Source organism: Streptomyces xanthochromogenes, from assembly GCF_014650455.1.
Classification (GTDB): domain Bacteria; phylum Actinomycetota; class Actinomycetes; order Streptomycetales; family Streptomycetaceae; genus Streptomyces; species Streptomyces xanthochromogenes.
Map to the genome: position 1 here is coordinate 57,672 of NZ_BMUZ01000011.1, position 57,195 is coordinate 114,866.

Genomic DNA, 57,195 nt, shown 5'->3' on the forward strand with positions numbered 1-57,195 from the left:
CGCGCCGCCGCCAACGCCACCGCGGCGCCGGCCGGCGGCGGGCTGCTGCACCAGGCGTTCTTCGCACGGGCCCGCAGCGCCCCGGAGCGACCGGCGCTGCTGTGGGGCGAGTCCGGCACACAGGACTACGCGGGCCTGGCCGCTCGCGCCCTGGCGGTCGCCGGGGCGCTGCGGGAGGCGGGGGTGCGGCCCGCGGACATGGTGGCCGTGGTCCTGCCCAAGGGTCCCGACCAGATCGCCGCGGTGCTCGGTGTCCTTGCCGCGGGGGCCGGGTACGTTCCGGTGGGCGTGGACCAGCCGTCCGCACGCCGCGCCCGCATCCTGGCCAACGCCGGGGCGCGGGTGGCGCTCACCCGCGGCGCCTCAGGGGACTGGCCCGCGGGGGTCCAACTGGTGGACGTGGCCGATGCGTTCGGCGCCGAGCCGCTGGCCGGGCCCGTAGAGGTCCCCGAGGACACGCTCGCGTACACCATCTTCACCTCGGGCTCCACGGGCGAGCCGAAGGGCGTCGAGATCACCCACCGGGCCGCCGCCAACACCGTCGAGGACATCAACGAGCGGTTCGGCGTGGGTGCTGAGGACCGTGTCCTGGCCGTCTCCGCGCTCGACTTCGACCTGTCCGTCTACGACATCTTCGGGCCGCTGTCGGCGGGCGGGGCGCTCGTCCTCGTCGCCGAGGAGGACCGCCGCGAGGCGCACCGCTGGGTCGGCTCGGTCCGCGAGCACCGGGTCACCCTGTGGAACACGGTGCCCGCGCTGCTCGACATGCTCCTGGTGGCGGCGGGCGACGGTCCCGCGCTCGCCGGGCTGCGCCTGGCGCTGGTCTCCGGCGACTGGGTCGGCCTGGATCTGCCGGACCGGCTCGCCGAGCGGGCTCCGCGCTGCCGCCTGGTGGCCCTGGGCGGCGCCACGGAGGCCGCCATCTGGTCCAACTACCATGTGGTGGAAGGTCTGTTGGAGAACTGGCCGTCCATTCCCTACGGCACTCCGCTGCGCAATCAGCGCTATCGGGTGGCCGACGCCCACACCCGGGACTGCCCCGACTGGGTGCCGGGTGAGCTGTGGATCGGCGGCGCCGGGGTGGCCGAGGGCTACCGGGGCGACCCGGTGCGCACGGCCGAGCGGTTCGTCACGCACGCGGGAGAGCGCTGGTACCGCACCGGTGACCTCGGACGCTACCGGCCGGGGGCGGTACTTGAGTTCCTGGGCCGTGCCGACCACCAGGTGAAGGTGGGCGGGCACCGCATCGAACTGGGCGAGATCGAGGCGGCGCTCGGCTCGGCGCCGGGCGTGGCCCGCGCGGTGGCGCTCACCGTCGGGCAGCGCCCGCGCCATCACATCGTCGCCTTCGTCGTCTCCGACACCGGCATCGCGCCCGACACCGAGGCGCTGCGTGCCGCGCTCGACGAGCGGCTGCCGCACTACATGATTCCGGACCGGATCGAGGCCGTGGAGCGACTGCCGCTCACCGCCAACGGCAAGGTGGACCGTGCCGCGCTCACCGACCTCGCCGTCGGAGCGGGCGCCGGGCCGGACCGGGGCGAGCCTCCCCGAGGAGAGCTCGAACAGCTGGTCGCCGGCGTCTTCGGCGCGGTTCTGGAGACCGACCGGGTGGGACGCGGCGAGAGCTTCTTCCTGCTCGGCGGGGACAGCCTCACCGCCACCCGTGCCGCAGAAGAGCTGTACCGGGCCACCGGACTGCGATTGACACTGCGTCAGTTCTTTGCCGCGCCCACCGTGAGCGCGCTCGCCGCGCTCGTCCAGGAGCAACGGAACACGACCGCCCTGACCGCCATGGAAGAGGGAACCCTATGAACATCGCCGGGCTCTTGGCCGAACTGGAGGCCGCCGGGGTCGAGTTGTGGGAGGACTCGGGACGTCTGCGGTTCCGCGCCCCCCAGGGCGCGCTGACCGACGAACGCCGCGAGGCACTGCGCGCCCACAAGGAGCAGGTGCTCGACCACCTGCGCGAGGAGCGCACCCGCACCACCGTCGTGCACCACCCCGGCGACCGCCACACCCCGTTCCCGCTGACCGATGTGCAGACCGCCTATCTGCTCGGCCGCAAGGACCTCTTCGCGTACGGCGGCGTCGCCTGCCACGCGTATGGGGAACTGCGCTTCACCAGCCTCGACGCGGCCCGGATGGAGCAGGCCTGGCAGCGGCTGATCGAGCGGCACGACATGCTGCGGGCCGTCGTCGACGAGGAGGGCTCCCAGCGGGTGCTGACCGCGGTGGCCCCGTACCGCATCGAGGTCACGGACCTGCGCGAGAGCACCGCGGAGCGGGCCGGGGCGGCGCTCGCCGCGCAGCGGGACGAGATGGACCACGAGATCAGGCCGGCCGGCGTGTGGCCGCTGTTCGAGCTGCGGGCCACCCTCTTCGCCGACCACGCGCTGCTGCACGTCTCGCTGGACTTCCTGATCGCCGACTACGTGTCGATCAACCTCCTGCTCGACGAACTGCGCACCCTGTACGCGGACCCGTCCGCCCAGCTGCCCGAACTGCCCGTCACCTTCCGGGACTACCTGCTCGCCGAGCGCGGACTGCGCCAGAGCACCCGCTACGAGCGGGACCGCGCCTACTGGCTGGACCGCGTGGACGACCTGCCCCCGGCCCCCGCGTTCCCGATGCGGGACACCCCGGCCGCCGAGGGCCCGGCCCGGTTCGTACGCCATCGGATGGCACTGTCCCGGCCGGACTGGCAGTCACTGCGCGACACCGCGACCGCGCGCGGCCTCACCCCGTCGGGTGCGGTGCTCGCCGCGTACGCGGAGGTCATCGGCCGCTGGTGCAACCGGCAGCGCTTCACGCTCGACCTCACGCTTCTGAACCGGCTGCCGCTGCACCCCCAAGTCGGCTCCCTGGTGGGCGACTTCACCTCCGTCGAGCTGCTTGAGGTCGACCGTTCGTCCGGCGCCACGTTCGCCGAGCGGGGCAAGGAGCTGGTGGGCCGGCTCTTCGAGGACCTCGACCACCGGCTGTTCACCGGCGTCGAGGTGATGCGCGAGATCGCCCGCAGGCGCGGCCAGGACGCGGCCCTGATGCCGGTCGTCTTCACCAGCGCCATCGGGCTCGGGGACGCGGCCTCCGCCCCGGCCGACGACACCGAGGGCCGGCTGGTGCACGGCATCAGCCAGACCCCGCAGGTGTGGATCGACTGCCAGGTCATGGAGGACCGCGAGGGCCTCTCGCTCAACTGGGACGTCCGCGAGGGCGTCCTCGCGGACGGGGTGGTGGACGCGATGTTCGCCTCCTTCCGGTCGCTCGTGGAGCGGATGGCCGCCGACCCCGGCGTGTGGGACCTGGCGGTGCCGACCGAGCTGCCCGCCGAGCAGAGCGCGCGCCGCGCGGAGGCCAACGCCACCGAGGGGCCGTTGTCCGAAGCCCTTCTGCACGAGGGCGCGTTCGCGGCCGCCGCCCGCGCTCCCGAAAGCCCCGCCGTGATCAGCGGCGACCGGGTCCTCACCCACGGCGAGGTGGCCGCCCGGGCGCACGCCGTCGCCGCCGCCCTCAAGGGTGCGGGGTGCGCGCCGGGCGATCTGGTGGGCGTCGTGATGGACAAGAGCTGGGAACAGGTGGTGGCCGTCCTCGGTACCCTGCTCGCCGGCGCGGTCTACGTCCCGGTCGACACCCACCAGCCCGAGGCGCGCCGTGAGCAGATGCTCCGGGACGCCAAGGTCGGCTGTGCGCTGGTCCGTTCGGGCCGCACCGTCCTGCCCGACGGCGTCACCGCCATCGAGGTGGACACGCTGGACCCCGCGCCGAGCGCCCCGGTCGCCCGGCTGCGCGCGCCCGACGACCTCGCCTATGTCATCTACACCTCCGGGTCGACGGGCAGTCCCAAGGGCGTCATGATCAGCCACCGCGGCGCGGTGAACACCATCGACGACATCAACGAGCGGTTCGCGGTGGGCCGGGGCGACCGCGTCCTCGCCCTCGCCAACCTCGGCTTCGACCTGTCCGTCTACGACGTGTTCGGGGTGCTCGCCGCGGGCGGCGCGCTCGTGCTGCCCGATCCCGACCGGCGCGCCGACCCCTCGCACTGGGCCGACCTCGTCGCGAGGCACGGGGTCACCCTGTGGAACTCCGTCCCCGCACAGCTGCACATGGTCAACGAGTACCTCGGCACCGAACCCGTACCGCTGCCCTCGCTGCGCCTGGCGCTGCTGTCAGGTGACTGGATACCGGTGTCGCTTCCCGACTCCATCCGCGCCAAGGTGCCGGGCCTGACCGTGACGTCCCTGGGCGGCGCGACCGAGGCGTCCATCTGGTCGATCCTGCACCCCATCGACGAGGTGACCCCCGGCCTGCCGTCGATCCCGTACGGGCGGCCCCTCACCAACCAGCGCTTCCACGTCCTGGACGCGGCGATGGAGCCCTGTCCCGACCTGGTGGCGGGCGAGCTGTACATCGCGGGCATCGGGCTCGCGCTCGGCTACCTCGGCGACGAGGCCAGGACCGCCGAGCGCTTCCTGACCCACCCGCGCAGCGGCGAGCGGCTCTACCGCACCGGGGACCTGGGACGGTATCTGCCCGACGGGGAGATCGAGTTCCTCGGCCGCGACGACCGCCAGGTCAAGATCCGGGGCCACCGCATCGAGACGGCGGAGGTCGAGGCGGCCCTGCGCAGCCACCCGGCCGTGGCCGACTGCGTGGTGCTCGTCGAGGGTGAACGCCCCTGGGAGCGGCGCCTGATGGCGTTCGCCGAGACGGCGCGCGTGCCCGCGGGTGCCGCCGAGCGGGACAGCGCCCTGGTCGAGGCGGTGACCGCCGACGGCGAGGAGGTACGGGCCGGGGTGAACGCCGAGCAGGTCGTCGGGTTCGCCCGCCGTCTGGACGAGGCGGCGCTGCTCGCGATGATGGACGTGCTCCAGAACAGCGGCCTGTTCGCCACGCCGGACGACCGGCACTCGCTCGGGACCATCCTGTCGTCCGCGGGCGTGGCACCCAAGCACCACCGCCTGGTGCGCCGTTGGCTCGCCGCCCTCGAACGCGAGGGATACGTGGAGCGCTCGCCGGGGGACGGCGACTACCGCGCCCTTCGCCGGGCGGAGCCCGGTTCGGTCGACGAGGCGTGGCTGCGGGTCGACGAGGCGCTGCCCACCGCGCAGGACGGCTCGGAACTCCTCAGCTACTTCCGCACCGCCACGGCCCACCTGCCGCAGCTGCTCCGCGACGAGCAGGACCCCGTCCAACTCCTCTTCCCCGAGGGCCGGTTGGAGATCCAGGAAGCGGCCTACACCGAGGGCTTCCTCAACTCCTACCTCAACCGGGTCGCCACCTCCGTCGTCCAGCGGATCGCCCAGGAGCACGCCCCGCGCGGCACCCTGCGCCTGCTCGAAGTCGGCGCGGGCGTCGGCGGAGTGAGCGTGGAGGCGGTGCCGCGGCTCGCCGGCAACGACTGCTCGTACCTGTTCACCGACGTGTCGCAGTTCTTCCTGAACAAGGCCGCCGAGCGCTTCACCGACTTCCCGTGGGTCAACTACCAGCTCTTCGACATGAACGAGGAGTACCGCCCGCAGGGCATCGAGCCCAACTCGCTGGACGTCATCCTGTGCGGCAACGTCATGCACTACTCGCGCAACGCCTCGGTGGTCCTGGGCCGGATGCGGGAGATGCTCGCGCCGGGCGGCTGGCTCATCTTCATCGAGACGACCCGGGACAACTACCAGATCCTGACGTCGATGGAGTTCCTCTTCGACGCCACCAACGGCGACTTCGAGGACGTGCGCAAGGGAGCGGACCAGACCTTCGTCGCCCGTGACCAGTGGCTCGACCTGATCGAGGGGGCCGGCGGCGAGACCGTCGTGTGCCTGCCGGACACCAAGGACCCGCTGTCCACCATCGGCATGCACGTCTTCGCGGTGCAGTTCAAGCAGGACCGGGTGCCGGTGAGCGCCGCCGAGGTGCTCGGACACGTCGCCGAGCGGCTGCCGGAGGAGATGGTCCCGGCCCACCTCCAGCTGGTCGACGCCCTGCCGCTCACCGACAACGGCAAGACCGACCGGCGCACCCTCGCCTCCTGGCTGCTGCCCAAGGGCGCCGTCGAGCAGCGCGCGGGGGCGGGCGACCGGGTGCCGATGACCGACCTGGAGCAGCGCATCCAGGCCGCCTGGTGCACGGTGCTCGGCACCACCGCGGTCGGCCGCGAGGAGACCTTCTACGAGGCCGGCGGCGACTCGCTGCTCGCCGCCCAGGTGGTGGGCGTGCTGCGCGAGGAGGTGGCCGAGGCCAAGCACACCTTCTTCGACGAACTGCTGCGCGAGGTCCTCAACGGCGCCTCCGTGGCCCGGCTCGCCGCCCTGCTGTCCACCGGCCGGATCGCCGGCGAGCAGACCGCGGCACAGGAGAGTGCCCCGGCCGCCCCCGACGCGTACCTCGGCGGCGGGGACGACGAGGGCGTGTGGGCCACCTGTGCCGAGGGGTTCGGCACGGCCGAGCGATATGCCGCACTGTGCGATCCCCTGGAGGAGTCGGGTCCGCTGCTCGATCTCTCGGCGAGCCATCCGCTGACCGACTACGCGGACGCCACACCGGCCGTGCTCATCGAGCGCATCGCGCACGACCGGGCCAAGACCCTGCGGGCCACCGGCCACACCCGCTTCCACCTGGTGGGGGCGCATGTGGGCGGGGTGCTCGCCGCCGAGACGGCGCGGCTGCTCGCGGAGGGCGGCGCCGAGGTCGACCTCACGGTGATCAGCAGCTATCCGCTGCCGGCCGTGGTCGAGGACGACGCGTTCGCCGAGTACCTCTTCGCCCTCGGCGCGGGCCTCGACCCGGCCGTGCTTGGACTGCCCGGGGACGCACTGGTCGGGCCCGCGCTCGCCGCCGTGCTCGCCGCGACGCCCGGTCAGGTGCCCGACGGGGCCCTGGCCCGCCTCGACGGCCCGCACGCCCAACTCGCCGCTTCCTTCGGCCAGTACGCGGCCCGGCCCGAGCAGGAGCGGCTCGCGGCGCTCGCCGCCGCGCTCGGCACCGACGCCCAGGCGCTCGTTCCGCGGCTGCGGGCCGGGCGGGCGCTGGCCGACGCCTGCGCCGTGCACCGCCCGGAGGCGTACGCGGGTGACCTCACCCTGGTCCTGCACACCGACGAGATCGCGCTGTGGCCGACGCTGCGCGCGGACACGACCGAGTGGTGGAGCGCCGGGTGTCTGGGTGAGGTGCGACGGCTCGACGCCCCCGGCACCCACTTCGACTGCCTGGATCCGGCGCGTGCCGCCCGCATCGCGGCCCTGCTCACCGATGCCCGTACGGAGAAGGAGAACCAAGCGTGAACACTCCGACCATCGCGGTCCTCGGAGGCTATGGCGCGGTGGGCCGCGTCGTGGCCCAGGAACTGGCCTCCGCACACCCCGGGGCGACGCTGCGCGTCGGCGGCCGCGACCCCGGTCAGGCCGAGGCACTGGCGGCCGAGCTCAAGGCGACCGGCAGGCCGGGACCCGTCGAATCCGCCCGGGCGGACACCGCGGACGCGGCCTCGCTCGACGCCTTCTGCCGGGACAGCCACATCGTGGTGAACTGCGCGGGCCCGTCCTACGTCGTCCTGGACACCGTGGCCCGCGTCGCCCTTGCGGCGGGCGCCGACTACGTGGACGCCGGCGGCGACGAGCCCGTACACCGGGCCCTGTCCGAGCAGCGGCTCGCCGAGGGCGGCCGTACCGCGCTGCTCACGGCGGGCATGATGCCCGGGCTCACCGGGCTCCTGCCGCGCTGGCTCGCCGCCCAGGACCTGAGCGAGCCGAGCCGGCTCACCGCCTACGCGGGCACCATGGACCGGCTCACCCCGGCGGGCGCCGCCGACTATCTGCTCAGCCTCGGCGGCGGCTACGGGGAGGCCCAATCGGCGTGGCGGGACGGGGCACGGGTGCTGCGCGCGCTCACCCCGCTCGCCGATGTGCGCCTCCCGTTCTTCCCCGGCACCGTCAGCGCGTACCCGTATCTGAGCTACGAGATCGAGCGGCTCGCCCGGGACCTCGGGCTGTCCACGGTGGACTGGTACAACGTGTTCGACGGCGGCTCCCACATGCTCAAGACGCTCAGCCGGCTGCAGGGCGCCATGGCCGGACAGAGCGATCTGACACCGGCCGCCCGTGAACTCATCGACGCGGCAGCCCTGGACCTGTTCGGCCGCGCCCCCTACCAGCTCTTCGCCCTGGAGCTGACAGGCCGTCACGCGGGGGCGCCCGCGACCCGCAGCCTCGTGCTGCGGGCCGGCGACACCTACCGGCTCACCGGGCTCGTCGCGGCCCTCGCGGCGAGCGCACTGGTGGACGGCTCGGTACCGTCCGGTGTGCACTACGCGGCCGATGTGCTCGACCCTTCCTCGGTGGTGGAACGGGTGGCGAAGCTGGACGAGGTGTCCCTGTTCGAGACCTACCGCGTCCCGCTCGCCGAAGCCGGTGACACCGAGGAGGGCGAGCTGTGAGCGCGGCCGGGCGGCGGCCCCGGCTGGTGGTGTGCGGCACCAAGTTCGGCCGGATCTACCTCGCCGGGGCCGCCCGCGCCGACTCGCCGTACGAACCGGCGGGCGTGCTCGCCCGGGGCAGCGAACGCTCGCGCCGGGTCGCCGAGCACTACGGGGTGCCGCTGTTCACCGACGTGGACGCCGTACCCAAGGACGTGGAGGCGTGCGCCGTGGTCGTGGGCGCCGGGATCAACGGCGGTCCCGGCGCCCGTCTCGCCCAGGACCTGATGGCCCGCGGGCACCACGTCCTCCAGGAACACCCGCTGCACCAGCAGGAGTTGGCCGACTGTCTGCGGGCCGCCCGCGAACACCGGGTGGCCTACCGGCTGAACACGCACTACCCGCACGTGGAACCGGTGCGCAGGTTCATCGCCACGGCACGGCGGCTGCTGGCCGGCCAGCGGCCGCTGCACATCGACGCGGCGTGCTCCTTCCAGGTGCTCTACACCGCCTTCGACATCATCGGCCGCGTCCTGGGCCAAGTACGCCCCTTCGCCCTCGGTGCGCTCTCTCAACTCCCGCCGAGTGCCGCCGAGTTGACGGAGTCGGTACCCGTGTACCGAAGCCTGGACGGGGTGGTCGGCGGGGTGCCGCTCAGTCTGCGGCTCCAGAACGACATGGACCCCGGCGACCCCGACAACCACATCCATCTCTTCCACCGGATCACCCTGCACACCGAGGGCGGCCACCTCACCCTCGCCAACACCCACGGCCCGCTGCTGTGGAGCCCCCGCCCGCACATGCCGCAGGACATCCGCACCACCGCCACCCTGGCCGAGTCGGCGGACCCCTACTTCGCCTTCCCCAGCGCCGAACCGCTCGGCCCGGCCACCGCGCCGGACCAGCGGGGCATCCTGGGCGAGCTGTGGCCCCAGGCCGCGGCACGCGCGCTCGGGACGCTGCGGGCGGCCGTCGAAGCGGGCGAGGACTCCGCCAAGGAGGGCCAGTACCACTTGGCGCTGTGCCGGCTGACCGCGGAGGCCACCGAGCGGTTCGGCCCCGTACGTCTGCACCGGGGCAGCGCCCCCCAGGTACTGGCCGGCTCCGCGGTCGACGCGGGCCCGGGCGAACCCGACCCGAGGAGCGGCCCGTGAACAGGCCACCGGGCGCGGACGCGCCCTACCGCACCTGGTTCCGCTGCTACTGGCCCCGGCCGGGAGCGCGCCGACGCCTCGTGATCTTCCCGCACGGCGGCGGCTCGGCCAGCTTCTACCGTCCGTTCGCCAAACGCATGCCGCCGTGGGTGGAGCCGGTCGTCGTCCAGTATCCGGGGCGCGAGGACCGGCTCGAAGAGCCGCACATCGACGACATGGACCGGCTCGTGGGACGCATCACCGAAGCACTGCTCCCGGCCTTCGACCGCGAGGTGCTGTTCTTCGGCCACAGCATGGGCGCGGCCGTCGCCCACGAAGTGGCGGCGCGTCTGGAGGCCCGGCACGGCGTGGGCCCTTCCCTGCTCGGCGTCTCCGGCCGCCCGGCACCGCGCTTCCACAAGCCCGGCGACAAGCACCTCGACGACGCGGCCCTGTGGTACGAACTGTCCCGGCTCGGCGCGACCCCCGCCGCACTGCTCGGCAACGCGCAGGTGCGCAAGGTGGTCCTGCCCACCCTGCGCGCCGACTACCGCCTGGTCGAGCGGTACCGGCCGCGCCTGGACACCCGGGTGAGCTGCACGGTCGCCGCGTGCCTGGGCGACAAGGACCCCGAGGTCACCGAGCCGGAGGCGCGGGCCTGGGCCGAAGCGACCGGCGGCGCCTTCGCGTTCCGCCTCTTCGACGGGGACCACTTCTACCTCCGCGGCCAGGAAGAGGCCCTCGCCTCCTGGCTGCTGACCACCGCCGACAGGGAGAACCCATGATCGTCAGGCCCAAGGTCGACGCGTACGCCGAGGAGTTCTCCACCGGCGAGCCGCCCTGGCTCGCCGCGCTCGCCGAGGAGACCCGCAAGGTCTGCGATCTGCCGCAGATGATGGTGGGTCCGATGGAGGGCCGCTTCCTTTCGATGCTCCTCCACATGCTGCGCCCGCGACGGGTCCTGGAGATCGGCACGTTCACCGGCTATTCCGCCCTGTCGATGGCGGCCCAACTCCCGCCCGACGGACACCTGGTGACGTGCGAGATCGACCCGGTCCACGCCGAGATCGCCCGCCGGCACATCGCGGCCTCCCCCTGGGCGGACCGGATCGAGCTGCGCGAAGGCCCGGCGCTCGATCAACTGGACGATGTCCAGGGCCCGTTCGACTTCGTCTTCCTGGACGCCGACAAGACGGGGTACAGCGCGTACTACGACCGGGTGCTGCCGCTGCTCTCGGAGCGCGGGGTCATCGCGGCGGACAACGTCCTCCAGTTCGGCGGGGTGGCCAACCCCCTGGACCAGAACGAGGACACCGTCGCACTGCGGGCCTTCAACGAGAAGGTGCGCGACGACCCGAGGGTCGAGCAGGTCGTGCTCACCGTGCGGGAAGGCATCACGCTCATCCGGCGCGTGTAGGCCCCGCATCACGTGGGCCGGGTTCTTTTCGGCCAGTGAAAGAATTCCTCTCCCTCCTCCGGCGGCGCCCTAACGTAAGCCGCGACGGCACGTCCGGAGACCGCGACCCACGCGGCCGCCTGCGTCGGAGCGCAGGTCCAGGTCGCCCGTCCACGGATCGCCGCCCGTCCACGGATCAAGGAAAGTGGGCCACACGTCCATGAGCCTCCACGGAAAGAGCATGGTGGTCACCGGCGCCGGCACCGGAATCGGACGGGCCGTCGCCCGCAGGCTGCTGGCCGCGGGAGCTTCGGTGACCCTGGTCGGCCGCCGGGCCGAGGCGCTGCGCGAGGCGGCGGACGCCGAGGGCGGCGAGCGGGCCCAGGTCCACCCCGCCGACGTCAGCGCCGAGCACGGGGCGCGGTCCGCGGTCGAGGCCGCCGTCGAGCGGTTCGGCGCGGTGGACGGCCTGGTCAACAACGCGGGTCTCGCCCGGTTCGCGCCGATCGAGAAGGCCGACCTGGCCGACTTGGAGGCGATGCTGGGCGTGAACCTGCTCGGCCCCGTCCACCTCATCCGCGCGGCGCTGCCCGAACTGCGCGCGCGGCAGGGCGCCGTAGTGAACGTCTCGTCGGTCGGCGGGGCGCTCGCGATGCCGGGCCGCTCCCTGTACGGGGCGACGAAGGCGGCGCTCAACAGCCTGACCCGCTCGCTGGCGCGTGAACTCGCGCCGCAGGTAAGGGTCAACGCCATTCTGCCGGGCCCGGTGGACACCCCCATGTACGGGGACCTGGGCCTCGACGAGCGAGCCACCCGCGACCTGGTCGCGGACATGGTCGAGGCGACCCCGCTCGGTCGCTTCGGAACACCCGACGACATCGCCGGGTGGGTGTGCAATCTGCTGGACCCGGAAGCCTCGGGCTGGGTCACCGGTGCGCTGGTCGCCATCGACGGGGGACGTAGCGCGTGATCACCGAATCGGAAAGCGGCGACGCGGAAGGAATCAGGCACATGGAAACCGTTGACGGCACCACCGAGACAGTCATCGAGGAAAGCACCATCTACACCCGCGAGGAGTTCCGCACCATCGACGTGGGCGCCATCATGCGCGACGGCCACCCCGACATCTCCGACGGCGACCTGCTCATCGTGGAGCGCGTCGCGGCCCGGCGCGCGGAACTCGGGCGGCCGCTCACCGTCATGGACGTCGGCTCGGGCTCGGGCGTGCTCGCCGGAATGATCGCCGACCGGCTGCCGGACTGCCGGGTGATCGCCAACGACGTGGCACGCAACCCGCTGGAGCAGGCACGTGACCGGCTCGCGGACAAGCCGGGCGCCGAGGTGTACGGCTCCCCGTTCGAGCAGTGGCAGGAGCCGCTCGACGTCATGATCTCGTGGGGCAGCCACCACCACCTGCCGCACAACCACCTCGCGCACGCCCGCCAACTCCTCGGCGAGCACGGCCTGTTGATTCTCGGCGACGAGTTCTGTCCGGAGTACTGCACTCCCGAGGACGCCGTACGGTTGAAGTCCGCCGAGGTCATCGAGCTGGGCGGCGGCTACCTGCTCGCCAGCGACGAGGAGATAGCGGCGTACCACAAGGACGGCTCGGTCCCCGAGTGGTCCCGCGAGCTGGAGACCCGCCGCCGCAAGACCCTGTGGAACTGGTACAAGTTCGTCATCGACTACGCCATCGAGCGCGACAACTGGATGGTCGCGATCGCGGAGATGCAGATCACCAAGGACGACGTGGTGACTTCCTTCGAGGAGGAGCACAAGCTCTCCCCGCTGATCGTCGAGCACGAACTGGCCGTCAACGGCTTCCAGCAGCGCGCCAAGCACGTCATCGGCGACCGCGAGCCGGCCCTGCAGAGCTTCTTCGTCTACGAGTTCACCGTCGCCGGGGCCGAGGGCCCCGTGGCCGGTCAGGGACGTTCGTGAGCGCCGTGTCGCGGGCCGGCACCATCCCCTCCTCCTGCCTGCACGAGGTCTTCAACGCGGCGGAGCGACGGGAGCGGGCCACCGGGCGCCCGGTCATCAAACTCCACGTCGGAGAGCCCTACTTCAAGCCGCCGCGCGAGGTCGCCGAGGCCACGGCGGAGGCCGTGCGCACCGGCCGCACCGCGTACACCTCGGCCGAGGGGATGCCCGCGCTGCGCGAGGCGCTGGCCGTCAAGCTGGAGATGGAGAACGGCCACCGCACCTCGCCCGACCACATCTTCGTGACCCCGGGCTCCTGCCAGGGCCTGGCCGCCCTGATGCAGTCCATGGCGGAGCCCGGCGACGAACTGCTGCTGCCGGAGCTGCACTGGCCGATCCACCTCCAGCAGTGCCTGCTCGCCGGATTCCGCCCGGTCTTCTATCCCCTGGGCCCCGACTACCGCCCGAGCGCCGAAGGCATCCGGGCGGCCATCACTCCGCGGACCCGGGCGATCCTCATCAACTCCCCCGCCAACCCGACCGGCGCCGTCCTCGGCGCCGAGGCGCTGGCCGCGATCCTGGCGGTGGCCCAGGAACGCGACGTCCAGATCATCAGCGACGAGGCGTACGAGCACTTCGTCTACGACGGCGAGCACACCTCGTTCGCCTCGTTGGAGCGCGGGCTCCCGGAGCACGAGCGCCGGATCTCCTCGACGTTCTCCTTCTCCAAGAGCCTCGCCATGACCGGGTACCGGCTCGGCTATGTGGTGACCCCGCACCGCCGGGCCGCCGACGCCATGCGGGTGGTGCAGGAGGCGAGCCTGGTCAGCCCGTCGACGCCGGTCCAGTACGCGGGCCTGACCGCGCTCAAGTCGCGCGACAGCGCGGTGCACAACGCGGCCCTCGTGCGGGCCAACCGCGACCGGGCGCTGCCGGCCCTGCGGGACGCCGGGCTGCTCGCGGAGCTCCCGCAGGGCGGCTGGTACGCGGTCCTCGACGTCGCGGGGGTGTGCGACGACGCCGAGGTCTTCGTCCAGGGTCTGCTCGAACAGTACGACGTGGGCCTCGCGCCGGCCGCCGGCTTCGCGCTGCGTCCGGTGGTCTCCGAGTCGGTCCGGACGCTCTCCGCCGAACCGGCCCCCGGGGCGAGGACCCTGGTGCGCCTCGCGTTCTGCGGTGATCCCCAGGAACTGGACACCGGCGTCGAGCGCCTGCTCGCCTACACCGCGGAGCGCCGGGCGAGCGGCGGACACCCGTGAGCCCGCCCGACTACGGGCGGTACCTCCGTCTGGAACAGCTGCTCGGCCTCCAGCACCCGCTCTATCCGGCGGACAAGGACAGGGCGGTCGAGACGGCCGAGCGCTTCTTCATCGTCGCCCACCAGACGAGCGAACTCTGGCTGGCGCAGGCCGCCGTGGACATCGACGCGGCGGTGGACGCGCTCGCGGAGGCGGACGGCTCGCCGAACTGGGACGGCCCCGAGCGCGCCCTGGAACACCTGGGCCGGGTGACCGGGATGGTCCGCATCCTGGACGAGACCGTACGGCTCCTGGAACGCCTGCCCATCCAGCACTTCGCGGCGTTCCGCGGCTATCTCGGCACGGCGAGCGGCGCCCAGTCGCAGGGCTTCCACGCCCTGGACGACCGGCTCGGCACCGCGTCCGACGGGGCGACGAGCCCGCTGTACAGCGCCTATCTCAAGGCGCTGGCCGCCCGGGCGACCGATGTCGAGGAGGTGTGCGAGCGGGGCGCGGCCGGTGCTGGTGTGGAGCACCGGCTGGCGGAGGCGATGCTGGACGTCGGCTACTCGTTCTGGCGCTGGAAGCTCACCCACCTCTCCCTCGTGGACCGCACCGTCGGCACCCTGCGGGGCACGGCGGGCACCACCGGACTGTCCTATCTGGCGGCCCGGATCCGCATGCCCTTCCCGGAGCTCCGCGCGGTCAGGGAGGACCAGCACACGGCTCAGCAGTAGCACGCCCCAACACCCCCGAGCGCAGGCCGGATTCGTCCGGCCTGCGCTTCGCCGTGTGCCGGCACCGGGGCGGGTGTGTCCAGAGCTGCGGACGCGTGTGTAAGGACCGGACGCCAGAACTACTCACATCACCCCACACGTCCCGATCCGGACATCCACGGGCATATTCCGGCCGGGTATCCCCAACATCGTTGCCCCGCACAGCCAGTTCACAGGATCGTCGTCCTGGGCGAAATGACCTTTCGGTTCGGACTCGACCCGACCCTCGCATGAACTCCCATGAAGGAGAACTCGTGATCTCGAAGCGCAAGAAAGCCGCACGTTCCCTCGCCGTCGCGTTCGCCGCGACAGCGGCGATCAGCTTCGGCATGCCGACCGGCAATGCCTTCGCCATCGACCACGTCGAGTGCCGCGGCGGGGAGAACTTCCTGAAGATCTGGTCGCACAGCGGCGGCAGGCAGAGCGTCGACTGCTATGCGAACAAGGGCCGGACGAACTTCGGCGGCTGGTGGGTCGACCGGATCTCCACGGGCAACAACGACTTGATCTACTACGACGCCAACGGCGACTCGGTGAAGGTCAACCGCTGGACCGACATCACCTTCCCGAACCGTCCGCCCAAGGTCAACTCCATCGAGATCCTCTGACGAAATGACGGCCGCCCTCCCCGGACCGGGGATCGACGGCCCGCCAACTCAGCTCGCATGAAACACATGTGACGAACCATCACCATCAGCCGCGCCCTCCCCGTCGTGCACCGACAGCCCCGCCAGGCGCAGGGCCCGCAGCATGGCGGGGAGGTCCCAGTGGTCGTACGCGGAGCCGGCCACCAGGGACTCCACCGTCTCCGCCGTCAGTTCGCCCCGTTCAGCGCGGTCCAGAAGCGTCTCCGGGTCGATGTCCGCCTCCTCGTCGAGCTCGATGGCGTCCAGCACGTCGCCCCGGTCGGTGAACCGGCTCATCCCGCAGTCCAGGCCGTCGTCGTCGAGGCTCTCGGGATACGGGGAGCGCGCCCAGGCTCCGTTCTCGTACCAGTAGACGCAGCCGAGCTCATAGCCCTCGATCAGATCGCGGAGCCTCTCGAACGGGAGCCACTGCGGGGCGCCGGCCAGCATGTCGATGGCGGGCTCGTGCCACTTGACGTCGCTCGACTCGTCCTCCCCGTAGAGCACGAACCGGCCCGGCCCCCTTCTGGCCAGGGTCCACCACGTACAGCCGCAGTCGTCGAGGTGGAGCCCGCCGGCGTCGGCCCAGTGGCCCGTGCGATGCACGGAGGGTGTGTTCTCCTCCTCGGTCGACGCCTCCAGGACCGCGAGCAGGCCCCAGCGCGCCCACAGGAGCTCCGGCTCCGGCAGGTCTCCGGGCAGGCCCGGCCGGTGGATCGTCATGGTTCCCCCCGTGGGAAGGTGCTTCCAGGCAAGTGGTCCGAGCCTAACGGGCCGGTACGACAGCCAGGTCGGAGCACCTGTCCCGGCCCGGAGCGGCTGCCGTTGGGCCTCCCCCGTTCGGCGCAGTCCGGCGCGCCGCGGTGCGGCCGGGCACCTTGACTGGTGGCGTGGACACCGATACCAAGCCCTCTGCCGCCGCCTACCGCAACCTGGTGATGGCGACGGTCGGGTTCACGCTGACGTTCTGGGCGTGGGACCTGATCGCTCCCCTGGCCGGTGACTACAAGGACCGGCTGCACCTCAGCTCGCTGCAACAGTCGCTGCTCGTCGCGGTCCCGGTGCTCGTCGGGTCGCTCGGGCGGATTCCGGTCGGCGCCCTCACCGACCGCTACGGCGCGAAGCTGATGTTCCCGCTGATGTCGGCGCTCACCATCGTGCCGGTCCTCCTGCTGATCCCGGCGCGCAACAGCTACGGCCTGATGCTCGTGGTCGGCTTCCTGCTGGGCCTCGGCGGCACCACGTTCGCGATCGGCATCCCGCTCGTCAACTCCTGGTTCCCGCCGCACAAGCGGGGCTTCGCGCTCGGCGTGTTCGGCATGGGCATGGGCGGCGTCGCGCTGTCCGGATACCTCACGCCCCGCATCGCCAAGCACGGCTACCACGTGCCGTTCCTCGTCGTGGCGATCGCCCTCGCCGCCTACGCCGTCCTCGCGGCACTGCTGATCACGGACCGGCCCGACCGGCCCGTCCCCACGGCGTCGCTCGCCACCCGGCTCGGGAGCGCGGGACGGCTGCGCGTGACGTGGGAACTGTCCGCGCTGTACGCGATCGGCTTCGGCGGCATCGTCGCGTTCGGCGTGTACCTGCCCACGTATCTGAAGACCTGGTACGAGCTGTCGCCGACGGACGCCGGGTCCAAGGCCGCGGGGTTCGCGCTGGCGACCGTCGTCTTCCGCCCGATCGGCGGCTGGCTCTCGGACCGCATCCACCCGGCCGTGGTGACGGCCGTCGCGCTCGGTCTGGTCGCCCTGCTGGCGATCGTGCAGGCCTTCGACCCCACCCTGTACCCCGGCGGCACCATCGCCCTGCTCTGCATGGGCGCCGGCCTCGGCACGGCCAGCGGCAGCGTGTTCGCCCTCGTCTCCCAGGTGACGCCCCAGCCCCAAGTGGGCAGCGTGACCGGCATCGTGGGAGCGATGGGCGGGCTGGGCGGCTTCGTGCCGCCGCTGGTCATGGGCGCGATCTACAGCGCGAAGGGCTCGTACTCGATCGGCTTCATGCTCCTGTCCGATCTGGCCCTCGCGGGCTGTGTCTACGCCTTCACCCGCATGCGGACCACCCGCCCCGCCCCCGACCCGCTGCCCAGCGTCGTGCCCGACGCGGAGGCCGGGGCACCGCGGGGGCAGTGACCTCGCTGGAGCCCCGCGTCCGGTCGCACGGCCCGGAGCGCGCGAGGCCCCGATCAGGCGGCGGGGTCGGTCAGTTCGTCCGGCAGGGGTCTGCAGTGGACGATCTCCAGGCCCGACACCGCCCGGGTCAGGACCACATAGAGACGGTGCAGTCCCCGGCCCTCCGACGCGGCGATCGCGGCGGGTTCGACGGCCACGACGTGGTCGTATTCGAGGCCCTTGGCCAGCGTTGCGGGCAGCAGGGCGACGCGGGCCCCGGCGGTCGTGTCGATGGCCGCCGAAGCCAGGGCCTCGGCGAGGGCGGGCACATCGCGGTCCGCGGCGATCACGCCCACCGAGCCCTCTCTGCCCAGCGCCGCCCGCACCGCGTCGACCGCCGCGGACGGCAGCTCGTGCGGCGCCGCTACCCGTCGGCGGCTCAACCGGCCGTCCCCGCGCAGTGATTGACCGTACGGAACGTCCACGTCCAGAGCGGGGAGCAGCCGGTTGGCCAGCTCCACGATCGCAGCCGGCACCCGGAACCCCGTGGTCAGCGGGACCACCACGGCATCCGGCTTGCCCAGATGACTCAGCTGGGTGTGCCAGTCGCGGGCCGCCCACGGCGTGGTGCCCTGGGCCAGGTCGCCGAGCACTGTCAGCGAGCCGAACACCGCGCGCCGGGCGATCGCACGGCACTGCATCGGGGACAGGTCCTGTGCCTCGTCGACGACGATGTGCCCATAGCCTTCCGGGTGTTCGATGAGCCCGGACACCTCGTCGAGCAGCACCAGGTCGGCCGCCGACCACTTGGCCGACTTCCACGAGCGCGGCGGCTTCGTCCAGAGCAGCTCCTTCTGCTCCCCGGAGTCCAGGATGCCGTCGGCCGCCGCCGCCAACGCCCTTTCGTCGGTGAGCAGTTCGGCCAGCACCTCCTCCGGCTTCACCCTCGGCCACACCGTGTCGACGTAGTCCTTGACCGGACGGGCCCTGGTGATCTTCTGGAGCCAGACGTTGTTCATGGGCCCGGCCCGCCGTTCGGCCTGGAGCTGGATCGCCCGGACCGCCCGGCTGCGCACCCGCTCCCGGCCGGTCGCGTACGGCGGCGCCTCCTCCCGCACCGCATCGACGATCGCCGCAAGGTCGTGCCGCCCCACCCGCCAGGTGTACGAACCCTCGCGCAGCGCGACGGAGTCGATCGGCCGGCCGATCCGCCCGTACAGGGCCCGGCGCAGCACCTCGGCCATCCGTACATCGTGCTTGACGGCCGCCGCCGCCGGTTCGTCGACCGCCCGCACCTCGCGGCCGCGCAGCTCGCGCACGACCTCCTCGTCCACGGTCGACTGCCGGATGTCGTTCTCGCCCAGCGCGGGGAGGACTTCGCAGACATAGGACAGGAAGGTGCGGTTGGGCCCGAGCACCAGGAGGCCGCGGCGCTGGATGCGCTGCGGATGGGTGTAGAGCAGGTATGCCGCCCGGTGCAGGCCCACGGCCGTCTTGCCGGTGCCGGGGGCACCCTGCACACAGACGGACCGGACGAGTTCGGCGCGGACGAGGTCGTCCTGCTCGGGCTGGATGGTCGCCGCGATGTCCCGCATGGGGCCGACGCGGGGGCGCTCGATCTCGCCGGTCAGGATCGCGCTCGCCCCGCTCGCCACCTCCCCGGCCGTGAGCCGCTCGTCCTCAAGACCGGTCAGGTCCTCGGCGGCCCCCCGGCTCCCCTGCGCCCAGCCGAACCTGCGGCGCACCTCGACGCCCTGCGGGTCGCGGGCGCTCGCCTGGTAGAAGCGGCGCGAGACGGGGGCCCGCCAGTCCACGACGAGGGGCGGGGCCGAGGGGTGCTCGCTGATGCGGCGTCGGCCGATGTGATAGCTCTGGCCCGCGTGGTCGGCGTCGGCCGTGGCGTCGAAGCCGAGCCGCCCGAAGAACAGCGGCCCTTCCGGCATTTCCCTCAACTCCTTGGCCCAGCTGCGGAGTTGATAGCCGAGGACCTCGGCGTCGGCGCCGGAGGCGAAGGCGTTCTCGCCGATGACGACGCGCTCGTCGGCGCCCTCGGTCATGGCAGCCAGGGCCGCCCGGCAGGTGTCGTGGTAGATCCGCTCCAGGTCGAGTGCACGGTCGAGCCGCCGGTCGAGTGACGTCATGTCGGCCAGAATAACGCAACCCGGTTACATTTTTTACTCGGTAACGAAATATGCGGGCGATCGGGCGCCGCGAGACCCTCTCCTGCGAGGCCGCAGGCCCTCGCGTCACACCTGCCCGTACTCGGCCCCGAGGCCCCCCGCCAGTTGCAGGAAGGCCCGGTCCGCCGCGTCCAGTGCCTCCGCGTAGAGCAGCTGCGCGCTCGCCCCTTCCGCGATCCGCCGCCAGTTCTCCTCGGCGAGGATGCGTTGCACGGCGATGATCTGGCCGGCCGCGGCACGCGCGCCGAGCCCGTCGCCGAGCTCCGCGGCGAGCGCCTGTTCGGACCGGCCCTGGTAGCCGTAGAGGCGGGCCACCAGGCTCGGTGTGCCGTACAGCATGGCGTGGTAGGCCCGCACATGGGCGTTGTCGCAGAGTCCGGTCACCGGGTCCTGGCGTTCCAGACCCTCGCGGAAGTGGGTGTGCAGGGCGGGCAGCGGAGCGCGGCCCGCGGCCCGCCCGGCGGCGACGACGCGGGCCGCCTCGTCCTCGTGGTCGGCGAACCGATGCAGGACGAGGTCCTCCTTGGCCGGGAAGTAGCGGAAGAGGGTCGGCTTGGAGATCCCGGCGGCCGTGGCGACCTCCGCCACCGAGACCTTGTCGAAGCCGCGCTCCAGGAACAACCCGATCGCGGCCTCCGACACCGCCTCGTACGTCTGCCGCCGCTTGCGCTCCCGCAATCCCATCTCACTGCCCATGCCCCGAGCCTACGTGGGCCACGGGTCACCGCCGGTGCAGCGTCTCCAGTGCCTCCACGAGCACCTTGGGGTTGTGCCGGCCCTTGTAGACCGGCGGCGGCTGCCTGTCGAGGTGCAGGAGCCCGGCCACCGCCGTCCAGGCCGTGCGTACCGAGTACTCGACGGTGAACACCACGTCCTCGGGGACCTCGGCGTACTGGCCGATGAACGCCAGGTTGGTGGACCCGTCCGGGACGACCTCGGGGCGGTCGCCATGGCTGCGGACGAGGAACTGGCTGGTGATATACGGCATCAGGGCCGGGATCACGATCGAGTTCTCCAGGATCTGCGGGCCCTGCTCGAAGCGGAGGTGCTGGAGCACCTCGTCCAGGATTTCCGCGCCGGTGCACTGGGCCATCGGCTTCTTGACGAAGTCGCCCTCCTTGTCGGGGAAGAGGGCGTAGCCCCACCAGACGAAGGTGTCCTCGGGCTGCTCGCGGAAGTGCGGCTGGTGGTTGAGGACGATGGTCAGCAGCCAGTTGGAGTCCTTGAAGGTGATCAGGCCGCCCTTGCCCGCCTCGCTGCCGCTGAACTCCTCCATCAGCTTGAAGAAGGTGGGGTCCTTGGTGGTGACCGTGAACGACTCCCAGGTGGAGTCAGGTACGGAGGTGTCGAACACCGACGGGTTGCCCAGGCCGGGCCGCTTGGCGGCGAGGGTCTCCCACAGCTTCCAGGACCCGCTGGAGCCGGCGGTGTCGAGGACGGGGACGGTGTCGGTGGACCCCAGGGTCGAGCCGGCCGTCATCGACCCGTTGGTGACCATGACGAGGTCGCCCGGGGCGAGTGCGATCTCCTCGCTCCTGCCACCCCTGGTCCAGGTCAGCCCGGTGGCGGTGAGCGCGTCGCCCTCGGCCAGGCGCACATCGGTGACCCGGGTGTCGAGCTGCAGGGTCACACCCTGGTCGGTCAGCCACTTCAGCAGGGGCCGGACGATCGAGTCGAACTGGTTGAACCGGGTCCGGTAGATGCCGGACATGCTGTCGAACGTCTTGAAGAGGTGCACGAAGCGGTTCAGGTAGCGGCGGAACTCGATGGCGCTGTGCCACGGTTCGAAGGCGAACGTGGTGCACCACATCCACCAGAAGTTGGTGGTGAAGAACTCGGGGCTGAAGCAGTCCGTGATGCGCTTGCCGTCGAGCTGCCGCTCCGGGGTGGCCACACACTTGACCAGCTCCAGCCGGTCGCGCTCGGAGAACCCCATCGAGTGCGCGGCGATCACCTTGCCCGTCGCGTCGACCAGACGGGCGTGGTCGTCCCACGCGAAGTCGTCGTGGAAGGCGAAGGTGTCCTCGGTGACCGACTTCGACGGGTCGTCGAGCGAGGGGATCGAGCTCAGCAGGTCGTAGGTGCAGTCGAAGTGCACCTCGAACATCCGGCCGCCGCGCATGGTGTACCCGGTCTCCGGCGAACCGGCCGCGTCGAGACTTCCGCCCTCACGGTCCTGTTCCTCCAGAAGAATGATGTCGGGCCCGGCGAACCCGCCGTCCCGGATCAGGAACGCCGCAGCCGCGAGCCCTGCGATTCCACTGCCCACCAGGTACGCCTTCGCCACGATCCGCACTCCTCCGCCAGGGCTTCGCCCCCCGGAACCGGGCTCTCGACGATAGGCGCCATGGGCGGAACGCGCCGTATGAGCGCGTGCATGCGGACCCGCACCCGGGTGGACTCCTCACCCCCCTGACGGCGTGCGGGCCCGTTCCGCCCGCTCAGATGCGCCAGCCCCGGATGCGGTCGGCGGCCTGGTAGACGTTCACCTTGCCCGCCTGTATGTCGCGTACGAGGTCGACCATCGCGCCGTACGGCGGGTCGATGCCCTCGCCCGAGGCGTACATGTAGGCGGCCGTCACCTGGCAGGCGAACAGGCTGTTGCGGTGCGGCAGCGGCTGCAGGCGGACCAGGGTGTCCAGCAGGGCCGCCGCACGCCAGGACGGTTCCGGGTCGGCGGTCGCGGGGCGGGGGATGCGGGTCTTGTGCCGGGCCACGGCCGCGACGAGAGCGGAGTAGTCGGCGACGCTGACGTCTTCGGGGACGGCCTGCTCCTGGACGTCCAGGAGCCACGGGACGTCGATGTAGAGGACCATCAGGCGGCGTCCGCCCCCTCGCGGCGGGAGCGTGGCGGCGCCTCGTCCGGGAAGGCCTCGTCGAACTCGGCGCGCTGCTGTTCGCCCCAGGACAGGGCGTACCGGACGAACTGGAGACGCTGCTGTTCGCGCAGCGGCAGATCGTGGACGTACTGCTTCAGCGACTTCCCGTCGGCGGCGGCTGCTGCCCGGACCGCTTCGAGTTCCTCGTCGGTGAAGGTGATGTTCAAGGACGGCATGACGCCATGGTACCTACTTGGTACCTGCACGGCCAGCGGCCGCGGGCAGCCCTCTCCGGTCGCGCGGGAACGTAACGCGAGCATGGAGCGCTTCCGAACGAAACGGTTGATTCCGGACGGTTTGCTGCGGTGGTGTTTCGGCCTCGTGGCAGCACCGGCCACATCCTGGCGCCGAACGCCGGACACGGACCAAAGTGATCACACCGCACCCCGGTAACTCACGTTCCGTTTCCCCCAGAAGGCTCCACGGCACATGTCCACCTCCCTCCGCTCCCGCGCCCCGGCGGCGCACTCCTCTCGTCCGGTGAGGAGGTGGCGGGCATGCTGCGCCATGTGACCCGCAAGGCGGCCGGCTGGCTCCTGATGATCGCGGTCGCGACCAACGCGACCTATTTCCTTGCCAGTTGGTTCCTCGACCCCCGGTCCAACTACCAGGGCCTGCGGCCCGTGCGCAGCGAGGCGCAGATAGACGTGGCGCTCGCGCCGTACAACCTCGACCCGCGCGTGCCGCTGGTGGACCGCTGGTGGGACTGGCTCACCTCGGTGGTCCTGCGGTTCGACTGGGGCAAGTCCCCCACCGGTGTCTCCGTGAACGGGGAGATCGGCTACCGGTCCCTGGTCAGCGCCGAGCTGGTCGTCCTCGCCACGGTCCTGTCCGTCGTGGTCGGCGTCGCACTCGGCGTCCACACCGCGTCCCGGCAGTACGGCTGGGCCGACCGCGTCTCGCAGGCCGTGTCCATCGTCGTGTTCAACATCCCGACCTCCGTCGCCGCGCTCGCCGTGGTCTTCGTCGCCATCTGGCTGAACCAGCACGCGGGGCTGCACTTCCTGTACGTGGCCGGCGAGAACTCCCCCGATGTGCACGGCCTGTTGCCGACGATCGGCGACCGCCTGCTGCACCTGATCCTGCCCACGCTCACGCTGACCCTGATGGGATACGTCGGCTATCACCTCACGCAGCGCTCGCTGCTGCTCGACACCATCAACGCCGACTTCGTCCGCACCGCACAGGCCACCGGGCTCACCCGGGCCCAGGCGATCCGCCGGCACGCCCTGCGCACGGCACTCATCCCGACGGCGACGTCCGTGGCGTTCAGTGTGCCCGCCATCTTCACCGGCGCCATCATCACGGAGACCATCTTCGGCTGGAACGGCATGGGCCGCTATTTCGTGCAGACCATCAGCAAGAACGACGTGCACGGCACGGTCGCGACGGCCGCCTTCGCCGCGGCCCTGACCGCGATAGGCGCGATCCTCGCGGACATCGCCACGGTCTTCCTCGACCCCCGGGTGCGGGTGAGTTGACGTGACATCAGATCTGGCGACCGGCGCCCCCACCCCCTCTCCTCTGGGCCAGGTGCCCGAGGCCGCACTGCTCCCCATACCGCGCGACAAGCGGCGCCTCGGCCTCGGCCGGCTCTATCTCCGGCGGTTCCTGCGCAACCGCCTGGCCGTCGTGGGAGTGGCGATCTTCCTGCTGCTCGTGCTGTTCAGCGCGTTCGGCGATGTGTTCACCGGCTACAGCTACTCCGACGCCGACTTCGCCGCGCTCACCCAACCCCCCAGCTCGGCCCACTGGTTCGGCACCAACCAGGGCGGCAACGACATCTACGCCTCGGCCGTGCACGGGCTCCAGCGATCGCTGGCGATCGCGCTGAGCGTCTCCGTCCTGACCCTCGTCCTGGCGGCGGTCATCGGCTCGGGCGCCGCGTACTTCGGCGGCCGGGTCGAGAAGGCGACCCTCGCGGTCATCCACTTCCTCCTGATCGTCCCCTCGTTCCTCATTCTCGCCCTGGTCTCCCACCGCCTGGCAGGTGACTGGCGGGTCCTCATCGTGGTGCTCACCGCATTCGGCTGGATGTCCACGGCCCGGGTGATCTGGTCGGTGTCGACGTCGCTGCGCGAACGCGACTACGTGACCGCGGCCGAGTTCATGGGCGTACGCCCGCTGCGCATCATCGTGCGCCACATCATTCCGAACCTCGGATCGCTCCTGATCGTGAACCTGACGCTGGGCGTGGTCGCGACCGTGCTGAGCGAAACGGCGCTGTCGTTCCTCGGGTTCGGCGTGCAGACCCCGGACGTGTCGCTCGGCACCATGCTCGCCGACGGCGCGGGGACGGTCACCAGCGCGCCCTGGCTGTTCGCCTTCCCCGCGGGTCTGGTCGTGCTGCTCACCGTGTCGATGACGTTCATCGGCGACGGGCTGCGCGACGCCCTCGACCCCACGTCCGTGACCGGCGCGGCAGGAGGCCGACGATGACCCTCACGACCACTCTCACCGACCCGGCGGCCCCCGCCGACGCCACCCCCGTCCTGTCCGTACGGGACCTGTGGATCTCCTTCCCTTCCGAGGCGGGCCCCGTCGAGGCGGTGCGCGGAGTCGGCTTCGACCTGCAACCCGGGCGGACCCTCGGCATCGTCGGCGAGTCCGGCTCGGGAAAGTCGGCCACGGCCATGGGCATCATGGGCCTGCTGCCGCCGTCCGCCACGGTGAGCGGCGAGGTGCTGCTCGGCGGACGCGACCTGGTCGGCCTCGGCGACAAGGAGCTGTCCGGCGTACGGGGCAACGGCATCGGCATGGTCTTCCAGGACCCGCTCTCCGCGCTCACCCCGATCTACTCGGTGGGCCGGCTGCTCCGCGACGCCCTGCGGGTCCATCAGGACCTGACGAAGCAGGCGGCCTGGGAACAGGCCGTCGAACTGCTCGACCTCGTCGGCATCCCCGATCCGCGCGAGCGGGCCAAGTCCTTCCCGCACGAGTTCTCCGGCGGCATGCGCCAGCGGGTCGTCATCGCGATGGCGATCGCCAACAAGCCGTCCGTGCTCGTGGCCGACGAGCCCACCACCGCGCTCGACGTCACCGTGCAGGCGCAGATCCTCGACGTGCTGCGCCTCGCACAGCGGGAGACGGGCGCGGGCCTGGTCCTCATCACCCACGACCTGGGGGTGGTCGCCGGGTACGCCGACGACGTCGCCGTCATGTACGCGGGCCGCTTCGTGGAGCGCGCGGGCGTCGACCAGTTGTTCCGCCGCCCCACGATGCCGTACACCGCGCGGCTGCTCGCCGCCGTCCCGACGGTGGACAGCGGTGTGCACCGCCCGCTCGTCGCGATCGGCGGGGAGCCGCCCACCCCGGCGGACCTCCCGGCGGGCTGCCCCTTCGCGAGCCGCTGCGCCGTCGCCCTCGACGCCTGCCGTGCCGAGGAACCCGCCCTGCGCGAGGTCACCGGGCACGGACACGTGGCCTGCCTGCGCGCGGACGAGGTGGCCGACGGCACGCTCGACCCCGCCGGGCCGGAGGGCGCCGCCGACGAGCACCCGGGGCCGGTGCGTACCGGAGCCGGGGAAGTCGTGCTGCGCGTCGAGGACCTCGTGAAGACCTTCCCCATCACCAAGGGGGCTCTTCTCAAGCGCCGCGTCGGCACGCTGCACGCCGTGAACGGGGTCGGCTTCGAACTGCGCGCGGGCGAGACCCTCGGCCTGGTGGGCGAATCGGGCAGCGGCAAGACCACGACGCTGCTCGAAGTGCTGCGGCTCAGGCGGCCCGAAGGCGGCCGGATCGAGATCGCCGGCACCGAGGTGGGTACCGCCCGATCCGCTGCCGATGTGCGGGAGTTGCGGCAGAACGTACAGATCGTCATGCAGGACCCGCTGGGCGCGCTCGACCCGCGGCTCCCCGTCTTCCAACTGCTCGCCGAACCGCTGCAGGCCATCGGCCGGGACCGGGACGCGATCCGCACACGCGTCCACGAGTTGCTGACGCTGGTCGGCCTCGACGCCTCCGTGGGCGACCGCTTCCCTGCCACCCTGTCCGGCGGGCAGCGCCAACGCGTGGGCATCGCACGGGCGTTGGCGACCGAGCCCAAGCTCCTCGCACTCGACGAACCCCTCTCGGCCCTGGACGTGTCGGTGCAGGCCGGGGTGATCAACCTGCTGGCCCGCCTCAAGCGCGAACTCGGCCTCGCCTACCTGGTGGTGGCCCACGACCTGGCCGTCGTGCGGTACATCTCGGACCGCATCGCGGTGATGTACCTGGGCCACATCGTCGAGACCGGCGACACCGAGGCGATCTTCGCCGACCCGAAGCACCCGTACACCCGGGCCCTGCTCTCGGCGATCCCGGTGCCTGACCCGCAGCGCGAGCGCACCCGTGAACGGACCGTGCTGCGCGGGGAGTTGCCGAGTGCCGCCCGGCTGCCCGCGGGCTGTGTCTTCGTCGACCGCTGCCCCCTGTACCGCCTGGCCGGCGAGGACGTACGGCTGCGCTGTCGCACCGAGCGCCCCGCGCCGAGCGTCGTGGCCGGACAGCCCGGCCACGCGTACGCCTGTCACGCGGCCTGAGCCCGAGCCGCCCCGGACTCCCGGGCCCCTCCTGCTGAAGCGCGCCCGTCGCGCCCCCGAACCGAACCGTCATCCGACCCGGAGGAACCACCCCGTCATGCGTTCAAGACTGGCCCTGCCCATCGCTCTCATCACCGCCGTATCCGTCGCAGCCACCGCGTGCCAGTCCTCCTCCGGGAAGAGCTCGTCGGACGCGGCCGCCAAGGACGCCCCCAAGGCGGCCTCGTCGGTCGCCGACTACAACCCGCAGCCGTACGACAACATCAAGGACGGCGGCACCTACACGACCGCCGGCACCTTCGACGACCAGGGCAACCCGTTCAACGTGAACGCGACGCTCACCGCGACGCGGGTGTGGTCCTGGTACAACGCCGATGCCATCACCTACTCGCCGACGGGCGAGGTGCAGTACAACCCGGACTACTACAGCGATGTGAAGGTCTCCGTCGAGGGCAGCCACCAGAAGGTCGTCCTGACCATCAACCCGAAGGCCGTCTTCAACGACGGCACCCCGATCGACTGGACCGCCATTGAGGCCACCTGGAAGGCCAACAACGGTTCCGACAAGGCCTATTCGGCGTCCACGACGGCCGGTTACGACGGGATCACCTCGGTCGAGAAGGGCGTCGACGCCAAGCAGGCCGTCCTCACCTTCAAGGGCGTGGACGCCTCCTGGTCCAGCCTGTTCACCACCTTCCTGCACCCCAAGGCCGCCACCGTCGACAACTTCAACCAGGCGTACGTCAAGAGGGCCCACCCCGAGTGGGGCGCGGGCCCGTACACGGTCGGCTCCTGGGACGAGCACTCGGGCAACATCACCTTCGTGCGCAACCCGAAGTGGTGGGGCAAGAAGGGCAAGCTCGACAAGCGCGTGTACGTCAACCTGGAGTCGGCGGCCGCGGTCAACGCATTCAAGAACGGCCAGCTCGACTACACGTCCGCCGTGGACGCGGAGAGCCTCAAGCAGATCAAGGGCCTGGCCGGCACGGAGATCCGCAGCGGCGGCAGCCCCTTCGAGTACTCGCTGAACTTCAACACCAAGTCTCCGATCCTGTCGGAGAAGGCGGTCCGCCAGGCCATTCAGGAGAGCGTCGACCGCCCCCAGATCGCGAAGATCCAGTTCCAGGGCCTGGACTACAAGGAGCCGCTGCCGGGTTCCGCCGTGCTGCACAGCTTCCAGAAGGGGTACCAGGACAACGTCTCGGCGGTGCTGAAGTACGCGCCGGACGAGGCCAGGAAGACGCTGGACGCGGCGGGCTGGAAGCCGGGAAGCGACGGCGTGCGCGTGAAGGACGGCAAAAGGCTGGAGGTCGGTTACACGCTGCTCGGCGACGACGCGCTGGGCAAGGCGACGGCCGGCGCGCTGACCGCGATGCTGAAGCAGATCGGCGTCCGCCTCGTCATCAAGAAGGCCGACGACGCGGACTTCTCCAAGATCCTCAGCGAGCGCAACTTCGACCTCTTCCTGTCGGGCAACCGCTCCATGGACCCGTTCGCCGCCCGCTACCTGTGCGACTTCTACTGCTCGGACCACGACTCCAACATCACCGGCTCGGGCACGCCGGAGCTGAACAAGGAGATCACCGCGACCACCGAGACAGCCGACCTCGACGCGCAGAACGCGGCGGTCAACAAGGTCGAGCAGCAGGCGCTCCAGGAGTACGCCTTCCTGCCACTGTTCAGCGGCCCTTCGACGTACGGCGTGAAGAAGGGCCTGGCCAACGTGGGCGCGACCATCTTCTACAGCCCCCTCCCGGAGACGATCGGCTGGCAGAAGTAACGCACGCGGCCGGCGCCCCGGATCAGATCTGATGGTTCGTCAGGTCCGATCCGGGGCGGTCGCGGCCGTACGGACCTGCTCGGCGGACCGATCTCTCCTGAAGGGGCCCCGCGCCGAGCCTCAACAGGCTGTTGAGATACTTCCGGCCATGAAGACGAGTACGGGGGCGGATGCCGTGCGGCTCGGCCGGGCAGTGCCCTGGGCGGCGTCGGAACGTCCGCCGGAAGGGCCTGTCCAGTCGCCTCCGCACTGGTCGATGCGTCCGGCGGAAGCGGCCGATGTGGAGCCGATCGCCGAGCTGCGGGCCGTGGTGATGCGGCCGGACCTGGAGCGACTGGGCCGGTTCGACGAGCACCGGGTGCGGCAGCGGTTCCGGGACGCGTTCTCCCCGCCGCACACCTCGGTGATACTGGCCGATGGCGTCCTCGCGGGCTGCGTGGCCCTGCGCCCGGCCGAAGAGGGCCAGTGGCTGGAGCACTTCTATCTGGCTCCGGCCGTACAGGGCCACGGCCTCGGGTCGGCCGTCCTGCGAACGGTGCTCGGGCGGACCGACGCCGACGGGGAGACCGTCCGTCTGAACGTCCTGCGCGGCAGCGCCGCCCGGCGGCTCTACGAGCGTCACGGGTTCACGGTGGAGGCGCAGGACCCCGTCGACGTCTTCATGGTGCGTCGCCCGCCGGGCACCGGCCTGCCCGGATGACGTCCTAGGACACCGGGTTCTCGATCAGGGTGACGCGGTTGCCGTCCGGGTCGTGGACGGCGGCGAACCGCACCCGCTGGGCGCCCGGCTGGACCTCCCCGGCGGTGATCCCGCGCGCGGCCAGATCCGTGAGCACCTTGTCGAGGTCGTCGACCGCGAGGTTGAGCAGCGTCGACCCCGCGTGCTCCGGTGCCTGGAACACCGACACCCAGCCGGACGGGGCGATGTGCCAGTCGGCGAGCCCCGGCATCGGCCTCTTGTCGGCGGGCCGCCCCAGGAGCCGCTCGTACCAGGCCACCGCGGCCTCCATCTCGGTCACGGGCGCCACCGCGAGGACGTGGGTGAATGACATGGCGATCCTTCCGTTCGGAGCGGTCCGGCGGGTACGGCGGGTGACCCGGCGGGCCGCCTCGACCACGGGTCGTGCCGGCCCGCGCCGGCCGTTCAGTCCTTCCGACTCCGTCGGGGCCCGAAACTCATCGCCGGAGCCCTTCACCTAGGCTTCGGCGATGACGAGCGACTGGCGCACCAACCGGATCGAGAGCGCTCTGCGCGGCGAAAACCCCACCGTGCTGCGGCGGTTGAGGGCGGGCTTCGCGGTGATCGGCGACGTGCAGTTCCTGCCGGGCTACTCAGTGCTCCTGGTCGACGATCCCCGGGTGCAACGGCTCTCCGAGCTCCCGAAGGCGAAGCGCCGGGACTTCCTGGCGGACATGGACGTGCTCGGCGAAGCCGTCGAGCAGGCCTGCCGCCTGCTCGACCCGGCGCTTCGACGGGTGAACCTGGAGATCCTCGGCAACGCCGACGGATTCCTCCACGCGCATGTGTGGCCGCGCTTCGCGTGGGAACCGGCCGAACTCGTGCGCGTTCCCGTCTGGCTCTACCCGCGGGAGAACTGGCGGGACGAGCGGCACGCCCTCGCGCCCCGGCACGACGTCCTGCGGCAGCGGATCTCCGACGAGCTGGGGCGGCTCACCGGGCGGGACGCGTCGCGGGAGTGCGTCCCGTCGGTGCAGGGCAGGCCGGGAGGGCCGGGCATCGCGTTCCGCTTGTCCAGCGTTCCGGGGCCGCACTACCGTGCAGGGGTGGATCTCTTCACACGCTCCTGGGCCGCTCTGCTGGCCGTGGTCGCCGGGCTTCCCGAGCGGGACTTCGGGCGGCCTTCCGGCTGTGCGGGCTGGCTGGTGCGCGACCTCGTGTGCCATCTGGTCATCGACGCCCAGGACGTACTCATCACCCTCGTCACGCCCGCCGACGCGGAGCCGACCGTGGACGCGGTGACCTACTGGAAGGCGGGAAACCAGCCGCCGGACGGCGACGACCCGCTGGACGCGCTGACCGTCCGGCTCGCCGCCGCGTACGAGGACCCCGAGCTGCTCAAGTTCCACCTCGAAGACGTCGGCTCCGCCGCGGGACGCGCGGCCCGCCTCGCCGACCCGGGCACCCGGGTGCGCACCCAGGACCAGGTCCTCACCACGGGCGACTACCTCGCCGCGTACGTTCTGGAGTGGACCCTGCACCACCTCGACCTCAGCGACCGCCTCCCGGGCGTCGCCGGGCCGCCCGCCGAGGGGGCGGCAGCATCTCGTGCCCTCCTCGAGGCGATCGCGGGCGCCGCGTTCCCGCCGTCCTTCAGCGATACGGACGTCCTGCTGATCGGCACCGGCCGCCGGGTTCCGACTCCCGCTCGGCTGGACGAGCTGGGAGCGTTGGCCACCCGGCTGCCGCTCGTCCTCGGCTGACGCATACTGCGCCAACTACACGGCGTCGTCGACGGCCGGGACGTCCACCCCCGCAGCCGACGGATCGCCCGCCGGGACGCGCCGGGCCAATGGTAGGGGCCCGGATGCTCCGCTGTGCCCCAATTCCCCCGGTGTGTAAGGGAATTCGCCGCAGAACACACGACTCTGTCAAGGCGTCGGCCGGCCGGGCCGCCGAGCGGCCACGCGGCCGAATGAATCCGAGCCACACCCAAGTGGCGCGAATACCCGCCATCACCGGCATGTCCGAAGTTCGGCACTGTTCACTGGTAAATGACCAAAGGTCCCGGACGGCCTGCGCGCTTCGGGCCCGATGCCGAGGGCGACACCGGGAAGATCGGGGAACGGATTTGCCATGATCCACGAAAGCGAAGGCGTCGACAGCGTCGTCGACGTCCTGGAACACCATCTGGTCCACGAGGTACCACCGCTCCGCCTCGACGGGGCGCGACGCGCATTCCTCACGCAGGGGTTCGTGAAGACAGGATTCCTCGCTCCGCACGACGTCAAGAAGCTGATCTCGGAGGAGACCGAGTCGCTGATAGTCCGTCATGCCGTGCGCAGGGACGGCGCGTTCGCCGAGACCGGGGGCACACCGCGGCGCATGCACAACGTACGCCGTGCGGAGATCGCCGAGCACGGCCGGATCCTTCCCCGGCTGTATTCCTCGACGGGATTGCGCGAGGCGCTGAGTGTCATCGCGGGCGAGGAAGTCCTCGAATGCCCTTACGCGCCCGAGCAGTTCGTCATCACCGAGCTCACCCAGTCCGGTGACACGCACGGCTGGCATTGGGACGACTACAGTTTCGCCCTCGTGTGGGTGATCGACTGCCCGCCGCTCGAACGGGGCGGTTTCGTCCAGTGCGTGCCGCGCACGGAGTGGGACAAGGAAAGCCCGCAACTGCACCGGCACTTCGTGTCTCGCCCCATTCACTCCGTCGAACTCCTGCCCGGCGACCTCTATTTCCTGCGCTCCGACACCACCTTGCACCGCGTGTATCCGGTGACCGGCGGCAGGCGCCTCATCGTGAACATGGGGTATGCCGCGCGCCGTGACCTCGCCAAGCCCCTGTCCCACGAGACCATGGACGCCCTGTGGGCGGATCCGGTCGGGGACTCCGCCTCCCGCGGAACGGAACAGGAGAGTTCCCAGTGGCGGCCCAAGCCCTGCGGCGGCACATCGGAGTCCCCGGACTCGTCGTCCACTATCTGACCTCGGTGCTCGGCGTCGGCCTGCTCGTCATCCCGGTCCTGGCGTGGACCACGGCGGGCCCCCTGTCGCTGCTGGCCTGGGGCATCCTGATCGTGTACAGCTATCCGTTCGCGCTCGTCTTCGCCAAGCTCTCGACGCTGCATCCGACGAGCAAAGGCGTCGCCCAGTTCGTCGAGGTGGCCTTCGGGCGCCGGGCGGGCCGGGTCGCCGCCCTCTACCTCCTGATGACGCTGCTCGCGGCCAATCCCGTACTGGGCCTGATCGCCGGCCGCTATCTGCTCGCGGCGCTGGCCCCGGGCGCCTCCAACCGGGCCTCGCTCACGGCCGGGGCGCTCGTCATCCTCGGCTGCATCGCGCTCAACCTGCTCGGCCTCAAGGTCAGCGGCCGCGTTCAGCTCGGGGTGCTCGTGGTGGTGGTCGGGGTGCTGTGCGCCGTCATCACCCTGGCGCTGCCGCAGGGCGGCACGGCCAACCTCGGGCCGTTCGCCCCGCACGGGTGGTCGGCGCTCGGGGACTGCCTGCTGATCTGTTTCTTCGGGTTCATCGGCTGGGAGAACGCGGCCCCCGTCGCGGAGGAGGTGCGCGACCCGGCGCGCACCTTCCCGCGCGGCATCCTGTGGGCCGTCTGCGTGGTGGGAGTGCTGTACTTCGCGATGGCGCTCACGGTGGCCCTCACCCTGCCGGCCGATCAGAGCACCCAGGAGCAACTCACGGGATTCACCCGCCTGTTGAGGCTGGCGACCGGCGCCGACCACTCGACCCTCGGCTATCTCGTGGCGGCCGTCCTGCTCGTGCTCACCACCAACGCCTGGTGCCTGGGCACCTCCCGGGTCGTCTTCGCACTGGCCCGCGAAGGCATCGTCCCCCGTGGCCTGAGCCGGGTCTCGCCCCGCACCGGAACACCGTCGCGGGCGGTGCTCGCGCTCGTACCGGGCTACAGCCTGACCCTCGGCCTGCTGGTGGCGACCGACTCCAACGAGTCCGTCCTCATCAAGGCGTCGTCCGCGGCCTATCTCCTGGTCTTCCTCCTCGCGTTCCTGTCCGCCATGCGGCTCGTACGCACCGGGCCGATGCGCTGGACGATCCGTCTGGTCACGGCCGTGACCGTGCTGATGCTTCCGTTCATGGGCATCAGCGTCGGATACGCGGCCGCCATGCTCGCCGCGGCGATGCTCGTCGAAGCGTGGCTCTCCCGGCACGAGCGCGAACGGAAGGACCGGCGCGAGGGCGAGCCCAAGCACGAGGGCCTGTACGAGGGCCTGCATGAGGGCGAGGGCCTGCACGAGGGCGATCAGGAACGCACCGGGCCACTGGGGGCAACGGCGTGGGACCCCGCCTCGCACCCGACGTCGTACCCCGCGCGCGACACCGCAACGCCGTCCCACCACCACCCGCCCGACCGACGAAAGAGGTGACGCCGTGCTCGGCCGCCACATACTCGGAATGACCGACTTCGACGCCGACGAGTTACGTTCCGTGCTCTCCCTCGCCGAACGCATGAAGAGCGGCGACGACACCCACCCCTACCTCACCGGCACGGATCTGGGACTCCTCTTCCACGTCCCGTCCACCCGCACCCGCGTGTCCTTCCAGGTGGCCGCGGCCCAACTCGGCGGCCGCAGCTACACCTACGGCCCCGAAGAGCTGCGCCTGGCCAACAACGAGACGGTCGAGGACACGGCCGGGGTGCTCAGCCGCTACCTCAGCGCGCTCGTCGTCCGCTGGTACGACATGGCCGACTACGGCGCCGGGCACCGGCGTCTGCACACCATGGCCGAGCACTCCTCCATCCCGGTCATCAACGCCCTCGACGACGAGGAGCACCCCTGCCAGGTGCTCGCCGACCTGCTGACGCTGCGCGAGCGGTTCGGCGACGAGCTGCCGCGGAAGCGGGTCGTCTACACCTGGGCGTACTCCTCGCGGCAGAAGACACCGGGAGTGCTGCACTCCTCGCTGCTGGCGGCAGCCCTGCTCGGCCACCACGTCACGTTCGCCCATCCGCCCGGCTTCGAGCTGGACGAGCGATACGTCAAGGAGGCCCAGGCCCTCGCGGCCGCCTCCGGGGCCCGGCTCGACTTCGTCGAGGACATGGCCGAGGCGGTGCGGGGCGCGGACGCGGTGTACGTACAGAGCTGGAAGTCCCTGCGGCTGCCGGGGCAGCACGAGTGGCAGGCGCGGACGCGGCTCGCCGACCGGTGGCGGGTCACCGAACCGGTCATGGCCCTGGCCGCGCCGGGCGCGCCGTTCCTGGACTGCATGCCCAGCAACCGGGGCGAGGAGATGGACGCGGAGGTGAAGGATGGGCCCCGCTCGCTGATCTTCGACCAGGCCGAGAACCGGCTGCACGCCCAGAAGGCACTGCTCGCCCAACTGATCGGCTCCGCGCCGAGCAACGCGAGCGCGTCAGCCGACAGCGCGTCCGGCGACAGGGCTGCGCGATGAACGGGCCGCGGGAGGAGACGCGGGGCTCGGAACGCGACCGTGTCGTACTGGTCACCGGCGGCGGGGGCGGCATCGGCTCCGCGGTGTGCCGACGGCTGGCCGACCACCGCACCACGCTCGCGGTGGCGGACCGCGACGTCGAGGCGGCCCGGGAGGTCGCCCTTGAGGTGCGCTCCGCGGGCGGCCGGGCCGAGCCCTTCGGCTGCGACCTGTCCCGGCCCGACGACGTCGAGGACTTGGTCAAGTCCGTGGTGGCGCGCTTCGGCGCACTGCACGGGCTCTGTACGGTCGCCGGGAGCATCCGGCGCGGCGACATCACCGAGCTGTCCCCCGGGGACTGGCGCGCCAGCTTCGAGGACAACCTGGACTCCGTCTTCCTGACCTGCCGGGCCGCGGTCCCGCATCTGGCGAGCGCGGGCGGGGGCGCGATCGTCACCATCGCCTCGGGCTGGGGCCTGCGCGCGGGCCGCCGTGCCGCCGCCTACTGCGCGGCCAAGGCGGGTGTGGTGATGCTGACCCAGGCCATGGCGCTCGACCACGCGTCGGCCGGCATCCGCGCCAACTGCGTCGCGCCGGGCGACGTACGGACCGGCATGCTGGAACGCGAGGCGCATCAACTCGGCCGCCCGGTGGCCGAGTTCTACGCGGAGGCGGCCGACCGGCCACTGGGGCGGATCGGTGAACCGCACGAGATCGCGGACGCCGTGCGGTTCCTGCTGGGCGAGGAGTCGTCCTTCGTCACCGGGGCGGTTCTGACGGTGGACGGTGGTGGCACGGTGTAGGCATCGAGGCCGCCGCACACGACTCCCGCCGGGGTTGGCCCTGGCCCTAACGCGATATAACGTAAGTTCATTCGCAGACGTCGAGGCCGCCGGACGGCGGACCGGGACGTCGAGGGCGCCAGTCACGAGAGCGGGACGGGAACATGTCGGGATCCAGCAGGAAGCCGCCGACCGCCGGGGAGCCGCACGGCCCCGGCACGCCACCGCCCATCAGGGCTTCGCACGCCGACCGCGACCGGACGGTGGACCAGCTGCGCATCGCGGCAGGCGACGGCCTGCTGGACGCCGCCGAACTGGACCAGCGCCTCGAAGCGGCCCTGACCGCCCGCACCCTCGACGAACTGGCGGAGCTCACGGTGGACCTGCCGCCCCTGGCGTCGACACCGGACGGGGCGGCGGTCGAGGTGAAGGACGTCCTGCGGATCGACCAGCAGGCCGGGTCCGTCCGCAAGGACGGGCACTGGGTCGTGCCGCGGCGCATCGACCTCAGGTCGTCCTGGTGCGACGTGACCTTCGACTTCACCGAAGCCGTGATCACCCAGGACGTCCTGAGCATCGACATGGAGATGCGCGGCGGCACGCTGCTCCTGGTGACCGGGCCCGGAGTCATCGTCAACTCCGAGTCCCTGTCCATGAGTTACTCCAAGGGTGCGGTTCCCCGGCCGGCGGCTCCCGGCACCCCGCGCACTCTGCGCGTCGAGCTGACGGGACACCTCGCCTACGGCCGGATCAAGGTGGGCCCGCCCCGCCGGAGCTTCGCGCGATGGCTGCGGCGCACATCCGCGTAGCTGGTCGCCGCGGTCCGTTCCGGCACACCGCCCAGCCCCGCGTGCTCCGCTTCAGACCAGCTTCGCCAGCAGCAGCTCGATGTCCTGCGCCGACAGCTCGACGCCGAACACCTCGTCGAGCACCTCGGGCACCTCTGCGGTCACCAGCTCCCTGCTCTCCGGCGGTCCCGGCACGCCGGGCCTGACGGTGGTCAGGAGGCGGTTGTCCAGGGAGTGCAGCCGGTCGGGGTGCAGACGCTGGAGGTAGAGGCGGTCGCTGAAGGCCGAGTGCGGGCTGGAGGCGCCGTAGTGGTTGGCGACCTGGAGGTCGACGGGGTACTGCCGGTGCAGGGTGAAGGTGTGCCGGACCATCCACCCGTCGTCACTCACCTCGATTCCCTCGCGGGGTGCCGCAGGCTGGTGGAGCGCCCATCCGGTCTCGCCCGGCGAGACCTCCTGGCGCCGCAGCCGGTAGGCCCATACCCCGTCGTCGCTGTCCGTCGCGTCGGTCAGTTCGATGGGTTCCAGCGGGCTGGCGCCGAATCCGATGTCGCTCAGCCAGCGCCTGCCCTCCAGCTCGACGATCACCATCGCGTGCGTCTCGGGCCTGATCCGCGTCGAACCCATCCGGACCCGGCCCTGGACCACGAAGAAGGAGAAGCCCAGGCGCTCCAGGGCCGCCGCGTACAGGGTGACGTGCTCGAAACAGGTACCGCCGCGCGCGGTGCCGACCATCTTGGCCTGCACCGAATCCAGGTCGAGCGGGCGGTACTTGCGAAGCACCGCCTCCACGTTCTCCCAGCGCATGGAGAGCACATGGGCCCGGTGCAGCGCGCGCAGCGTGGCAAGGGAAGGGGTGCGGTCTCCCTCGTGGCCGAGGTGTGCCAGATAGGCATCGAGGTCGAGGGCATCGCCGTTCCACATGGGGAGGGTCTCCTTGTGTTGTCGCCGCACATACGGTGCCCGCAGCGCCTACGACTGTCGCGGCGCGTACAGGGGGTTATGCCCATTTCAGCGATCTTGAGCACCGCGCTATTCCGTTCGGGTACTCGACCCTTGGCCCTGGTCCCACAGTCCTGGTCCCACCAGTCCGGCTCCTGGTCCCACACTCCTGCTCTGCCCCCCGACCCTGGCCCTGGCCCTGAGGGTTCTGGACACCACAGGCGTGTGTGCGAGACTGCCCGCCACTTCGGGACACGGGGGGGGCGGGGCGATGGGTGGCGGAACGAAGCCGTCGAAATCGGCGGTGCCCGGGCTCGGCCCTCGGCGGGCGGCTCTGGCATGGGTGCTCGTCGTGGTGCTCGCCGCGGTGTGCACCTTCGTTCCGGCGCTGCTCGACCTAGGCCTCGGAATCGTCGTCGGCCTCCTCGTACTGATCACGCTCTACGCATGGGTGCTGCGGCGCATCGTCTTCGGCGGCAGGCCCATCTCCCGCCGGAACAAGGCGAGTTACTGGATCGGCGGCGCTCTCCTCGTCGTCGGCGGGATGCATGCACCGGATGCCCTTCTGGCCCTCGCCGGCGCTCAGGGAACGGCCACCATCGCCTACGCATCGACGGAGACGGGCGCGCACGGCACGCGGTACATCCAGTGCTGGGTGGAGCTGCCGAGCGGCATCGAGCGGCTCCCCAGGACCGGGCCCTGCCCCGCGCCCGTCGGCGCCCGGCGCACGGTCGTCTACTCGCCGAGCGGTCTGGTCGGCCCGATCCTCGCGTCCCGGGGCAGGCTGATGTGGTGGTGGGCGGCCGGGTTCGGCCTCGCGGGCATCGCCACGCTGACCACCACCGCGGTGCGCACGGTCCGCGGCCCGGACCTGCCCTACCGGCCCGCCGCCCCCGGGCGTTGACGACGAACCGTGAGGAGACCTCTTCACCCCCGGGCGGCTGTGCGGCCGACGGCGGCCCCGGGCGACGCGAGGGAGCGCCGCACCGCGCCGTGGCGCGAACTGCCTTGGCTCACACTGCTGTTGGCCGTCGGGATCGTGGCAGCGCTGGCCTTCATCGCGGGCGTACTGGTGGAGCAGCACCACCTCAAGTGAGCTGTCCGTCGGCCCCGGTCGGGGCCGTACCTCAGGGGGCGATCGGCAGTCGGCGCTTGTGGTCGGTGAGGCGGTAGCGGTCGACGATCGTCTCGAAGGCCCGCGCGTCCACCGGCTTGCCCTCCAGGAAGTCGTCGATGTCGTCGTAGGTGACGCCGAGCGCGTCCTCGTCGGCCTTGCCCGGGTCGAGGGTCTCCAGGTCGGCGGTCGGGACCTTCCACACCAGCTCGGACGGGGCGCCGAGGGCGTCCGCGACGGCGCGCACCCGGCGCTTGGTCAGACCGGTCAGCGGCACCAGGTCGGCGGCGCCGTCGCCGAACTTGGTGAAGAAGCCGGAGACCGCCTCGGCCGCGTGGTCGGTGCCGACGACGAGGCCCTGGTGCGCGCCGGCCACCGCGTACTGGGCGATCATGCGCTGGCGGGCCTTGATGTTGCCGTGCACGAAGTCCTGGTGGGCCGCGTCGCGGAAGCTCACGTCGGCGTCGACGGCGGCCTGGAGCGCGGCGTCGCTCGCCGGCCGGATGTCCACGGTCAGCACGTGGTCGGCCCGGATGAAGGAGAGCGCGAGCTGGGCGTCGTGCTCGTCGGCCTGGACGCCGTAGGGCAGCCGCATCGCGTAGAAGCGGGCCTCGTGGCCGGCGGCCCGGACCCGCTCGACGGCGAGCTGGCACAGCCGGCCCGCCGTGGTGGAGTCGACACCGCCGCTGATGCCGAGGACGAGGGAGCGCAGACCGGTGGAGGTCAGCCGCTCGGCGAGGAAGGCCACCCGGCGCTCGATCTCCCGCTCGGCCTCGAAGGTCTCGGCGACCTCCAGCTCCCGGGCGATCTCCTGCTGCAGGGCGATGGACGCCGGCTCGCTCACGTCTGCTCCTTGTTCCGCGTTCCGCTTCACGAAGTGTTGTCGCCGCCCAGCGTAACCAAGCCGAACCCGTGCACCCGCGCCGGTCGCCCCACACCTTCACCCGCCCCGACGCGGGGCCGCGCACCGCTTCATCCGTCGGCGTTGATCTTCTGCCGCTCCCGCAGGACGGCGGCGATCCGACGGCACCAGTCCCGGTGCTCACGCTCGAAGGCCAGGCCGCGCAGACAGGTCAGATACGGGCCGATCCGCTCACCGCGGAGCAGGAAGTCCTCCTCGTCCGCCTCGCCCCTCAACTGCCGCAGCAGCGCGCCCAGTAGCTCGATCTTCGCGTCGGCGGCGCAGGCGCGCTCCTCCAACTGCCCGATCACCGGCCCGGTGCCGATGCGGTCGGCCGCCTGCACCTTGACGAGCAGGTCGTCCCGGATGAACGAGGGCTTGGACGCGGCGGCCGCGAACGACTCCAACTCGGCGCGGCCGGCGTCGGTGACGTGGAAGAGGCGCTTGTTGGGCCGGGTCTCCTGGACCACCTGCCGCCCCGCGACCAAGCCGTCCTTCTCCAGCTTGGTGAGCTCGGCGTAGAGCTGCTGGGGCAATGCGTACCAGAAGTTCGCCACGCCGATGTCGAAGGCCTTGGCCAGTTGGTAGCCGCTGTACTCGCCGTCCAGCAGTGCCGCGAGCACGGCATGGCGCAGAGCCATCGGAGCACCCCTTTCCTTTCTTGATCCGTCCCGGCATAGTACTCAAGAAACTGACTACTCACTTTTTTGAGTACCGACGTGTACATCAGGAGGATTCATGGAGACCGCAGAACGCTTCCGCGCCGCCGTGGAGAAGCGCGATCTCGCCGCACTGGACGGCCTGTTCACCGAGGACGTCCGGCTCTACAGCCCGGTGAAGTTCGTCCCGTTCGAGGGCAGGGCGATGGTGCTCGGGCTCTTCGGGGTCCTGGTGCGCACCTTCGAGGACCTGCGGTACGTCGGCCGCTTCGAGGGCACGGCCGAGACCAGTGCCGACGGCGAGGAGGCACCTTCGGTGATCCTGCCGTTCCGCGCGACGGTGGGCGGCAAGCAGATCCACGGCATCGACCTGCTCCAGTTCGACGAGGACGGGCTGATCAAGGAGTTCACCGTGATGGTCCGCCCCCAGTCCGCCGTGCACGCCCTGGGCCGGGCGGTCCTGGCCGGCCTGGTCGAGGACGGCCTCGCCCCCGCGCCCGCCGAGCGCTAGCACCGCCCGCCGGGGAATGTGTTCGGACGCGTAAGGAACGCCCGGCATCCGGGCCGGACCCATGGCGGAGGCCGCTGACCCGGCGACCTGTCGGCGTCGGCGTCGGCGGACCACACGACGGGCCGCGGTGGTCCCGGCGCCTCTACTCCACCAGCGTCTGAACGCCCACGACCCCGAGAAGCTCCAGGCGGTCGGCGTCGCGGCTGCCGGGCTCGGCGGTGTAGACCATGATCCGCAGGTCGCTTCCGGCGACGCTCAGCACATCGCAGTCCAGGGTCACCGGGCCCACCACGGGGTGGTCGACGGTCTTGCGGGACGCCTCGTGGCGGGCCACGGCCCCCGCGTCCCACAGTTCGGCGAACCGCGCACTGGCCTCGCGCAGCTCGGCGACCAGGTCCCGCAACCGGCGGTCCGCCGGGTAGCGGCGGACCGCCTCGCGGAGGTCGCAGACCACCGCGGTCTCCAGCGCGAGCCGGGACTGCGCGGTGTGCCGGACCCGGTCGTCCCCGCCGACGAAGGCCCGCCACACCCCATTGCGCTCACGGCCCTGCCGCTCCCCCATCAGCGCCGTGTGGAGCGGGTTGGCGAGCAGCAGCGTCCACGAGGCGTCGAAGACCGCGACGGGCGTGCCGCTCAGCCGGTCGAGCATCCGCTGCACGCTCGGCGTGAGGTGGGCGGGCACGGTGCCCCGTCCCGGCGGCACGAGACCGGCGGCGTGGAAGAACTGCTCGCGTTGCGCACCGGACAACCGCAGCGCCCGCCCGAGGGCCTCCACGACCTGATCCGACGGATGGGTGGCACGGCCCTGCTCCAGGCGGGTCACATAGTCGACCGAGATGCCGGCGAGCAGCGCCAGTTCCTCGCGGCGCAGCCCGGCCGCACGCCGCCGGCCGCCCGTGGGCAGGCCCGCCGCAGCCGGGGAGACCCGGTCGCGCAGGTGCCGGACCGTCCGTCCGAACTCCGTGCTCGCCATGCCCCCACTGTGCACCGCGGGGCACCGGCACGTCCTGGTACCACCAGTCCCAGGAACCGTGGACGGCTGTCTCCCGAGGCGGGTGCGCCGCAGCATGGAGCCATGGCCACCACACTGATCACCGGAGCGAACAAGGGCCTCGGCTTCGAGACGGCCCGCCGTCTCGTGGCCGCGGGCCACACCGTCTACATCGGCAGCCGCAACGAGGAGCGCGGACGCCTCGCCGCGGAACGCCTCGGCGCGCGGACCGTCCGCATCGACGTCACCGACGAGGCATCCGTACGCGCCGCGGCGGCGGCCATCGCGGCCGACGGAGGTCTCGACGTACTCATCAACAACGCGGGCATCGAGGCCCGGGGCGCCGGCAACAGCGTGCCCGGCGCCGCCGAGGTGACCGCCGACCAGATGCGGCTCGTCTTCGAGACGAACGTCTTCGGCACCGTCCGGGTCACCCACGCGTTCCTCCCGCTGCTCGAACGCTCGGCGGCGCCCGTCGTCGTCAACGTCAGCAGCGGCCTGGCCTCGCTGGCCCACCTCAGCGACGCGACGTCACCCGCGTACGGCTACCCGGGTGTGGCCTACCCGGCGTCGAAGACCGCGGTCAACATGATCACCGTCCAGTACGCGAAGGCGTTCCCGGCGATGCGGATCAACGCGGTCGAGCCCGGCTTCACCAAGACCGATCTGAACGGCAACACCGGTGTCCAGACGGTCGAGCAGGGCGCCGACATCATCGTCCGCATGGCCTCGGTGGGCCCCGACGGTCCCACCGGCGGCTACTTCGACGCCCACGGCCGGCTGCCCTGGTAGCGGCCCGCCACGGTTCGTCGGGTTGCCACGGCCAAGATGCCGGAGGGCAGGAGCTGTACGAGGGTGGATCTGCGGTCAGGCCGCTGGCTGTCCGGATCGAGGAGCTCGTGAACGATGGAAGCAAGAAACGGCCGAAGTGCACACGGCACCGGGCGCACCGCCCGGGGCGCTCGCCATGCGGTGACGGAGTCGCGGGTGACCCTGCGGGTCAACGACACCGAACACCGGGTCGAGCTGGAACACAGCGCCACACTCCTTGAGGTGCTCAGGGAGGCCCTGGGCCTGACCGACTCGCAGAAGGGCTGCGACGACGGCCGCTGCGGCGCCTGCACGGTGCTGCTCGACGGGCGCCGCGTCAACAGCTGTCTGCTGCTCGCCGTGGCGCAGGAGGGCCGCGAGATCGTCACCGTCGAGGGTCTCGTGGCGGCTGCGCACGCGGAGGACGACCGGCATCCGCTGCGCCCGGCCGCCGAGGAACGGGACGTGCTCCGGTGCGCGTACTGCGCACCGGAGCAGCACCGGCCCGCCGCGGAAGCGCCGACGGCCGGCGACTCGGCGCAGCCTTCCGTCGTCACCGAGATCGACCTCCCGACGGACGCGCCCGTACGGCTGACGGCCGACGAGGTACGGGACCGGCTGAGCGGCCATCTGTGCCGCTGCGGTGCCTATCCGAACAGGGCCGACACCGGACTGGACGTGGTCGTGTGAAGCCCGTCTCCTATGTGAATCCCCGGACGCTCAAGGAGGCGGCCGCCGCCCACGGCGGTCGCCCCGAGGCCCGTTACCTGGGTGGCGGCACCAACCTCGTCGACCTGATGAAGCTCGGCGTGGAACGACCCGACGTCCTGGTCGACATCACCCGCCTCTCCCTCGACGCGATCGAGGAGCAGGCGGACGGCTCGCTCCGGGTCGGCGCGACCGCGCGCAACAGTGACCTCGCCACCCATCCGGCGGTCAAGGAGCGCTATCCCATGCTGGCGCAGGCCCTGCTCAGCGGCGCTTCGGGCCAGCTGCGCAACATGGCCACCACCGCGGGCAACCTCCTCCAGCGCACCCGGTGCGGCTATTTCCAGGACCTGTCGAGGCCCTGCAACAAGCGGGTGCCCGGGAGCGGGTGCGGTGCGATCGAGGGCGTGAACCGCGAGCACGCGGTCCTCGGCCACTCCTCGCACTGCGTGGCGACCCACCCGTCCGATCTGGCCGTGGCCCTCGCGGCGCTCGACGCACTGGTCGAGCTGGTGGGCCCCGGCGGGGTACGGACCGTCCCGCTGACCGAGTTCTATCTGCTGCCACAGGACAGGCCCGATCTGGAGACCGTCATGCGGCCCGGCGAACTCGTCACCGCGGTCCTGCTTCTGGCCCCGCCCGCGGGATCCGTCTCCCGTTACCGCAAGGCCCGCGACCGGGCGGGCTACACGTTCGCGCTGGCCTCCGTCGCCGCCGTGGTGCGTCTGGAGCGGGGTGCGGTGCGTCATGTCACCGTCGCCTTCGGCGGCCTCGCGCACCGGCCGTGGCGAGCGAGGCGGACCGAGGCGGCGCTGCTCGGCACGTCACCCACGCCGGAGACCATCGAGCGTGCGGTCGAGGCGGAACTGGCCGACGCCGTACCGTTGCGGCACAACGCGTACAAGGTGGAGCTCGCCCGGGGCCTGGCCCACGAGGTCCTGAGCACCCTGACCACACGGCCCGGCACCCCCTGACCACGTGACTACGGGCCAACCGGCGGTCCACCGTGCCGTGTTGGCGAATGTCACGGCCCAGTGGGAGCCGCGCCCAGCACGTTGTCGCAGTGCGCCCGCGCCGCGGAGGAGAGCAGCGGCCGCCACCGGGCGAACAGGGCGTGCAGGCCCGTGCCGTGACGGGCGTGGAAGTCGGGGCTCACCGTCGCGAGGTCCAGCTCGTTGGCGGCGGTGAGTTCGGCGAAGTCCCGCCGGGCCGGGAGGCCGGGACGCAGGTGTGTGCCGGTGAACCGGTCGACGAACACGCCGTCCCCGGCGACCAGTTGAGAGTAGGAGGCGCCGCGGTCGCAGGAGGCGTAGAAGTACACGAGCGCCTCGGCCTCGGCACCGATCACCGCCACGAGCTCGTCGCGGCGCCCCAGGCCGAGCAGCGCCACGGCGAATCCGTCGGTCCCGTAGAAGGCATGGCACAGCCCCGCCGACACCAGGGCCGGGCGGGCTCCCCACGCGGCCAAGAGGTCGCTGGTACGCCCCAGATGCGCCGCCAGCGTGCCGCCCGGGTGCTCGATCTTTGCGGCGCCGGCCGCTTCCAGCATGTCCCACGCCTGAGCATTCACATGCCGGAACCTGCCCGCCCCGCGTGCCGGGAAATCCCGTGGGTACGGCGGAGCTTGGGACCCCCGCCCGTCAACACCGCCTGGTTCACTCAACACCGCCTGGTTCACGACGTGTAGGGCAGGCGAAGCGGGGCACGGGAGCAGCACATCGTGAACCTCTCGACCACCGAAGGGCCCCACCCATGCTGATGGCGCATCCGGTAGTGCTCCGTGACCTGCTCGCCGAGTACGAGGTCCTCGTCGCCCTCAACGCCGCCGACGGCGACGAGATGACGCGGCAGCGCCTGGACGACGTGACGTACACCCTCTGCGTCTCGACCGGGACCAAGGACATCGACGCCGCCGTCGTCGCCGCACGCCACCGGCTGCCCGGAGCCCGCACCTTCGACGACTCGGTGCTCACGGCCTGAACGACCGTCCGCCCCGGACATGGGCCGGCTCCCGTAGGGTGCCCGAAGTACCCGCGGGGGTACGGCAGGGAGAGGCGGTGCGGGTGGTGCTGACGGACTTCGACGCGAGCGAGCGGCGCATCTGGGCGGGCCGGGCCGAGGCGTACGCGGAGAGCTTCGGCAAGCTGTGCGCCCACCCCGTCCCGCGGCTGCTCGACGCGGCCCGGGTTCGCGACGGCGTACGCGTGCTGGACGTCGGCACCGGAACGGGCACGGCCGCGGCGGCGGCCTGCGCGCGGGGCGCCCGGGTGACCGGCGTGGACGCCGAGATCAGCATGGTCGACCTGGCCGCCCGGAGCGTCCCCTCGGCCGAGATGCATCTGGCCGAACTGCCCCGACTCCCCTTCTCCGAGGGCCTGTTCGACGCCGTGACCGCGAACTTCGTCCTCAATCACGTGGGCTGCCCCAAGGCCGCGCTCGCCGAGCTGCGACGCGTGGTCCGGCCGGGCGGCTGGGTCGCGGTGACCATCTGGGCCGCCCCCGCCGCGGCCGGCCAGACCCTGCTCGACCGGGCCGTCCAGGCCGCGGGCACCTCTCGCCCGCCGCACCTGCCGGGCTTGGCCCCCGAGGACGACTTCGCCAGGACGGCGACGGGCCTCACCGGTCTCCTCGCCTCGGCGGGCCTGAAGGACGCGACCTGCGAGCCGCTCCACTGGGACCACCACACCACGGCCGCCGCATGGTGGCGCGGGGCGGCCGACGGCATCGGCACCATCGGCCAGACCGTCCTGAGCCGACCGGAGCACGTGCGCGCCGAGATCGAGCGCCACTTCCACCGCATCAGCGCCGAATTCACCACGCCCGAGGGCCACTTGGCGCTCCCGCATGCCGCCCTGCTGGCCCACGGCCGCCGCTGACGCCCCGCGGTACCGGAGCCGGGCGCGCCGCGCGAGGGGCGTGCGAGGGCCGTCCGTCTCGGCACGGCTCCGGTAGGACGACGCTTCAGCGCCCGGACGGCCGCGAGGAACCGATCCCGTGCCTCCGCCACCGATCAGCGGACATCCCCTCGGGGCGAACAGCGAGTGCACGAAGGGGGCCGCGGCGTCGCACGGCAGCACCCGGACCAGATCACGTCGGCCGCCCACGGCGCGCGCAATCGCGGCAACCTCCAGGAGCGCACTGCCCAGTTCGGCGTCGCCGACCGACGCCGACGTGTCGATGACCACGCACACCCGGGGCGGCATCCGCCGGAGGCTCGGCAGTACAGTGCTCGGCAGTACAGTGCGCGGCACCGCGGCCGAACGGCGCGACGGCCGGCCGTAGGTGTAGTCCTCCCCCGCGCCCGCCCCGGCGGCCGAGCGCACAGCCGCGCCGAGCAACTCCCGCCACGCCAGCGGCGGATGGAACGCCTTCTCCGCCCAGCGCCGCCACCCCCGGGCACCGAACCGGGGCGCCCGCGGATGCCCTCGGCCACCCGGAACCGGACCGCGTCCCGTTCCTGCTCACTGAGACCGTGCGCACCACCGGGCCCCACCTCCCACTCCCGATCGAGGCCGTCGGCCCCGCTGCCGCAGTCGAGCCAGGTAGTCGACCAGTTGGACGCCCGACCGCGAACTTGAGCAGATAGTCCTCCATGAGCTCACCGGCGGGCAGCCCCAAGCAGCCCGGCCCCACCGCTCCTTCGGGCCGGACGAGGCCGTCTCCGTACACGTCGTCGTTGATCTCGCAGTCCGCGGCGATGTTCATCCGCAGGCGTTCCCCCCGGCCCGTGAGCTGGTGCTCGCGCGCGAACCGGTCGCTGCGCCCGTGGTGGTCCCGCAGCAGGTGCGACACCTCGTGCACCCACACACCAGCGAGTTCCTCCACCGGCATACGGGCCACGAACGCTGGGGACACATAGCACCGCCAATGGCGGTCGACGGCCATGGTGGAGACCTGCCGCGTCTCCACGGGGTGCAGCGCGAAGAGGGCCGACGCCAGGTAAGGACGGACCCGAGCGGCCTGCAGTCGGGCAGCGAACAGCTTCTCGAAGTCCAGAGAGTTGCCGGAGTCTCCGTGCATCCCAACTGTCCTGATCCTCACGGCATTTGACGGAGTCTCAGCACCGCCGCGCGTTCTCATCTGACGGCCTTCGTCCGGGCTCCCGTGCAGGCCGCCGCCCGATCCGCCCGGCCGGACAGCGCCACCGCGCCCGCGAGCCGTTCGATCGACTCGGGTACGTCCCAGTCCTCGCGGCGCAGTGAGGCGAGGGGGCTCGCCGGTACGACCACCAGGTCCGGCGCCCCCGTCTCGATCGCCTTGACCAGGAAGGCCCAGGCGGCGTCCCAGCGTGGCTTGTCAGACTGGCGAGGAGTTCGAGGCCCGGCCCATCTCCCACGGTTCCCCTGACCAGCATCGACAGTACGTCGCGTGAGAGGGACGTCGGCGTACGGCTGCCACCACGCCCACTACGCGGGTGTACTGCGCAGGCGTACTCCCAAGGTGCACTACGCGGGTGTACTGCGCAGGTGTATTACGCCCACACATACCCCGGAGCCGTCGCCCCTTGATCGACTGGTGACGTGCGGTACCCGGGCATAGGGTCGAACAGTGGACAGTGGACGTCACCGTCCATCGCCCCTCGTGCGAGGGCAGGTCCATCATGACGAGTTCGCAGCCGCCACCCACGATCGCGGCCACGGCCCCCGGCAGCGGAGGCGGCGGCAAGGGGATAGCACTGCTCGTCATCGCCGCCTGCCAGCTCATGGTGGTCCTCGACATCACCATCGTGAACATCGCCCTCCCGCACATTCAGAGCGCGTTGCACTTCTCCACGACGGGGCTCGCCTGGGTGGTCAGCGCCTACACGCTCACGTTCGGCGGCCTCCTCCTGCTCGGCGGCCGGACGGGCGACATCCTGGGCCGGCGCCGGGTTTTCATGTGCGGCGTGCTGCTGTTCGCGGTCGCCTCGCTGCTCGGTGGACTGTCCCAGAGTTCCGGGCAGTTGCTCGCGGCGCGTGCGGTCCAGGGGGTCGGCGGTGCCATCGCCTCGCCGACCGCTCTCGCACTGATCACCACGACGTTCACCGAGGGGCTCGAACGCAACCGGGCGTTCGGCGTCTTCGCCGCGGTGTCCGCGGGCGGCGGCGCGATCGGTCTGCTCGCCGGCGGCATGCTCGTCGAATGGCTCGACTGGCGCTGGGTCCTCTTCGTGAACGTGCCGATCGCCGTGCTGATCCTGCTGGCCACCCCGCGGCACATCAAGGAGTCGGAGCGACATTCCGGCCACTTCGACATCGCCGGAGCGCTGGCCTCCACCGGGGGCATGGTCGCGCTGGTCTACGGCTTCATCCGGGCTGCGCAGGAGGGCTGGCGCGACCCGGTCACCCTGGGCTCGTTCGCCGTCGCCGTGGTGCTCCTCTGCACGTTCGTGATGGTGGAGCGGCGATCGCAGCAGCCGATCACGCCGCTGCACATGTTCGCCGACCGCAACCGCGCGGGCACGTACGGCATCATGCTGAGCCTGGCCGCCGCGATCTTCGGCATGTTCTTCTTCCTCACCCTGTTCGTGCAGGACGTGCTCGGGTTCACCCCGCTGCGGGCCGGCCTCGCCTTCCTTCCGGTCAGCGCGATCATCGCGGTGGGCGCGGGGCTCGCCTCCCAACTCCTGCCCAGATACGGCCCCAAGCCGTTCATGGTGACGGGTGCGCTCCTGGCCGCGGGCGGCCTGTCGTGGCTCACGCAGACCGACATCCACTCCACGTATCTGGGCAGCATCCTGGGCCCGATCCTCGTGTTCGGTCTGGGCATGGGGCTGAACTTCGTCTCGCTGACGCTGATGGCCGTGTCCGGTGTTCCCCCGCACGAGGCCGGCGCGGCCTCCGGGATGCTCAACGCGACCCAGCAGGTGGGCGGTTCACTGGGTCTTTCCATCCTGGTGACGGTGTTCGGCACGGCCAGTCGGAACGAGGCGACCGACCAGGTTCCCAAGTTCCTCAGCCAGGCCGATCCGGCGCAGCGCCTGATGTTCCGGCGTACGGGCCAGCTGCCCCGGCCGTGGAGCGATCAGGTGCTGGCGTCCGGAGTGTCCACGGCCTTCGTGGTCGCCGCGATCTTCGCCGTGGTGGCCGCCCTGATCGCCCTCATCGCCATCCAGGTCCGCCCGGCCGACCTCGAACGCCTCCAGGGTGCGAAGCCCACCGCGCCGTGAGACCCGGCCCGGCATCCGACGGATGCCTGTTACGCCAACTGCCTGACACAGCAAGGAATATGACGGGCCATACGCAACCGGCAACCCTATCACAGGGACTCAGCGGAGCGCCAGGGAGCGCGGCGTAGAGCCGGGCGTGCTGCCGTGCGCCGGGTTCGGGACTACCGGGGTGGGGAGAGATATTCGGGATTCGGGGCCGAGGGGCCCCGGTCGCCGGATTCCTGCTGGAGGTGCCCCATCGTGAGCGCGACGCTTCCCTCTCGTACGGGAAAGGCCCCGGGTGCCTGGCCGTTGCTGGGCCACGCATGGCAACTCCACGCGCGGCCACTGGAGTTCCTGTCCTCGCTCCCCGCCCACGGCGACCTCGTGCGCATCGGGATGGGGCCCTGGCCGGCGTATGTGGTCTGCGAACCGGACGCGGCCCACCGGATGCTCACCGACTCCCGCACCTTCGACAAGGGCGGCCCCTTCTTCGACAAGGCCCGGGTCCTTTTCGGCAGCAGCCTCCCCATGGCCGGCTGGCAGGAACACCGCTGGCAGCGCCGCCAGATGCAGCCGGCCTTCCAGAGCGACCGGATCGAGCAGTACGCCCTGGTCATGGGCGAGGAGGTGGACCGGATGACCGGCCGTTGGCGGGCCGGCCAACGCCTGGACGTGACCGCCGCGCTGACCACCCTGACCCTGCGCATCGTCACCCGCAGTGTGCTCGCCGCCGAGGCGCAGGACGAGGCCGTCGCCGAGGTGCAGGAGAGTCTGCACACCGTGATCGACGGCATCTACCAGCGGGTGATGCTGCCGCTCGGCCCGCTCTACCGGCTGCCCACCCGCGCCAACCGCCGTTACCGCCATGCCTGTGACCGGCTGCACCGCGCCATCGACGGCATCATCGCGGCGCGCCGGGCGGCACCCGGCGGGAACGATCTGGTGTCCATGCTGCTCACCGCGGTCAACGACGACACCGGCGAGCCGATGTCCGATGTGGACATCAGGGACCAGCTCATGGTCATGATCGGCGCGGGCTTCGAGACCACCGCCAACAGTCTCGCGTTCGCCCTGTGGCTGCTGAGTCAGCATCCCGAGGCCGAGGCCCGGGTCCACGACGAGGTCGACCGGACGCTCGCGGGCCGCACCGCCACCACGGCCGACCTCGACGGTCTGACGTACACCCGTCGAGTCGTCAACGAGGTCCTGCGGATGTATCCGGCGGGCTGGTTCTTCACCCGTGTCACGACCACCGACACCACCCTCGCAGGACGGCACCTGCCCAAGGGCACCGCGCTGCTCTACAGCGCCTACCTCCTCCACCACCGCCCGGAACTGTTCCCCGAACCGGGCCGCTTCGACCCGGACCGCTGGGCCGCGCAGGCGGCGGAGTCCCTCCCCCGGGGCGCGCACGTGCCGTTCGGCGGCGGCAACCGCAAGTGCATCGGCGACCAGTTCGCCCTCATCGAGATGACGTTGGCCCTCGCCACGGTCTGCACTCGATGGCGTCTGCGCCCCGATCCCGGCAGCACCATGACCGTCCAGGTCCGCGGCACCCTCGGCCCCGGACCGCTCCCCATGACCTGCGAGCCGCGCGGCAGGAAGTCCGCCGACACCTGAGCCCCGGCGGAAGCGGAACGGGAACCACCATTGATCCACTGCAGTCTCTCAGCCCGTGATCGCCGCGCGACGCGGCGGCAGGAGATCCCGGGCCTGCGGCTCGCCGGGGCGGAGGTGCTGCCTGTGCGGAGTCCGACCAGCGGGATCCGAGTGCAGTCCGGGGCGCCCGGGGACGCCTGGCGCACGATGTCCGTCGCCGCCCTGGCCCAGGCACCGGACAGGCGGCGCACCGAGGCGTGGCTGCTCGCCTTCGTGGTGGCGATCACGCTGGGCGGCCACGCCGCGACCGGACTGGCGATGAAGGGCCGCCTGCCCGCGGGATTCGGCACGTTCGCCGGAGCCGTCGCCCTGTTCGCGCTGGTCCCGCATCTGGTCGTACGACGCTGGGCGGCGCGCGCCGATCCGCTGCTGCTGCCGCTCGCCCTGTTGCTCACCGGCCTCGGTCTGGTACTTCTGCAGCGCCTGGACGTGACGTACCTCGCCGAACCACGTCTGCACATGGCCCCGGCGGGCCGTGGGCAGTTGGTGTGGACGGCGGTCGGAGTGGCCTCCTGCGGCGGCCTGCTGATCGCGCTGCGCGATCACCGCAGGCTTCAGCGGTACATCTACATGATGATGGCCGTCGCCCTGATCCTCCTGGCGGCGCCCGCGTTCTTCAGCGCCGACCAGTTCGGCGCCAAGCGCTGGATCATGCTGGGACCGCTGTCCGTGCAGCCGGGCGAGTTCGTAAAGATCATGATCGCGGTGTTCTTCGCGGGCTACCTCACCGTCAACCGCGACGCGCTGGCCCTGTCGGGCCGCCGCTTCCTCGGCATGCGACTGCCGCCCGGCCGTCAGCTCGGCCCGATCGTGGCGATCTGGGTGCTCAGCCTCCTGGTGTTGGTCTTCGAGCGCGACCTCGGCACCTCCCTGATCTTCTTCGGCCTCTTCGTGATCATGCTCTATCTGGCCACGGAGCGGACGAGCTGGGTGGTGTGCGGGCTGTTGCTGGCCGTGGTCGGCGCCGCGGTGGTCGGCTCCCTCGAACCGCATGTGCACGGCCGCGTGGAAGCCTGGCTGCACCCGATGGACGCCTTCACTCCGGCGGGTCAAAAGGCGCGCCTGTCAAGCCAGTTGGGTCAGGCGTTGTTCAGTTTCGGCAGCGGCGGCATGACCGGGAGCGGGCTCGGGCAGGGCCACCCGGAGCTCGTGGGCTTCGCCGGGAACAGCGACTTCATCCTCACCACCGTCGGCGAGGAGCTGGGCCTGGCCGGGGTGATGGCGGTATTGCTCCTGTACGGCCTCCTCGCCCAGCGGGGTCTGCACATCGCGATGCTCGCCCGCGATCCGTTCGGCAAACTGCTCGCCACCGGCCTGGCCGGCGCTCTGGTGCTCCAGGTGTTCGTGGTGACCGGCGGTGTCACCGGTCTGATCCCGCTGACCGGCAAGGCCCTGCCCTTCCTCGCGAAGGGCGGCTCCTCCATGGTCGCCAACTGGCTGATGGTGGGCCTCCTGATCCGCATCAGCGACTCCGCGCGGCGCCGTCACGAGCCCGACCCGCACCGGCTCTGAACACCCCCGGTGCGGGTCGGGCAGTCGCCTCGCGCCGATCGGAACCATGAGGTGTGCATGCCGCGTCCACCCCTGTGGTCACCACCCGTGGCCGCGCTCAACCGCCGTCCCCAGGGGGAAACACCATGGTCGATCCGGGTAGCACGCCCGCACCCAGCCAACGCCGCAGGAGAGGGGGCTGCCTTCCGGCACTCGTGGTTCTCCTGGTGATCCTGGGCCTCGGCTTCGGGGCGTCCAAACTCTTCGGAGGCGGGAGCGACAAGTCCGGGTCGTCCCACTCCTCCTCGTCCGCCTCGCACGACAGCGGTGAGTGGAAGGTGGGCGACTGCGGCGGCCCCGACCCCGATGACGCGCCGAACGGTTACAAGGCGTTCGGCTGCGGCGACTCGGGCGCCACCTTCAAGGCTCTCGACATCCAGGCCGCCAGTTTCATGCCGGACTCCATCCAGTGCCCCGCCGGTACGGACCTCATCATCCAGGTGAGCATCAGCTACGGCAGCACCAAGAGCAAAGGCGGCGGCATCCCCTCCAAGACGGTGTGCGGACGCAATCTCTCGGCCGACCACCCGGGTGACCCCGGCGCCGGCGGCGGCCAGTTGGTCAAGGGTGACTGCGTCACCGACACCGCGAAGGAAGTTTCCTGCGCCTCCGCGGGCTCGGGCGCCTACAAGGTGCTCGGCCTGACCAAGGAGACCTCGCAGTGCCCGTCCGGGACCACCGAGCCCATGCGTCTGACCCTGGCCATCGGCAGGCCCTACGACGTGATCTGCGCCGCGAAGCAGTAGCGCGGGCGTCCGGGCCGCCCGCGTCTACGTCAGGCGTAGGGGCAGCGAGAGCAGGCCGCGGTGGCGGGGGTTGGCCTGCCACCGCGCCTCGTGGTCCTCGCTCAGCCGCAGGCCGGGGTAGCGGGTCAGCAGCTGGGTGAACGCGATCTCGGCCTGCAGCCGGGCCAGCGGCGCGCCCAGACAGTGATGGATGCCATGGCCGAAGGCGAGGTGCCTGGCGGCGTCCTCGCGGTTGATGTCGAAGCGGTCGGGGTCCGCGAACACCTCGGGGTCGCGGTTGGCGCCCAGCAAGGAGATCTGCACGAACTCGCCCTCCCCGAACACCGCTTCGCCGACCTCGACCGGTTCGGCCGCGTACCGCAACGAGGCGAGGGCCGAGGGGGATTCGTAGCGCAGGATCTCCTCGACCGCTCCCGGTACGAGCGTCATGTCGGCTCGCAGGAGGGCGAGTTGATCGGGGTGGGTCAGCAGAGTGTGGACGCCGTTGGCGATCAGGTTGACCGTGGTCTGATGGCCCGCGATCACCAACAGGAAGGCCATCGAGGTGATCTCGTCCTCGCTGAGCGCCTCCTCACCCTCCGCGCGGGCCTCGACCAGCGCGGAAAGCAGCCCGTCGTCGGGCTGTTCGCGCTTGAGGGCGAGCAACGCCCGGAGGTAGCCGAGCATGGACTCGGCGGTGAACACCGACACCTCGCCGTCGCCCTGACCACCGTCGAGGGTGTTCCCGCGCACCTGGAGGGTCTCGTGGTCGGCGTCCGAGGCACCGAAGAGGTCGAACACGACGGCCAGGGGCAGGGGCAGCGCGAACTCGCCGATCAGCTCGACCTCGTCGCGCCCTTCCCATGCGTCCAGGAGTCCCGCCACATGGGCCTCGATCGCGGGCCGCAGGGCCGCGGTACGGCGTGTGGTGAACGCCTTCTGCACGAGCTTGCGCAGCCGGGTGTGGTGCGGTGGATCGCTGTTGAGCATGTGGCTGAACAGAGCGCTGCCGGGGCCCTGGGTGAGCCCGACATGCCGCCCGAACCTCTCCACCGCCCCGCCCTTGGAGAGCCGTTGGTCGGCCAGCAGGTCCTTCGCGTCGGCGTACGAGGTGACGACCCATCCCTCGACCGGGGCGGGCCCGGGGTAGCGGGCCCGGCGCGCCGCGCCCTCCTGGCGCCACTCGCGGTAGGTGGCGTGGGGGTGGTCGAAGAACGCCGGGTCGAGGGACTGGATGCCGGGCTCGGCGGATGCCGCGGTCTCAGACATGACGAACCTTGCTCCTGTGGCCGATGTGGACGGTCTTCACACCGAGCAGCCCCACCAGTGGGACATCGGCGGTTCGCTGGCCCGGAGCCACCACAAGTCCGGTCCGACGTATGTGGTCCAGCAGGAGTTCGGCGAGCGGCATCACCATGTGACGGCCCCAGCAGCGCTCCGAGACATGACCGAACGGCATGTAGCCGGGGGTGTTGTCGGGGTCGAGTCCGGCCCAGCGTTCGGGCCGGAACTCGTTCGGCGCGTCCCACAGGGCGGGGTCGCGATGGGTGAGGAGCGGCAGCATCAGCAGGTCGTCCCCGTCTCCGATGCGGTCGTCGATGGCCGGGTATTCCGGTGACCGGTTCCGCAGCAGGTTCCACGACGGGGGCAGCAGCCGCATCGCCTCGAAGAGGATGTCGCGGTTGGACGCGCCGTCGTCGAAGGGCGATCCGAGCCACAGGGCGTTGGCAACGAGCGTGGAGACCGTGAAGCAGACCGGGGCGGCCGCACGGCGGTAGATGCCCATCGCATAGCGCCGGTCGTCGTAGGTCCGGGCCTCGGCGAACAGGTTGGCCAGATGGGTCAGTCGGGGCCCGGGGGCGGGCCGGCGGGGCAGGGCGGCCCCCGCCACGATGGTGGTCCAGGTGAGTCTGGGGTCGATCTCCAGGGTGCGGGACATGAGGATGCGCAACCGGTACGGGTCGTCGCGCAGGACGAGGTCGCTCAGGAATCGGTGCCCGGTGATCGGCCAGGGCCCGGACAGATCGGTCGATGCGGGCAGCGGGTCGGGCTGTTCGAGCGCGGCGCGGACGTCCTTGCCGATCGTGCGCATCACCGACGAGGCCTCCGCCTTGGAGATCGACCGGCCGTGCAGGGGCTTGAAGGTGGGCCGCTCGGTCTCCGTCGCCCGTCGCGCGGCCAGGATGCGATCGGAGAGTTCCGCGCCCGCGATGCCGATGGTGTCGGGTTCGAGACGGACGAGGTCCTTGCCGAGGTGTTCGTCGAGCAGGGCCTGCAGGCGAGGGGCGAGAACCGTGGTGCGGCGACTGGTACGGGTCATGGCGGATGGCATACGGAGAACTCCGGAAATGAAAATGCGGAGGGCCCGCACACGCGACTGACCGAAATTCAGTCGGCCTGCCTCGTGTGCGGGCCCAGGATTGGCCTTCGGCTTAGTACCAGAAGTACCAGGCGGCCTGCTTCAGGCTCGGCTCGCTCTTCTTGGCACGCAGGGCGGCAATAATCTTCGACATGATTAATCCCTTCCTCTCGGTGATATCCGGATGTGAACCACCGGACGGATGCCCTTCCATTCACACACCTGGGGCGTGTTCATTTCCAATCACCGGCCGCTGAGGGGAAGTGAAGCGGGCCACGACGAGCGTTGTCAATGGTTCCGCTTTTCTTCTTTCCTGTGAGTCCTGGCGTTCAAGTACAACCGCTCGAAACATGCATTGTGGCGGTACGAAAAGAAGTGCCCGAACGGTCATGGGCGATTGCCCGGAAATACCTTTCGACGCTCATACCCGCCTGCTATCAAGGGAAATGAGTACGCTGTGGTTCCCGCCGTCGGCTGTCGCGCGAGTGAGGAAGTCCCGTGAGTTGCCCGGTCTGCTCGTCCCGCCGCTACCCCTGCCGGGGAGGTCTGACTCCGGGCAGCGCCCCGTCGCCCGGCTGTCCGCTGAGCGGTGAGGAGCGGGCGCTGCGCGTCCAGCGGCGCGAACGGTTCCGCGAACTCAGGTCCCGGCCCGAGTGGAACCAGGGCCGGGCGCGTGGGCGGCGCAGCCGGGTCGGCCTGCTCGCCTGGGCGGTGCTCGCACTGTTGCTCCTCGCCCTCTTCCTGCTCTGACGCCCGCGCCTCGACGGTGCCCTTGTGGCCACGCTCCGGCGGCGGCTCCACCCGACTCCGGGCGCGGGGCCGCCGGCCGAACCCCTTATTGTCGGGCGGGCCACGGGCGCCCGTGGCCCGCCGGGCGGGCACCTTCGCCCGGCCCGCCCGACCCAGGAGTGTGCGACGACATGACCCGCAACCGAGCCGACGCGACCGTGGCCCAACGATTCCTCACCGCGTTCGCCGCACACGACTGGGAGGCGCTGCAGGCGCTCTTCTCCGTCGACCTGACCTGGAGCATGCCCGGCGACGGCACCATCTCGGGGACGGTGCACGGCGCGGACGCAGCCGTCGACCGGGCGCGGAAGATCGCCGGCCGGGGCCTGGCCACCGAGTTGCGCCACATCCTGACCGGCGTGCACGGGGTCGCCCTCTCCCTGCACAACACCGCCGAGGACGCCGACGGCCGTGCGCTCGACGAGCACCTGGCGACCGTGCTGACCATTCGCGACGGCAAGGTCTGCGCCATCGACAGCTATGTGTCCGACGTGGACGGCATGAGCGCCTTCTTCAGCTAGACCATGGCCGGTGGGCACACGCCGGCTCGACCGCACATCCGGGGGAACCGTGAACGTCAGCAGTGAACAACACCCGCACACCGCACGGCAGTTGCAGGCCGGTCAGGTGGTCGCGATCGGCTGGCTGCTGTGCGGCGCCGCGCTCGTCGAACGTATTCCGCGCTTCGTCTCAGGGCATCGGTACCTGCTGTGCCA

52 protein-coding genes and 3 pseudogenes (2 of these 55 running past the window's edge) are annotated in these 57,195 nt (G+C 71.3%); 39 read left to right on the forward strand and 16 right to left on the reverse strand.

Annotation, left to right across the window (positions count from 1 at the left end; translation table 11 throughout):
- From IE267_RS26760 to IE267_RS26810, 11 genes are all read left to right on the forward strand, one after another.
- On the forward strand, positions 1-1,815 hold the 3' end of the coding sequence (locus tag IE267_RS26760; protein ID WP_229861441.1) for a non-ribosomal peptide synthetase. The gene continues 4,728 nt to the left of window position 1, outside the view; 1,815 of the gene's 6,543 nt are visible here — the last part of the coding sequence; its start codon lies off the left edge, out of view; it ends in the stop codon at positions 1,813-1,815.
- Positions 1,812-7,277, forward strand: coding sequence for a non-ribosomal peptide synthetase (locus tag IE267_RS26765; protein WP_189764986.1), 5,466 nt, complete (start codon positions 1,812-1,814; stop codon positions 7,275-7,277). The genes IE267_RS26760 and IE267_RS26765 overlap by 4 nt, the downstream gene beginning before the upstream one ends.
- On the forward strand, positions 7,274-8,428 hold the full coding sequence (locus tag IE267_RS26770) for a saccharopine dehydrogenase NADP-binding domain-containing protein (RefSeq protein WP_161247242.1): 1,155 nt from the start codon (positions 7,274-7,276) through the stop codon (positions 8,426-8,428). Before IE267_RS26765 ends, IE267_RS26770 begins: the two co-directional genes overlap by 4 nt.
- Positions 8,425-9,561 carry a Gfo/Idh/MocA family oxidoreductase gene (locus IE267_RS26775; protein ID WP_189764987.1) on the forward strand — a complete coding sequence of 379 codons (1,137 nt, stop codon included), beginning with the start codon at positions 8,425-8,427 and terminating at the stop codon, positions 9,559-9,561. Before IE267_RS26770 ends, IE267_RS26775 begins: the two co-directional genes overlap by 4 nt.
- Positions 9,558-10,325: a thioesterase II family protein gene (locus tag IE267_RS26780; protein WP_189764988.1), complete on the forward strand. Its 768-nt coding sequence runs from the start codon at positions 9,558-9,560 to the stop codon at positions 10,323-10,325. The genes IE267_RS26775 and IE267_RS26780 overlap by 4 nt, the downstream gene beginning before the upstream one ends.
- Complete coding sequence (locus tag IE267_RS26785; RefSeq protein ID WP_189764989.1) at positions 10,322-10,957, forward strand: O-methyltransferase; 636 nt, start codon at positions 10,322-10,324, stop codon at positions 10,955-10,957. The genes IE267_RS26780 and IE267_RS26785 overlap by 4 nt, the downstream gene beginning before the upstream one ends.
- 199 nt (positions 10,958-11,156) lie before the next feature.
- Positions 11,157-11,906 carry an SDR family NAD(P)-dependent oxidoreductase gene (locus IE267_RS26790; protein ID WP_167160330.1) on the forward strand — a complete coding sequence of 250 codons (750 nt, stop codon included), beginning with the start codon at positions 11,157-11,159 and terminating at the stop codon, positions 11,904-11,906.
- 41 nt (positions 11,907-11,947) lie between these two features.
- A complete protein-coding gene (locus IE267_RS26795) occupies positions 11,948-12,877 on the forward strand; it encodes a class I SAM-dependent methyltransferase (protein ID WP_167160328.1) in 930 nt (309 codons plus the stop codon).
- On the forward strand, positions 12,874-14,115 hold the full coding sequence (locus IE267_RS26800) for a pyridoxal phosphate-dependent aminotransferase (RefSeq protein ID WP_189764990.1): 1,242 nt from the start codon (positions 12,874-12,876) through the stop codon (positions 14,113-14,115). Before IE267_RS26795 ends, IE267_RS26800 begins: the two co-directional genes overlap by 4 nt.
- Complete coding sequence (locus tag IE267_RS26805) at positions 14,112-14,831, forward strand: tryptophan 2,3-dioxygenase family protein (RefSeq protein WP_167160324.1); 720 nt, start codon at positions 14,112-14,114, stop codon at positions 14,829-14,831. The genes IE267_RS26800 and IE267_RS26805 overlap by 4 nt, the downstream gene beginning before the upstream one ends.
- A gap of 293 nt (positions 14,832-15,124) precedes the next feature.
- Positions 15,125-15,478, forward strand: coding sequence for a beta/gamma crystallin domain-containing protein (locus tag IE267_RS26810; protein WP_161252240.1), 354 nt, complete (start codon positions 15,125-15,127; stop codon positions 15,476-15,478).
- 48 nt (positions 15,479-15,526) lie between these two features.
- Here the strand turns inward: IE267_RS26810 and IE267_RS26815 are convergent, their stop codons facing one another.
- On the reverse strand, positions 15,527-16,219 hold the full coding sequence (locus IE267_RS26815) for a hypothetical protein (protein ID WP_229861442.1): 693 nt from the start codon (positions 16,217-16,219) through the stop codon (positions 15,527-15,529).
- 215 nt (positions 16,220-16,434) lie between these two features.
- Between IE267_RS26815 and IE267_RS26820 the strand changes: the two genes are divergently transcribed.
- Positions 16,435-17,628, forward strand: a complete 1,194-nt coding sequence (locus IE267_RS26820; protein WP_189765148.1) for an MFS transporter — start codon at positions 16,435-16,437, stop codon at positions 17,626-17,628.
- Between the two features lie 53 nt (positions 17,629-17,681).
- On the opposite strand, the gene IE267_RS26825 is transcribed toward IE267_RS26820, so the two are convergent.
- The 5 genes from IE267_RS26825 to IE267_RS26845 form a co-directional block, all read right to left on the reverse strand.
- On the reverse strand, positions 17,682-19,748 hold the full coding sequence (locus tag IE267_RS26825) for a HelD family protein (protein WP_189764991.1): 2,067 nt from the start codon (positions 19,746-19,748) through the stop codon (positions 17,682-17,684).
- A gap of 105 nt (positions 19,749-19,853) precedes the next feature.
- Positions 19,854-20,483 carry a TetR/AcrR family transcriptional regulator gene (locus tag IE267_RS26830; RefSeq protein WP_229861443.1) on the reverse strand — a complete coding sequence of 210 codons (630 nt, stop codon included), beginning with the start codon at positions 20,481-20,483 and terminating at the stop codon, positions 19,854-19,856.
- Between the two features lie 25 nt (positions 20,484-20,508).
- Complete coding sequence (locus IE267_RS26835) at positions 20,509-22,074, reverse strand: oleate hydratase (protein ID WP_189764992.1); 1,566 nt, start codon at positions 22,072-22,074, stop codon at positions 20,509-20,511.
- A gap of 154 nt (positions 22,075-22,228) precedes the next feature.
- Positions 22,229-22,603 (reverse strand): toxin Doc, encoded by a 375-nt coding sequence (locus IE267_RS26840; protein ID WP_161252231.1) that lies wholly within the window; start codon positions 22,601-22,603, stop codon positions 22,229-22,231.
- A complete protein-coding gene (locus IE267_RS26845; protein WP_161252229.1) occupies positions 22,603-22,842 on the reverse strand; it encodes a type II TA system antitoxin, ParD family in 240 nt (79 codons plus the stop codon). The genes IE267_RS26840 and IE267_RS26845 overlap by 1 nt, the downstream gene beginning before the upstream one ends.
- Positions 22,843-23,163: 321 nt before the next feature.
- On the opposite strand from IE267_RS26845, the gene IE267_RS26850 reads away from it, so the two are divergent.
- The 5 genes from IE267_RS26850 (at position 23,164) to IE267_RS26870 (ending at position 29,666) form a co-directional block, all read left to right on the forward strand.
- The gene (locus IE267_RS26850) at positions 23,164-24,147 is read left to right on the forward strand and encodes an ABC transporter permease (protein WP_167160318.1); all 984 of its coding nucleotides are present in this window, start codon (positions 23,164-23,166) and stop codon (positions 24,145-24,147) included.
- Between the two features lie 43 nt (positions 24,148-24,190).
- Positions 24,191-25,105: an ABC transporter permease gene (locus tag IE267_RS26855; protein ID WP_373304599.1), complete on the forward strand. Its 915-nt coding sequence runs from the start codon at positions 24,191-24,193 to the stop codon at positions 25,103-25,105.
- Positions 25,102-27,186 carry a dipeptide ABC transporter ATP-binding protein gene (locus IE267_RS26860; RefSeq protein ID WP_189764993.1) on the forward strand — a complete coding sequence of 695 codons (2,085 nt, stop codon included), beginning with the start codon at positions 25,102-25,104 and terminating at the stop codon, positions 27,184-27,186. Before IE267_RS26855 ends, IE267_RS26860 begins: the two co-directional genes overlap by 4 nt.
- 97 nt (positions 27,187-27,283) lie before the next feature.
- Positions 27,284-28,966, forward strand: a complete 1,683-nt coding sequence (locus IE267_RS26865) for an ABC transporter family substrate-binding protein (RefSeq protein WP_189764994.1) — start codon at positions 27,284-27,286, stop codon at positions 28,964-28,966.
- Between the two features lie 256 nt (positions 28,967-29,222).
- Positions 29,223-29,666: a GNAT family N-acetyltransferase gene (locus IE267_RS26870; RefSeq protein ID WP_189765151.1), complete on the forward strand. Its 444-nt coding sequence runs from the start codon at positions 29,223-29,225 to the stop codon at positions 29,664-29,666.
- A gap of 4 nt (positions 29,667-29,670) precedes the next feature.
- On the opposite strand, the gene IE267_RS26875 is transcribed toward IE267_RS26870, so the two are convergent.
- Positions 29,671-30,018 carry a VOC family protein gene (locus IE267_RS26875; protein WP_189764995.1) on the reverse strand — a complete coding sequence of 116 codons (348 nt, stop codon included), beginning with the start codon at positions 30,016-30,018 and terminating at the stop codon, positions 29,671-29,673.
- 157 nt (positions 30,019-30,175) lie between these two features.
- Here IE267_RS26875 and IE267_RS39750 point away from each other — a divergent pair.
- The 7 genes and pseudogenes from IE267_RS39750 to IE267_RS26905 all read left to right on the forward strand — a co-directional run.
- A pseudogene (locus IE267_RS39750) lies at positions 30,176-30,640 on the forward strand (HIT family protein); the annotation flags it as partial.
- Positions 30,641-30,751: 111 nt separating this feature from the next.
- Positions 30,752-31,408, forward strand: a complete 657-nt coding sequence (locus tag IE267_RS26880; RefSeq protein WP_189765152.1) for a maleylpyruvate isomerase N-terminal domain-containing protein — start codon at positions 30,752-30,754, stop codon at positions 31,406-31,408.
- Between the two features lie 373 nt (positions 31,409-31,781).
- Positions 31,782-32,639: a HalD/BesD family halogenase gene (locus tag IE267_RS26885; protein ID WP_189764996.1), complete on the forward strand. Its 858-nt coding sequence runs from the start codon at positions 31,782-31,784 to the stop codon at positions 32,637-32,639.
- A complete protein-coding gene (locus IE267_RS26890) occupies positions 32,579-34,054 on the forward strand; it encodes an APC family permease (protein WP_189764997.1) in 1,476 nt (491 codons plus the stop codon). Before IE267_RS26885 ends, IE267_RS26890 begins: the two co-directional genes overlap by 61 nt.
- Before the next feature lie 4 nt (positions 34,055-34,058).
- Positions 34,059-35,081, forward strand: coding sequence for an ornithine carbamoyltransferase (locus tag IE267_RS26895; RefSeq protein WP_268251586.1), 1,023 nt, complete (start codon positions 34,059-34,061; stop codon positions 35,079-35,081).
- Positions 35,078-35,863: an SDR family NAD(P)-dependent oxidoreductase gene (locus tag IE267_RS26900; RefSeq protein ID WP_189764999.1), complete on the forward strand. Its 786-nt coding sequence runs from the start codon at positions 35,078-35,080 to the stop codon at positions 35,861-35,863. The genes IE267_RS26895 and IE267_RS26900 overlap by 4 nt, the downstream gene beginning before the upstream one ends.
- A 143-nt stretch (positions 35,864-36,006) precedes the next feature.
- On the forward strand, positions 36,007-36,651 hold the full coding sequence (locus IE267_RS26905; protein WP_189765000.1) for a DUF1707 SHOCT-like domain-containing protein: 645 nt from the start codon (positions 36,007-36,009) through the stop codon (positions 36,649-36,651).
- 51 nt (positions 36,652-36,702) lie between these two features.
- Here IE267_RS26905 and IE267_RS26910 read toward each other — a convergent pair whose 3' ends face one another.
- Positions 36,703-37,554 (reverse strand): arylamine N-acetyltransferase family protein, encoded by an 852-nt coding sequence (locus IE267_RS26910; protein ID WP_189765001.1) that lies wholly within the window; start codon positions 37,552-37,554, stop codon positions 36,703-36,705.
- 289 nt (positions 37,555-37,843) lie between these two features.
- On the opposite strand from IE267_RS26910, the gene IE267_RS26915 reads away from it, so the two are divergent.
- Together IE267_RS26915 and IE267_RS26920 are read left to right on the forward strand one after the other, a co-directional pair.
- Positions 37,844-38,476, forward strand: coding sequence for a hypothetical protein (locus IE267_RS26915; RefSeq protein ID WP_189765002.1), 633 nt, complete (start codon positions 37,844-37,846; stop codon positions 38,474-38,476).
- A 9-nt stretch (positions 38,477-38,485) separates the two neighbouring features.
- Positions 38,486-38,668, forward strand: a complete 183-nt coding sequence (locus tag IE267_RS26920) for a hypothetical protein (protein WP_189765003.1) — start codon at positions 38,486-38,488, stop codon at positions 38,666-38,668.
- Positions 38,669-38,699: 31 nt separating this feature from the next.
- On the opposite strand, the gene nadE is transcribed toward IE267_RS26920, so the two are convergent.
- Together nadE and IE267_RS26930 are read right to left on the reverse strand one after the other, a co-directional pair.
- The gene (gene nadE, locus IE267_RS26925) at positions 38,700-39,530 is read right to left on the reverse strand and encodes an NAD(+) synthase (protein WP_308428850.1); all 831 of its coding nucleotides are present in this window, start codon (positions 39,528-39,530) and stop codon (positions 38,700-38,702) included.
- Between the two features lie 128 nt (positions 39,531-39,658).
- Complete coding sequence (locus IE267_RS26930) at positions 39,659-40,228, reverse strand: PadR family transcriptional regulator (protein ID WP_189765004.1); 570 nt, start codon at positions 40,226-40,228, stop codon at positions 39,659-39,661.
- A 97-nt stretch (positions 40,229-40,325) separates the two neighbouring features.
- On the opposite strand from IE267_RS26930, the gene IE267_RS26935 reads away from it, so the two are divergent.
- On the forward strand, positions 40,326-40,757 hold the full coding sequence (locus IE267_RS26935; RefSeq protein ID WP_167160286.1) for a nuclear transport factor 2 family protein: 432 nt from the start codon (positions 40,326-40,328) through the stop codon (positions 40,755-40,757).
- A gap of 142 nt (positions 40,758-40,899) precedes the next feature.
- On the opposite strand, the gene IE267_RS26940 is transcribed toward IE267_RS26935, so the two are convergent.
- Positions 40,900-41,730, reverse strand: coding sequence for a helix-turn-helix transcriptional regulator (locus IE267_RS26940; protein ID WP_167160283.1), 831 nt, complete (start codon positions 41,728-41,730; stop codon positions 40,900-40,902).
- Between the two features lie 102 nt (positions 41,731-41,832).
- Here IE267_RS26940 and IE267_RS26945 point away from each other — a divergent pair, with 102 nt between their 5' ends.
- From IE267_RS26945 to IE267_RS26955, 3 genes are all read left to right on the forward strand, one after another.
- The gene (locus tag IE267_RS26945) at positions 41,833-42,540 is read left to right on the forward strand and encodes an SDR family NAD(P)-dependent oxidoreductase (RefSeq protein WP_167160281.1); all 708 of its coding nucleotides are present in this window, start codon (positions 41,833-41,835) and stop codon (positions 42,538-42,540) included.
- Between the two features lie 114 nt (positions 42,541-42,654).
- Positions 42,655-43,248, forward strand: coding sequence for a (2Fe-2S)-binding protein (locus IE267_RS26950; RefSeq protein WP_189765005.1), 594 nt, complete (start codon positions 42,655-42,657; stop codon positions 43,246-43,248).
- Entirely contained in the window at positions 43,245-44,240 is a 996-nt protein-coding gene (locus IE267_RS26955) for an FAD binding domain-containing protein (RefSeq protein ID WP_189765006.1), read from the forward strand. Before IE267_RS26950 ends, IE267_RS26955 begins: the two co-directional genes overlap by 4 nt.
- Positions 44,241-44,290: 50 nt before the next feature.
- On the opposite strand, the gene IE267_RS26960 is transcribed toward IE267_RS26955, so the two are convergent.
- Entirely contained in the window at positions 44,291-44,815 is a 525-nt protein-coding gene (locus IE267_RS26960) for a DUF6817 domain-containing protein (protein ID WP_189765154.1), read from the reverse strand.
- 203 nt (positions 44,816-45,018) lie between these two features.
- Between IE267_RS26960 and IE267_RS26965 the strand changes: the two genes are divergently transcribed.
- Positions 45,019-45,246 (forward strand): DUF5133 domain-containing protein, encoded by a 228-nt coding sequence (locus tag IE267_RS26965; RefSeq protein WP_167160274.1) that lies wholly within the window; start codon positions 45,019-45,021, stop codon positions 45,244-45,246.
- A gap of 77 nt (positions 45,247-45,323) precedes the next feature.
- Positions 45,324-46,142 carry a class I SAM-dependent methyltransferase gene (locus IE267_RS26970; protein WP_229861444.1) on the forward strand — a complete coding sequence of 273 codons (819 nt, stop codon included), beginning with the start codon at positions 45,324-45,326 and terminating at the stop codon, positions 46,140-46,142.
- Between the two features lie 117 nt (positions 46,143-46,259).
- Here IE267_RS26970 and IE267_RS26975 read toward each other — a convergent pair.
- Together IE267_RS26975 and IE267_RS26980 are read right to left on the reverse strand one after the other, a co-directional pair.
- A pseudogene (locus tag IE267_RS26975) lies at positions 46,260-47,286 on the reverse strand (vWA domain-containing protein); the annotation flags it as partial.
- Between the two features lie 56 nt (positions 47,287-47,342).
- Positions 47,343-47,653 (reverse strand): annotated as a pseudogene (locus IE267_RS26980) (AAA family ATPase); the annotation flags it as partial.
- Positions 47,654-47,866: 213 nt separating this feature from the next.
- Between IE267_RS26980 and IE267_RS26985 the strand changes: the two are divergent.
- The 4 genes from IE267_RS26985 to IE267_RS27000 all read left to right on the forward strand — a co-directional run bounded on the left by IE267_RS26985 (position 47,867) and on the right by IE267_RS27000 (position 53,352).
- Positions 47,867-49,414 carry an MFS transporter gene (locus IE267_RS26985; protein WP_189765007.1) on the forward strand — a complete coding sequence of 516 codons (1,548 nt, stop codon included), beginning with the start codon at positions 47,867-47,869 and terminating at the stop codon, positions 49,412-49,414.
- A 240-nt stretch (positions 49,415-49,654) separates the two neighbouring features.
- Positions 49,655-51,016 (forward strand): cytochrome P450, encoded by a 1,362-nt coding sequence (locus tag IE267_RS26990; protein ID WP_189765008.1) that lies wholly within the window; start codon positions 49,655-49,657, stop codon positions 51,014-51,016.
- Positions 51,017-51,202: 186 nt separating this feature from the next.
- Positions 51,203-52,567, forward strand: a complete 1,365-nt coding sequence (locus IE267_RS26995; RefSeq protein WP_167161678.1) for an FtsW/RodA/SpoVE family cell cycle protein — start codon at positions 51,203-51,205, stop codon at positions 52,565-52,567.
- Between the two features lie 125 nt (positions 52,568-52,692).
- The gene (locus IE267_RS27000) at positions 52,693-53,352 is read left to right on the forward strand and encodes a hypothetical protein (RefSeq protein WP_189765009.1); all 660 of its coding nucleotides are present in this window, start codon (positions 52,693-52,695) and stop codon (positions 53,350-53,352) included.
- Positions 53,353-53,376: 24 nt separating this feature from the next.
- Here the strand turns inward: IE267_RS27000 and IE267_RS27005 are convergent, their stop codons facing one another.
- Both IE267_RS27005 and IE267_RS27010 read right to left on the reverse strand, forming a co-directional pair.
- Positions 53,377-54,600: a cytochrome P450 family protein gene (locus IE267_RS27005; protein WP_189765010.1), complete on the reverse strand. Its 1,224-nt coding sequence runs from the start codon at positions 54,598-54,600 to the stop codon at positions 53,377-53,379.
- Entirely contained in the window at positions 54,593-55,651 is a 1,059-nt protein-coding gene (locus tag IE267_RS27010) for a cytochrome P450 (RefSeq protein WP_167160264.1), read from the reverse strand. The genes IE267_RS27005 and IE267_RS27010 overlap by 8 nt, the downstream gene beginning before the upstream one ends.
- Before the next feature lie 537 nt (positions 55,652-56,188).
- Here IE267_RS27010 and IE267_RS27015 point away from each other — a divergent pair.
- From IE267_RS27015 to IE267_RS27025, 3 genes are all read left to right on the forward strand, one after another.
- Entirely contained in the window at positions 56,189-56,440 is a 252-nt protein-coding gene (locus tag IE267_RS27015; protein ID WP_167160261.1) for a hypothetical protein, read from the forward strand.
- Between the two features lie 170 nt (positions 56,441-56,610).
- Positions 56,611-57,000, forward strand: a complete 390-nt coding sequence (locus tag IE267_RS27020; RefSeq protein ID WP_189765012.1) for a nuclear transport factor 2 family protein — start codon at positions 56,611-56,613, stop codon at positions 56,998-57,000.
- Positions 57,001-57,049: 49 nt separating this feature from the next.
- Positions 57,050-57,195, forward strand: the 5' portion of a protein-coding gene (locus tag IE267_RS27025) for a hypothetical protein (RefSeq protein ID WP_189765013.1). The gene runs 289 nt beyond the window's last position; the window shows 146 of its 435 coding nt (coding positions 1-146); it begins with the start codon at positions 57,050-57,052; the stop codon falls past the right edge of the window.

Coding starts and splice junctions, on each gene's coding strand:
- IE267_RS26915 (WP_189765002.1), top strand. CDS start 37,844: ATGGGTGGCGGAACGAAGCCGTCGAAATCGGCGGTGCCCGGGCTCGGC.
- IE267_RS26965 (WP_167160274.1), top strand. CDS start 45,019: ATGCTGATGGCGCATCCGGTAGTGCTCCGTGACCTGCTCGCCGAGTAC.
- IE267_RS26795 (WP_167160328.1), top strand. CDS start 11,948: ATGGAAACCGTTGACGGCACCACCGAGACAGTCATCGAGGAAAGCACC.
- IE267_RS26950 (WP_189765005.1), top strand. CDS start 42,655: ATGGAAGCAAGAAACGGCCGAAGTGCACACGGCACCGGGCGCACCGCC.
- IE267_RS26885 (WP_189764996.1), top strand. CDS start 31,782: ATGATCCACGAAAGCGAAGGCGTCGACAGCGTCGTCGACGTCCTGGAA.
- IE267_RS26905 (WP_189765000.1), top strand. CDS start 36,007: ATGTCGGGATCCAGCAGGAAGCCGCCGACCGCCGGGGAGCCGCACGGC.
- IE267_RS26765 (WP_189764986.1), top strand. CDS start 1,812: ATGAACATCGCCGGGCTCTTGGCCGAACTGGAGGCCGCCGGGGTCGAG.
- IE267_RS26830 (WP_229861443.1), bottom strand. CDS start 20,483: ATGGGCAGTGAGATGGGATTGCGGGAGCGCAAGCGGCGGCAGACGTAC.
- IE267_RS26985 (WP_189765007.1), top strand. CDS start 47,867: ATGACGAGTTCGCAGCCGCCACCCACGATCGCGGCCACGGCCCCCGGC.
- IE267_RS26940 (WP_167160283.1), bottom strand. CDS start 41,730: ATGGCGAGCACGGAGTTCGGACGGACGGTCCGGCACCTGCGCGACCGG.
- IE267_RS26910 (WP_189765001.1), bottom strand. CDS start 37,554: ATGTGGAACGGCGATGCCCTCGACCTCGATGCCTATCTGGCACACCTC.
- IE267_RS26785 (WP_189764989.1), top strand. CDS start 10,322: ATGATCGTCAGGCCCAAGGTCGACGCGTACGCCGAGGAGTTCTCCACC.
- IE267_RS26870 (WP_189765151.1), top strand. CDS start 29,223: ATGCGTCCGGCGGAAGCGGCCGATGTGGAGCCGATCGCCGAGCTGCGG.
- IE267_RS26825 (WP_189764991.1), bottom strand. CDS start 19,748: ATGACGTCACTCGACCGGCGGCTCGACCGTGCACTCGACCTGGAGCGG.
- IE267_RS26960 (WP_189765154.1), bottom strand. CDS start 44,815: ATGCTGGAAGCGGCCGGCGCCGCAAAGATCGAGCACCCGGGCGGCACG.
- IE267_RS26995 (WP_167161678.1), top strand. CDS start 51,203: ATGTCCGTCGCCGCCCTGGCCCAGGCACCGGACAGGCGGCGCACCGAG.
- IE267_RS26815 (WP_229861442.1), bottom strand. CDS start 16,219: ATGACGATCCACCGGCCGGGCCTGCCCGGAGACCTGCCGGAGCCGGAG.
- IE267_RS26840 (WP_161252231.1), bottom strand. CDS start 22,603: ATGGTCCTCTACATCGACGTCCCGTGGCTCCTGGACGTCCAGGAGCAG.
- IE267_RS26875 (WP_189764995.1), bottom strand. CDS start 30,018: ATGTCATTCACCCACGTCCTCGCGGTGGCGCCCGTGACCGAGATGGAG.
- IE267_RS26945 (WP_167160281.1), top strand. CDS start 41,833: ATGGCCACCACACTGATCACCGGAGCGAACAAGGGCCTCGGCTTCGAG.
- IE267_RS27020 (WP_189765012.1), top strand. CDS start 56,611: ATGACCCGCAACCGAGCCGACGCGACCGTGGCCCAACGATTCCTCACC.
- IE267_RS26820 (WP_189765148.1), top strand. CDS start 16,435: ATGGCGACGGTCGGGTTCACGCTGACGTTCTGGGCGTGGGACCTGATC.
- IE267_RS26865 (WP_189764994.1), top strand. CDS start 27,284: ATGCGTTCAAGACTGGCCCTGCCCATCGCTCTCATCACCGCCGTATCC.
- IE267_RS26860 (WP_189764993.1), top strand. CDS start 25,102: ATGACCCTCACGACCACTCTCACCGACCCGGCGGCCCCCGCCGACGCC.
- IE267_RS26930 (WP_189765004.1), bottom strand. CDS start 40,228: ATGGCTCTGCGCCATGCCGTGCTCGCGGCACTGCTGGACGGCGAGTAC.
- IE267_RS26790 (WP_167160330.1), top strand. CDS start 11,157: ATGAGCCTCCACGGAAAGAGCATGGTGGTCACCGGCGCCGGCACCGGA.
- IE267_RS26845 (WP_161252229.1), bottom strand. CDS start 22,842: ATGCCGTCCTTGAACATCACCTTCACCGACGAGGAACTCGAAGCGGTC.
- IE267_RS26900 (WP_189764999.1), top strand. CDS start 35,078: ATGAACGGGCCGCGGGAGGAGACGCGGGGCTCGGAACGCGACCGTGTC.
- IE267_RS27010 (WP_167160264.1), bottom strand. CDS start 55,651: ATGACCCGTACCAGTCGCCGCACCACGGTTCTCGCCCCTCGCCTGCAG.
- IE267_RS27005 (WP_189765010.1), bottom strand. CDS start 54,600: ATGTCTGAGACCGCGGCATCCGCCGAGCCCGGCATCCAGTCCCTCGAC.
- IE267_RS26850 (WP_167160318.1), top strand. CDS start 23,164: ATGCTGCGCCATGTGACCCGCAAGGCGGCCGGCTGGCTCCTGATGATC.
- IE267_RS27000 (WP_189765009.1), top strand. CDS start 52,693: ATGGTCGATCCGGGTAGCACGCCCGCACCCAGCCAACGCCGCAGGAGA.
- IE267_RS26935 (WP_167160286.1), top strand. CDS start 40,326: ATGGAGACCGCAGAACGCTTCCGCGCCGCCGTGGAGAAGCGCGATCTC.